A 56603-nucleotide genomic window follows, 5' to 3' on the forward strand; every position below is an offset into this window, starting at 1 on the left:
GCAGGACCTGCGGAGCCGGCTCGCCGACCGCCTGCCCTCCTACGCCATCCCCACCGTCATGACCGTCGTGCCGAGCCTCCCGCTCAGCGCCAACGGCAAGATCGACCGCGCCGCGCTCACCCGCCTGGCGGAGGAGCTCGACAGCGGCCATACCCAGGACCTCCCGCCCGACGGCCCCACCGAGGAGAGCCTCGCCCAGATCTGGCAGGCGCTGCTCGACGTCCCCGAGGTGGGCAGGCACCAGAACTTCGTGATCCTCGGCGGCGACAGCGTCCTGGCGACCCGCCTGGCCGAGGAGATCAGGATCGAGTTCGGCGTCGAGCTCCCGCTGCGGGACCTGTTCGCCGGGCCGACCATCGCCGAACACGCGGCCCTGATCGAACAGCGACGCGACGACCGAGCCTTCGAGGAGGGCGCGATATGACAGCCGGTCAGCTCATCGACGAACTGGCCCGCGAGGGCGTGCACCTGTGGGAGGAGTCCGGCCGGCTGCGTTTCCGCGCCCCCCAGGGCGTGCTCACCGACGAGCGGCGCGCACTGCTGGCCGCCAACAAGGAAGAGTTGCTGGAACACCTGCGCCGCCCGGCCGCGCCGGAGCTGACACCCCACCCGGACGCCCGCCACGAGCCGTTCCCCCTCACCGACGTGCAGGCCGCCTACCTGCTCGGCCGCGGCGACGCCTTCGACTACGGCGGCACCGCCTGCCAGGTCTACGCCGAGCTGGCCTTCGCGGACCTCGACCCCCGGCGGATGGAGGACGCCTGGAACAGCCTCGTCGAGCGCCACGACATGCTGCGCGCCACCGTCCACCTGGAGGGCCACCAGGTCACCGCGCCCGCCGCGCCGCGCTACCGCATCCAGGTCGCCGACCTCGCCGGCCGCGCCGCCGCGGACGTCGAGGCGCACGTCGAGGCCACCAGGACCGCCATGGACAGCCGCAGGTACGACCCGGCGACCTGGCCGCTGTTCGAGGTGCGGATCACCCGGACCGGTGAACGCGATCTGCTGCACGTCTCCATCGACTTCCTCATCGCCGACTACCTGAGCATCCAGCTCCTGCTCACCGAGCTGAAGAGCCTCTATCTCGCCCCGGGGACGGAGCTGCCGCCGCTGGAGATCACCTTCCGCGACTACGTGGCCGCCGCCCGCGGCCTGCGCGACAGCGCCGCCTACGAACGCGACCGCCGCTACTGGGAGGACCGGGCCGCCGACCTGCCCGGCGCGCCCGAACTGCCGCTGCGCGAGGACCGCGAGATCCAGGCGGGCGGCTCCTTCACCCGCCACCAGGTCACCTTCACCCCGGCACAGTGGCAGGGGCTGCGCGAACGTGCCGCGGCGCACGCCGTCACCCCCTCCACCGCCGTGCTCGCCGCCTTCGCCGAGGTCGTCGGCCGCTGGAGCCGCCAGCCCGCCTTCTGCCTCAACCTCACGCTGCTCAACCGCCAGCCCCTGCACCCGCACGTGGGCTCGCTCGTCGGCGACTTCACCACGGTCAGCCTCCTGGAGGTGGACGGCGGCGCGGGCGACGACTTCGCCGCCCGCGCCGCCGCGCTCCAGCAGCGCCTGTGGGAAGACCTGGACCACCGGCTCTACTCCGGCGTGGAGCTGATGCGCGAGCTCGCCCGCCACCGGGGCCGCGAGGCCGCCCTGATGCCGGTCGTCTTCACCAGCACCATCGGGCTCAGCGACTCCAACGGGGGCATGAACGGCCTGGCCGAGGTGGTGTACGGCAGGAGCCAGACACCCCAGGTGTGGATCGACTGCCAGGCCGTCGTCGAAGGCGGCGTCCTGGAGATCAAGGCCGACGTACGCGACGGCGTCTTCCCCGACGGCCTCGTCGAGGACCTGTTCGACGCCCTGCGCGGGCTCGTGCTCGACCTGGCCGGCGCCGACGCCGCCTGGGAGTCGGCGGCGCCGGTCGCCCTGCCCGCCGCTCACGCCGAGCGGCGCGAGCGCGCCAACGCCACCGCGGCTCCCCGCCCCACCGGGCTGCTGCACGAGCCCGTCCTCGCGCGCGCGGCGGCCACGCCCGGCGCGCCCGCCGTTATCACCGAAGAGCGCGAGCTGACCTACGGCGAGCTGCTCGCGCACGCCACCGCCGTCAGCGAGACCCTGGCCGGAGCCCGGGGCACGCCCGTCGCGATCCTCATGGACAAGGGCTGGGAGCAGGTCGCCGCCGTGCTCGGCACGCTCCTGGCCGGAGCCGCCTACCTACCCGTGGACACCGGGCAGCCGCCCGCCAGACGCGACCGCATCCTGGCCGACGCGGGAGTGACCACCGTGCTCACCCAGTCCTGGCTCGGCGCGCGACCGGCCGGAGCGCGCTGCGTGGACGTCGACACGCTGCCGCCCTCCACCGCCCCCACGCCGTCCAGCCCCGCCCGCCCGGGCGAGCTGGCGTACGTCATCTACACCTCCGGCTCCACCGGCGACCCCAAGGGAGTGATGATCTCCCACGAGGCGGCGCTCAACACCGTCGCCGACATCAACCGCCGCTTCTCGGTCACCGCGGACGACCGCGTGCTCGGGCTGGCGAGCCTCGGCTTCGACCTGTCGGTCTACGACGTCTTCGGTCCCCTGGCCGCCGGCGGCGCGCTGGTGCTGCCCGGAGCGGCCGGCCGGGGCGACCCCGCCCGCTGGGCCCGGCTGATCGCCGAGCACCGGGTGACGCTGTGGAACTCCGTGCCCGCCCAGCTCCAGATGCTGGAGCACTACCTGGCCGCCGAGCCCGAGACGGACCTGCCCACCCTCAGGCTGGCCCTGCTCAGCGGCGACTGGATCCCGGTCACGCTGCCCCCCGCCATCCGCGCCCGGCTGCCCCGGCTCGAACTGACCAGCCTCGGCGGCGCGACGGAGGCGTCCATCTGGTCCATCCAGCACCCGATCGGCGCGCCCGCGCCGGACTGGACGAGCATTCCGTACGGCAAGCCGCTCGCCAACCAGCGCTTCCACGTCCTGGACCAGGCGCTGCGCCCGTGCCCGGACTGGGTGGCGGGCGAGCTCCACATCGGCGGCGCCGGCCTGGCGATGGGCTATCTGGGCGACCCGGACAAGACCGCCCAGCGCTTCATCCACCACCCGGAGACCGGCGAGCGCCTCTACCGCACCGGCGACCTGGGACGTTACCGAGAGGACGGCCTGATCGAGTTCCTCGGCCGCGAGGACAGGCAGGTCAAGATCCGCGGGCACCGGATCGAGCTCGCCGAGGTCGAGGCCGCCATCCACGAGCACCCCGCCACCGCCGCCGCCCACGTGCTGGTGGACGGCGACGGCATGGACCGCCGCCTGGCCGCCTTCGCCCAGCCCGCCCGCCGTACGGCCGCCTCCGGGCGCACCCCGGCCGCGGCCCTGGAGGGGGAACTGCGCACGGCGGGCTCCCGCGCCGCCGACCCGCACACCGCGCACATCGACCCGGCGGAGCTCGCGGAGTTCATCGCCCGCCTCGACCGGGCCGCGGTCATCGGCATCACGCACGCCCTCGCCCGCCAGGGACTGTTCCAGCGCCCCGGAGACACGGCCACCACCGAGCAGGTCATCCAGGCCACCAAGGCCGCCCCCCGGCACCACCGCCTGGTCCGTCGCTGGCTGCGCGTGCTGGAGCACGAGGGCTTCCTGGAACGCGACGGCCACGTCCACCGCGCCGTGCGCACCGCCACCGCCACGGATCTCGACGCCGCCTGGCAGGCGGTCGGCGAGCTGCAGCGCGAGGACAGCTACCCCGCCGACCTGATCGGCTACTTCAGGACCAGCACCGACCACCTGCCCGAGCTGGTCCGCGACGAGATGGACCCGCTGCCGCTGCTCTTCCCCGAGGGCCGCCTGGAGATCTCCGAGGCCGCCTACCGGGAGAACATCATCAGCCGCTACGTCAACCACGCCGCCATCGAGCTCCTGCGCCGCGTCGCCGCGCGCCACGAAGGCGGCCTGCGCGTGCTGGAGGTCGGCGCGGGCGTCGGCGGCACCAGCGCGCAGCTGATCCCCGCGCTGGCGGAGTACGACGTCGACTACCTGTTCACCGACGTGTCCCCGTTCTTCCTCAACGAGGCCCGCGAGCGCTTCGGCGACCGGCCCTGGGTGCGCTACGGCCTGTTCGACATCAACGAGGACTTCCGCGAGCAGGGCTACGTGCCCAACGACTTCGATGTGATCCTCTGCGCCAACGTGCTGCACAACTCCCGCCACGCGGGCCGCGTGCTCGACCGGCTGGTCCGGATGCTGCGCCCCGGCGGCTGGCTGGTCTTCATCGAGACCACCAAGGACAGCTATCAGATCATGACCTCGATGGAGTTCATGATGCCGGAGAAGGATCCGCGCAAGTGGGACTACGAGGACCTGCGCAAGGGCCTCGACCAGACCTTCCTGCGCCGGGAGCAGTGGCTGGCACTGCTGCGGGAGGCGGGCGCCGACGCCACCGTCTGCCTGCCGGGCCCCGGCGACGTGACCGGTCCGCTGGGCCAGAACGTCTTCGCCGCCCGTTTCAAGGCCGACCGGGAGCCGCTGGACGTCGCCGCGCTGGCCGGGCACCTGGCCAGGCGGCTGCCCGAGTACATGATCCCGGCGCACCTGCAGATCGTCGACGAGCTGCCGCTGACCCGCAACGGCAAGGTGGACACCGGCACGCTCCGCTCCTGGCTGCCGCGCGCCGCCGCGAGCCGCGCCTCGGCGGGCGGCCCGCCCCGCGACGACCTGGAGCGCGAGCTGGCCGCGGTCTGGGCCGAGGTGCTCGACGTGGCCGAGGTCAACCGCGACGACGACTTCTTCGATCTCGGCGGTGACTCGCTCGTGGTCGCCAAGCTGGCCGCCACCGTGCGCGACCGCGTGCGGGCCGCGGCCGAGGTGCACTGGGACGACCTGGTCCGCCAGATCCTGCACCAGCCCACGGTGGCCGCCCTCGCCGGCGAGCTGCGCCGGGGCGGCGGCGACCAGGAGGACGGCGACCGCGCCGAGCGCTCGCCGCTCATCCCGCTCGGCGACCGCGCCGAAGGCCCGGCGAGCCTCCCGCCCGGCGGCGAACCCGCGGGCGCCGGACCGCTGCGCGTGCTCGTGCACGAGGGCAGCGGCACCCTGGCCCCCTACCGGGCGCTGTCGCGGCTGCTGGCCAAGAGCGGCCCGCTGGCCGGGCTCGCCGTCACCGACGTGGGCGCCTACCTCGCCGAGGAGCCGGACGGCCTGATCGAGCGCCGCGCCGCCCGCTACGCCCGCGCGCTGCTGGACACCGGCGCCGGCGCCTTCCACGTGATCGGCTACTGCATGGGCGGCCTGCTGGCCACCGAGGTCGCCAGGCAGCTCACCGAGGCGGGCGCCGACGTCGCCGGCCTCACCGTGATCAGCAGCTACACGCTGCCCAGGATCATCGAGGACGAGCTGGTCGTAGAGTACGTCTTCGCCAAGGTCATGGGCGCGGACCCGGCCGAGGCGGGCTACCCCGGCGACGAGGAGCTCATGTCCAAGGTCTTCGAGCTGCTGCTGCGCGAGAACCCGGGCCGCGTGCCCGAAGGGCGCGTCACCACGCTCACCGGCGAGCTGGCCCCCGCCGCCGAGACCTTCCGCGTCCAGGCGGCCCGCCCGCAGTCAGAGCGGCTGGCCGCCATCGGCCGCGCCGCCCGCACCGGCAGCGCCGCCGGTGCGGGCGGTGACGGCGGCCCCGCCGGCCCCGACGCCGACGTCGAGCGGCACGTCGCGACCTTCTTCCAGGTGGTACGGCACAGCCTGCTGGCGGTCGGCTGCCACGAGCCGGAACCGTACGCCGGCGACATCACGTTCCTGCGCCAGCTCGGCGACACGCGGTTCCTGCCGTGGCTGCGCGACGACATGACCGGGCTCTGGCGGGAGCTGTGCCTGGGTGAGCTGGAGGTGGCCGACATCCCCGGCGACCACTTCAGCTGCCTGCAACCGCCCAACGTCGACGAGGTCGTCAGCCTGCTCGCCGGGACCCGGGAGCGGTCATGACCATCGCGGTGATCGGATGCTACGGCGCCGTCGGGCGCGCGCTGGTGCGCCGCCTGCCGGAGCCGCTGCGGCTGGGCGGCCGGGACCTGGCCCGCGTGCGCGCGCTCGCCCGGCCGGGCGACGAGGCCGTGGCCGTGGACATCGAGCAGGGCGCGCGGCTGGCGGAGTTCTGCGCCGGATGCGACGTCGTGGTCAACTGCGCGGGCCCTTCGGCCCGCGTCCTCGACACCGTGGCGCGGGCCGCGCTGCGGGCCGGAGCGCACTACGTGGACGTGGCCGGCGACCAGCTCGACCACACCCGCCTGTCCGCTCTCGCCCACGACACCGCACCGTCCTCCGCCCGCCCCGGATCCGGGCACCAAGGGCCCCGACACCGGGTGGGCGGGCCGGCGGTGGTGCTGGCCGCCGGGATGATGCCCGGCCTGTCCGCGCTGCTGCCCCGCGCGCTGGCCGGGCAGGCCGACCGGCCCGCTCGGCTGGTCGCCCACGTCGGTGGCCTGGACCGCTTCACCAGGGCCGCCGCGCTCGACTACATCGCCTCTCTGTCCGGGGAGTACGCCACCCCGCTGGCCGCCTGGCGCGGCCACCAGCCGATCCGCGGAGCCCTGCGCCCGGCCGAGGGCGTCGCACTGCCGCACTTCCCCGGCCGCGTCAGCGCCTACCCGTACCTGAGCCGGGAGACCGAACGGCTGGCCCGCGCGCTCGGCCTGGCGGAAGTCGAGTGGTGGAGCGTCTTCGACGGTGAGCGGACGCTGCGCGCGCTGGCCGGGGCCAGGGACAAGGCCCCCGCCCAGGCGGCCGGGGACCTGGAGCTGGCCGCCCGTCTCGACCTCCTCGGGCGCGCGCCGTACTTCCAGCTCGTCTTCGACCTGGACGGCAGGGTCCTGCTCGCCCGCGCCCCCGACAGCTACGAGCTGACCGCCGCGTTCGCCGCCGCAGCCACCCGGGCGGTGGCGGCGGGCCGGGTGCCGCCGGGCGCGCACGACGCGGCCGACGTGCTGGACCCGGCCCGCGTGCTCCAGGACCTACGCGACGACCCGGCCGTGCACGTCGTCGAGCCGTCACCCGCGCCCGTCGAGGAGGGGGTCCTGTGAGCGCGCGACCGAGGGTGCTGGTCTGCGGCACCGGGTTCGGCCGGGTGCACCTGGCCGCCCTCACCGCGCCCGGCTCGGCCTTCGAGCTCGCGGGCATCCTGGCCAGAGGCGGCGAGCGCTCCCGGGCGTGCGCCGAGGAGTCCGGCGTGCCGCTCCACACCGGCGTCGAGACGGTGCCCGGCGACGTCGACCTGGCCTGCGTCGTGCTGCTCGGCGACGTCAACGGCGGCCCCGGCAGCAGGGTGGCGGCCGAGCTGATGGCCCGCGGCGTGCACGTGCTCCAGGAGGGGCCGCTGCTGCGCGACGAGCTGGCCGGCTCGCTGCGCGCCGCCCGCCGGCACGGGGTGGTCTACCAGGTCAACACCCACTACGTGCACCTCCCGCCGGTACGGCGCTTCATCGCCGCCGCCCGCACGCTGCGGCCGGTGTACGTCGAGGCCGCCTGCAGCGTGCAGGTCTCCTACCACCTGTTCGACATCCTGGGCAGGGCACTGGGCGGCCTGCGCCCCTTCGACCTGCCCGCCCCCACGGGCGGCGGGCCCTTCCGCACGATCGACGGCACGCTGGCCGGTGTCCCGTTCACGCTGCGCGTGCAGAACCAGCTGCACCCCGCCGACCCCGACAACCACGCGCACCTGCTGCACCGCGTCACCATCGGGGCCGAGGGCGGCACGCTCACGCTGGCCGACACCCACGGCCCCGTGCTGTGGTCGCCCCGCCCGCACCTGCCCGCCGAGGCCAGGAAGACCACCCGGCTGGACGCCGCCGCCGATCCCGGGCTCGACCTGCCGACGACCAGCGCGATCGGCCCCGCGGGCACCCCGACCTACCGGGAGATGCTCGCCACCGTGTGGCCCGACGCCGCCCACCGGGCGATCGCGGGAACGTGGCAGGCCGCGCGAGACAGGATCGATCCGCTGCCCGCGGGGCAGCATTACCTTTCCGTGACCGGAATCTGGCAAACGATGGCCACCGCGCTCGGCTTTCCCGAGCGGCTGTCGGGCCCGCCGCCGCGCCCGATGCCCGCTGACGAGCTGATCGCCGCGGCGAGAACGGAGCTGGAGGGATGACCATCACGACCACCCGGCAGCGCGAGCAGTGGCTCAGACCGCTCCGCGTCCAGGATGTGCCCAGGCTGCGCCTGGTGTGCTTCCCGCACGCGGGCGGCGCGGCCGGCTTCTTCAAGACCTGGGGGACGCGCCTGCCCGACGGCGTCGAGCTGTACGGGGTGCAGTATCCGGGCCGCCAGGACCGGCTGCGCGAACCCCCCGCCACCACCATGGACGAGCTGGCCGGCCCGGCGGCGGACGTGCTCGAACCGATGAGCGAGGTCCCGCTGGCCCTGTTCGGGCACAGCATGGGCGCCGCCGTCGCGCACGAGACGGCCAGGCGCCTGGAGGCCGTACTCGACGGCCCGCTCGCCGGCCTGATCGTCTCCGGCCGCCCGGCCCCCGACCGGCTGCACCGTACCGACGTGCATCTCGGCGGCGAGCAGGCGCTGCTGGAGGACCTGCGCAGGCTGGGCGGCACCAGCGAGGAGGTCCTGGACGACCCCGCGCTGCGCGAGCTGATCCTGCCCACGCTGGCGGCCGACTACCGGATGATCGAGACCTACCGGCCCCGGGACCTGACGCCGATCCGCACCCCGGTCTGCGCCTGCGTCTCGGACGCCGACCCCGAGGTGGAGCCCGACGAGGCCGCGGCCTGGGAGCGGCACACCACCGGCCCGTTCCGGTTGCGGCTCTTCCCCGGCGACCACTTCTACCTCGTGCCGCAGCAGGACGAGCTGGTCCAGCAGGTGCTGCTGTGCTGCGGTCTGTCCGGCCGCTGGCCCTCGACCCCGTGAAACACATCACCGAGAAAGGAACCGCACCATGAGCATCGAACACGAACTGCGCGAGCTGGAGGAGAAGGGCTGGGCGGCCATCTCGGTCGGCAACGGCGACTTCTACCGCGAGCTGGTCACCGACCGCACGGTGTGCGTCGAGCCCGACGGCCTGCAGACCGGCGCCGAACTGGCCGCCGACATCGACGCCAACAAGTCGCCGTTCGACGACTACACCCTCGAAGACGTCAAGGTGCTGCCGCTCGGCGCCGAGTCGGCGCTGATCACCTACCGGGCCACGGTCCGGCTCAACGCGGCGGACTTCTCCTTCCAGCTGTACATGACCAGCGTGTACGAGCGCGCCGGGAACGCCTGGAAGCTCCTGTTCCACCAGCAGACACCGGTGAAACAGGACGGCTGACGGGCACAAGCATGACGGTGACCACTCGCGTCTGGAGGTAGCGCTCATGCACGGAGCAGGAGTCGAGGTCGAGCGCCTCCGCAAGGTCTTCGGCAAGAAGACCGCTGTGGAGGAGGTGTCGTTCGCCGTCGAGCTGGGTGCCGTCGTGGGCCTGCTGGGACCCAACGGCGCGGGCAAGACCACCGTCGTCAACTGCCTGAGCACGCTCTTACCGATGGACGGCGGCCGGGCCTCGGTGGCCGGGCACGACGTGGCGGACGACCCGGCGGGGGTCCGCGCGTCCATCGCGCTGACCGGCCAGTTCGCCGCCGTCGACGACGTGCTCACCGGCCGGCAGAACCTCGTGCTGTTCGGCAGGCTGCTCAAGCTGGACCGCCGGGCGGCCGCCGCGCGCGCCGAGGAACTGCTGACCCGCTTCGGCCTGAGCGACGCCGCCGACCAGCCGGTCAGGTCCTACTCCGGAGGCATGCGCCGCCGCCTGGACCTGGCGGCCAGCCTGGTGGTCAAACGGCCGGTGATCTTCCTGGACGAGCCGACCACCGGGCTGGACCCGGCCGGCCGCCAGGAGATGTGGGAGGTGGTCGCCGGGCTGCGCGAGGAGGGAGCCACCCTGCTGCTGACCACCCAGTACCTGGAGGAGGCCGACCGCCTGGCCGACCGGATCGTGCTCGTCGACCACGGCAAGGTGATCGCCGAGGGCACGCCGGGCGAGCTGAAGAGGCAGGTCGGCGGGCAGGTCTGCGAGGTGCGCGCCGAGCCGCGCGAGCAGGCGCTGCGCGCCCTGCGGGAGCGGCTGGCGGAGGTGTCGGAGACCGGTGGCGTCATCACCGTGCGTGGAGCCGACACCGGCACCCTCGCCGAGGTGGTCAGGGTGCTGGCCGGGGCCGGGGTCGAGACCGACGACATCCGGCTGCGCCGCCCCACGCTGGACGAGGTCTTCTTCACGCTGACCGGCCACCGTTCCAAGGAGGAGGTCGGCTCATGACGGCCAGGACCGAGGCGGGGCTCGGCAACCTCTTCGGCCAGGGGCTGCTGCTGGCCGGGCGCAACATCCGGCTCAACTCGGTGGCCGACACCATCAGCACGATGGTGATCTTCCCGGTCATCTTCGTGTTCGGGTTCCTGGCGCTGTTCGGCAACCTGCTGCGGGTTCGCGGCATCGACTACGCCCAGTTCCTGCCCCCGGCGATCGTCGTGCAGTGGATGTTCTCCGTGGCCATCACCGCCGCCTTCTTCTTCGCCTCCGACCGCCGCAACGGCATGCTGGCCCGCTACCGTTCGCTGGCCATCAGCCGCGGCGCGGTCGTGGTGGGCCGGATGGGGGCCGACAGCGTGCGGGCCCTCCTCGCCATCGCCGTGATCATCGCGACCGGGTACGTGGCGGGCTTCCGCTTCCAGGCCGGACCGCTGGCCGCGCTGGGGTTCGTCGCGCTGTCGGTGGGCTTCGCGCTCACGGTGTCGGCGGGCACCAGCGCGCTCGGGCTGGTCTCGCGTGACCCGGAGTCGGTGTCCGCGACGCTGCACGTCGTCTACCTGCCGCTGCTGATGATCTCCTCGGCCTTCGTGCCCGCCGACGCCTTCCCCGGATGGATCCAGCCGTTCGTGCGCAACCAGCCCGTGACGGCGGTGCTCGACGCGCTGCGGGCGCTGGCCGACGGCGGCCCGACGGCGGGGCCGGTGCTGACGGCGGTGCTGTGGCTGGCCGGGCTGCTGGCCGTCTTCTCGGTCGCGGCGGTCCAGGCGTTCAGGAGGGCGACATGAGCACCATCACCGAGACCGGCCTGCTCGCCGGTCGCAACCTGCGCCGGTTCGCCAAGAGCCCCCAGCTCATCGCGGACTCGGTCATGTTCCCGCTGATCCTGCTCTTCCTCATGCTGCTGGTCTTCGGCGAGCTGGTCGGCGAGGCCACCCAGGGCGACTACATCGACCGGCTCGCCCCGGTCATCGTGCTGTTCAGCGCCGCCTACGGCGCGGTCGGCACCGGAGTGGGCTTCTTCGCCGATCTGCGCGGCGGCATCGTCGACCGGTTCAGGGCGATGAACATCGGCCGGCTGTCCGTGCTGGCCGGCCGGATCGCGGGCGACCTGGTGCGGGTGCTGCTGGTGGCCGCGGTCACCACGGCCGTCGCCTACCTGGTCGGCTTCCGCTTCACCCAGGGACCGGCGGCGGTGCTCGGCTTCTTCGCCGTCGTCGTGCTGTTCGCCTGGATCTTCCTCTGGCTGGCGGTCGTGGTGGCGATGTCGGGCTCCAGCGAGCAGGCGGTCAGCGGGGCGCTCAACACGCCGGTGACGCTGCTGCTGTTCCTGTCGTCGGGGTTCGTGCCGGTCGAGCAGTTCCCCGAATGGCTGCGGCCGGTGGTCCGGGCCAACCCGCTGTCGGTGGCCGGCGACGCGCTGGTCGGGCTCTCCAGCGGCGGTCCCGTATTGCTGCCGGTGCTTTTCACCGCGGCCTGGGCGGTGGCGGCGACCGTGATATTGGTGCCGCTCGCCGTACGGCTCTACAAATAAATTCTCCGGGCCTTTTCCGGGGCCCGGAGAAAGTCCGTCATCCGGCTCGGATGTATTCGATGAGCCGGTATTCGATATGCCCTTCTTCTGCCGCGCATTTCGTGGCCCGCAGCAGGACGGGGCGCAGGGCGTGCTCGGCCGCCAGGGCGTGCACGCGGCGCTCGTCGCCCAGGTCGGTGAAGCCGAGCAGCAGCCTGCCGCCCGGCTCCAGGTGCGCGGCGGCGTCGCGGAAGAAGGCGGCGTGCGCGGCGTAGCCGGGGTCGAAGAAGGCCCGCTCCAGCGCGTCGGCGGGCTCGCCCTCGACGAAATTGGAGTTCCAGTAGATGAGATCGAACCTGTCCCCGCTGGTCAGCGGCTCGAACATGTCGCCGCAGGCCACGCGGACCACCGAGGCGACGTCATGCCGCACGGCGTTGAGCCGGGTGTTGGCGGCGGCCGCCTCGCTGACGTCCAGAGCGGTCACCGAGGCGCAGCCGCGCAGCGCGGCCAGCACCGAGATGTAGCCGGTGCCGCTGCCGACCTCGCAGAACGAGCCGTGCAGCGGATAGGGCAGCCACTCGGCGTACAGCGCCGACGACTGTGCCAGATGGGGCGCGTAGACGCCCGGTAAGAGGTCCCATTCCAGGCCGAGCAGGTGGAATGTGCGAGGGCTGGTGATTTCTCGATGGCGGGTGATGAGTTTGGCTGCTGCTTCTTGCATGTGGCCGATTATAGGCAATAGTGTTTTAACTGACGAGAGAATGGCAGGACATAAATTATGCGCACTCAGTCGGCGGCTGACCCCCTGCGCCAGTTCCAGCTCTGGCAGGAGGAGTGCCGCGAGATGCCCGACTCCGCCGTGCTGGCCACGGCCGACCACCACGGCCGTCCCTCGGCCCGCTGGGTGGACGTGGCCTACGTGGACCACGGCTTCGTCTACTTCACCAACCACGCCAGCCGCAAGGCCGCCGACGTCGCGGTCAACCCGGTGGCCGCGCTCTGCTTCGGCTGGCTCGACAGGGGCCGCCAGGTCAGGGCCGAGGGTCCGGTCGGCCGGCTGAGCGAGGTGGAGTCCGACGCCCACTTCGCCACCCTGCCGCGCTCGATCCAGCTGCTGGCCTGGAGCAGTGACCAGCGCGCCGAGATCGGCGACCGCCAGGTGGTCCGGGACCGCTTCGGCGCCGAGCGGACCCGCTTCACCGGCCAGGAGATCCCGCGCCCCGGCCACTGGGGCGGCTACCGGCTCACGCCCCAGGAGATGGAGTTCTGGCAGCGCAGGGCCGACGAGATCCAGGACCGCTTCCGCTACCTCCGCCAGGCCGATGGCTGGCGGATGGTGCGGATCGCGCCGTAAGGAGGACCAGATGATCCCCGGATGCGTACCCTGGCCGGCCGAGACCGCCCGCCGCTACCGCGAGCTCGGGCTGTGGACCGGCCAGACGCTCGACGACCTGCCGCGCGCGCACGGCGAGCGCACCGCGCTGATCTCGGGCGGCGTCCGGCGCACCCATCGCGAGCTCGCCGGGCGCGCCGCCCGCCTGGCCGCGGGGCTGCACGGCCTCGGCTTACGGCGCGGCGACCGGGTGATCGTGCAGCTGCCCAACTCCCCGGAGCTGATCGACACGCTGTTCGCGCTGTTCACCCTCGGCGCGGCCCCGGTGCTCGCGCTGCCGCCGCACCGCCGGAACGAGATCGGCCACCTGGCGGCCTCCACCGAAGCCGCCGCCTACGTCATCCCCGATCTCCACCAGGGCTTCGACCATCGCGAGCTGGCCCGCCAGATCCGCGGACCCCGGCACGTGATCGTCGCGGGCGAGCCGGCGGAGTTCACCCCGCTGTCGTCCCTGTACACCGAGCCCGCCGACCTCCAGCCGCCGGAGCCCGGCGACGTGGCTCTGTTCCTGCTGTCCGGCGGCACCACCGGGCGCGCCAAGCTCATCCCGCGTACCCACGACGACTACCTGTGCAACCTCAGGCTCAGCGCCGCCAACGCCCGCCTGGGCCCGGACGACGTCTACCTGGCCGCGTTGCCCATCGCGCACAACTACGCGCTCGGCTGCCCCGGCGTGCTCGGCACGCTGCACGCGGGCGGCAGCGTCGTGCTCACCCCCACGCCCAGCCCCGACGACGCCTTCCCGCTCATCGAAGGCGAGCGCGTCACCGTCACCGGCCTGGTGCCCTCGCTGGCGCTGCTGTGGGTGGAGGCCGCTTCGTGGAGCGGGCACGAGCTGTCCAGCCTGCGCCTGGTCCAGCTCGGCGGCGCCGGCGTCAGCCCCGAGCTGGCCCGCGACACCGGCGAGCGGCTCGGTCCGGTGCAGCAGTCGTTCGGCATGGCCGAGGGGCTGCTCAGCCAGAGCCCCCCGGACGACCCGCCCGAGCTGCTGGCCACCGCCCAGGGCAAGCCGCTGTCGGAGCACGACGAGATCCGCGTCGTGGACGAATCGGGCAACGAGCTGCCCACCGGACAGGTCGGGGAGCTGCTGGTGCGCGGGCCGTACACGATCAGGGGCTACTTCCGCGCCGAGGACCACAACGCGCGGGCCTTCACCCCCGACGGCTTCTTCCGCACCGGCGACCTGGCCCGCCGCACCGGGACCGGCCACCTGGTCATCTGCGGCCGGGTCAAGGACGTGATCAACCGCGGCGGCGACAAGGTCCCCGCCGAGGAGGTCGAGGAGCACCTGCTGGCCCACCCGGACGTGCGGGCCGCCGCCGTGGTCGCCATGCCCGACCCGTACCTCGGCGAGCGGACCTGCGCCTACATCGTCAGCCGCGGCGAGCCGCCCGCGCTCAAGGCGATCGACGCGTTCATGCGCGAGCGCGGCGCGGCGGCCTACAAGATCCCCGACCGGGTGGTCGCGGTCCCCAGCCTGCCGCTCACCGCGGTCGGCAAGGTCGACAAGGCCCGGCTGCGGAGCGAGGCGTCGTGATCCAGCAACCCGACTGGGGCGACCTGGCGCTGCTCGACCGCGTCACCAGCACCCTGAGCTCGATGCCGCCGCTGGTCACCGCGGCCGAGTGCGACCGGCTCAGCGAGGCCGTGGCCCGCGTCGGCCGGGGCGACGGCTTCCTGCTCCAGGGCGGCGACTGCGCCGAACGCTTCTGCGAGTCCAGCCCGGCCGAGGTGCGGGCCAAGCTGGCGCAGCTGTACGGCCTGGCCGGGGCGATCCGGTCGGCCACCGGCTGCGCGACGGTCCCGCTCGGCCGCCTGGCCGGACAGTACGGCAAACCCCGTTCGGCCTCCCATGAGCGCATCGCCGACGGCACCGTCGTCCCCTCCTACCGGGGCGACGCGGTCAACAGCCCCGCCGACGACCCCGGCGCCCGCGACCCCGATCCGGCCCGGCTGCTGCGGGCGCACGAGTGCGCCCAGCGGGTGCTGCGGGTGGTGCGCGACTCGTGGGCGGGCAGGCCGCCGGTGGAGCGGGCCTACGTCTCCCACGAGGCGCTGCTGCTCGACTACGAGCGCCCGCTGGTGCGCGGCGACTACGCCGCCTCGGCCCACTCGATCTGGATCGGCGAGCGCACCCGCCAGCCCGACGGCCCGCACGCCGCCTTCGCCGGCTCCGTCGCCAACACCGTCGGCGTCAAGCTCGGCCCCTCGACCACCCCCGCCCAGGCCGTACGGCTCAGCCGCCTGCTCAACCCAGACGGCAGGGCCGGGCGGCTCGTCCTCATCGTCCGCCTGGGCAGCACCCGCGTGCGCAGCCTCCTGCCGGACATCGTGGGCGAGGTCAGCAGACGGGGGAGGCCGGTGGTGTGGCTCTGCGACCCGATGCACGGCAACACGACGAAGATGGGCGCCGGGCCCAAGACCCGGCCGATGGAGGCGATCCTGGAGGAGGTCGTGGCGTTCGTCCGCGTCATGCGGGCACAGCGCGCGCACCCGGCGGGCCTGCATCTGGAGATGACGCCCGAGGACGTCACCGAGTGCATCACCACGCCCAGGCCGTTCTGCCCGGCCCCGGAGCTGCCGCGTTACCGTACGGCATGCGACCCTCGCCTGAACTCCGCCCAGGCCGCGGAGGTCGTGGACCGCTTTGTCAGCCTGTTGTGAGGAGGAGACCGGTGGCTTTCGACGGCATTCCCGGCAAGGCCTTCGACTTCTACAGGAAGCTGGAGGCCAACAACACCCGCGAGCACTGGCACGCGCACAAGGCCGACTACGACAGCGCCGTGCGCGAGCCACTCCAGGCGCTGCTGGACGAGCTGGAAGGGGAGTTCGGGCCGGGCAAGCTCTATAGGCCGCAGCGCGACACCCGGTTCAGCAACGACAAGTCACCGTACAAGACCAGCCAGGGCGTCACCATCGGCGGCGAGGGGCATGCGGGCTATTACCTGATGCTCGGCGCCGACGGCCTGTTCGCGGGCGCGGGCTTCCACGCCTTCGCCTCCGAGGACCTCACCCGCTACCGGGCCGCCGTCGACGACACCGCCGGCCCCGAGCTGCAGGCGATCGTGGACCGGCTGGCCGGGCGGGGGTTCTCGCTGGTGGGCGAGAAGCTCAAGACCCGGCCGCGCGGCTACCCGGCCGACCACCCGCGCGTCGAGCTGCTCCGCTACAAGTCGCTGGGCGCCGAGAAGCGCATCCCGAAGACGAAGACCAGCGGCAAGCGCGCGCTGCCCACGATCCGCGACACCCTGCGCGAGCTGCGCCCCCTGGTGGACTGGCTCACCTCGCACGCCTGAGTCCCGGCGCGGCCGGTCAGCCGGTCACGACCTCGCCGCCCTGCACGACGTGCCGGATGCGCCGCGGCTCGGCGAGCACGCCGATGTCCTCCAGCGGGTCGCCGTCGAGCACCAGCAGGTCGGCCCGCGCCCCCACCGCGAGCGTGCCGATCTCACCGGCCAGCCCGGCCAGCTCCGCGGCGTTCGTCGTGGCGGCGCGCAGCACGTCGATCGGCTGCTGCACCTCCCGCCGCAGCCGGAACTCCTGGTTCTGGTGCCGGTGCATGCCGCCCAGCAGGTCGCTGCCGTACGCGAGCCGCACGCCGCCGCGCGCCGCGCGCTCCAGCGCCCGGAGCCCGGCGTCCAGCACCTCGTCGACCTTGCGCCAGCTGGGCTCCGGCAGGCCGAAGGCCATGCCCTCCTCCTTCAGCGCCCAGTACGTCACCAGCGTCGGCACCAGGAACGCGTCGTGGCGCAGGAACAGCTCGACGCTGCTGTCGTCCAGCAGGTTGCCGTGCTCGATGGTGCGCACGCCTGCTTCGAGCGCGCGGTTGACGGCGCGGGCGGTGTAGGCGTGCGCGGCGACGTAGCGGTTGGCGGCCCGCGCCTCCTCGACGACGGCGCGGAGCTCGTCCATGGAGTACTGCGTGGAGTCGATGCGGTCGGTGGGGGAGGCGACGCCGCCGGAAGCCATGACCTTGATGTGGTGGGCGCCCTTGCGCAGCTCGTCACGCGCGGCGACGCGCACGGCCTCCACGCCGTCGGCGACGCGGCCGACGCCGGCGCAGCACGGATGGTCGTCGCGCTGGTTCACGCCGCGGCCGCGCAGGTCGCCGTGGCCGCCGGTCTGGCTGAGCCCCTTGCCGCAGAAGAGCACCCGCGGCCCGCGGATCAGGCCCTCCGCCTGGGCGTCCGCCAGGCCGTGGTCGGCGCCGGAGGCGTCGCGGACCGTGGTGAAGCCGCGATCCAGCATCTGGCCCATGATCCGGGCGCTGTGCGCGGTGACGTACGACGGCGACAGCGAGCCGAGCGCGGCGAGGTCGGCGGACAGGGCCGTGACGTGCACGTGTGCGTCGATCAGGCCGGGCACCACGGGCGCGCCCGCGACGTCGACGACGCGCGTGTCCCCGGCCGCGTGGAGACCGGAGCCGGTCTCGACGATGCGGCCGTCCTCGCAGCGCAGGTCCCCTTCGGTGTAGTCGCCGGCGGCCGGGTCGAGCAGCAGGGCGTTGCGCAGCAGCAGGCTCATCGGGCACCTCCGCGCAGGGCGGGCACGGCGAGCGGGGCGAGGGTCCGGGCGGCGGCGACCGACTGCTCGTCGTAGGCGCCCTCCGCGTCGAGGATGTTGAGCACTCCGAGAACCTCTCCTCCGTCGAGGACGGGCACGTTGATGATGGAGCCGCAGCCCAGGCTCTCGATCAGCTCGTGGTCGGCGAAGATCTCCCGCACGGCCGCCCGGTCCGGGCCGAGGTACGGCTGCTCGGCCTCGATGCACCGGGCCAGCCAGCCCTCCGCGACCTCGACGGTCTTCTCTCCGCCCACCGGATACGACTCGGGATGGCTGCTGTGGACGCGGCGCAGCGCCCGCCGCTCGGGGATCCAGGCGAGCACGGTGAACAGCCGCACGCCGAGCTCCTGCCGGATCGTCTCCTCCAGTTCGCGCAGGCCGGTCATCGGCGCGCCTCCTTCGCAAGGTCGGTGGGTTCGGTCAGGTCTTCGAGTGAACGCCCGGCTGTGGCCAGGCCGAACACGACCACGCAGATCACCCCTGCCACCAGCACGGCCGTGGTGAGGCCGAACACGCCGGCGAAGCCCAGGCTCGCGGCGGACAGGCCGATGATCGTGGGCGCGAGGATGCTGCCGACCCGGCCGAACGCGCTGGACAGGCCGGTGCCGGTGGCGCGGATCCAGGTGGGGAACACCTCGGGGGTGTAGGAGTAGACGCCCGCGTACGTCCCGTTGAGGAAGAACGACAGCACCGCGCCCGCGACCGTGATGGCGACCGGGGACTCCATCTGGGACAGCCAGAAGGCGCTGACCGCCGAGCCCGCCAGGTAGATGGCGATGGTGTTCTTGCGGTCCAGCCGCTCCGACAGCCAGGCGGCGGAGAAGTAGCCGGGGATCTGCGCCAGATAGATGATGATCGAGAACTCGAAGCTCTTCGTCACGGTGATGCCGCGCTGCACCAGCAGGGTGGGGATCCAGGAGAAGAAGCCGTAGTAGGAGAACGTGATCACGAACCAGATCAGCCAGATGACGGCGGTCCGCCTGGCCATCACGGGGCTCCACAGGAACCGCAGCGCGCTGAAGAGGTTCACCTTCGGCGTCTCGGTCACCGGTCGCGCGGTCGCCTCCGGCACCGGCGGGAGCGGCTGCCCGGTGGCCTTCTCCACCCGGCGTTCGAGATCGGCGACCACCGCCTCGGCCTCGTCCACGCGGCCCTGCTGCAGCAGGAAACGCGGCGACTCGGGCAGCGACCGGCGCCACCACAGCAGCATCAGGATCGGCAGCGCGGTGATCACCTGCGCGACCCGCCAGCCGTCGTCCATGGTGGGCACCACGAACCGGCCGATCAGTGCGGCCATGACGAACCCGAAGGAGAAGAACCCGGCCAGCGCGCCGATGAACCAGCCGCGCCGCTTGGCCGGGACGAACTCCGACAGGAACGGCGCGATGATGGCGCTCTCCGCGCCGGCGCCTGCTCCGGCCAGCACCCTGGCTCCGAGGAACACCTCGTAGTTCGGCGCCATCGCGGCGATCACGGAGAAGACCGCGTAGAAGGCCAGCGCGTACATCATGACCTTCTTGCGGCCGATGCGGTCGCCGAGCAGGCCGGCGACGGTCGCGCCGAACAGGAAGCCGAACGGGGTCGCCGACCCGATCAGGCCGAGCTGGCCGTTGTCGAGGCCCCAGACCTCCTGCGCGCTGGGCAGCAGGAACGCCACCACCGCGGAGTCCATGCCGTCGAAGGTGTAGCCGAGCCCGCCGATCAGCAGCAGGAGGTAGTGCGGACGGCTTAACGGGAGCCGATCCAGACGGGTCAACAAGGTCATGACACACACCTTTCCCAGGTCGCAGCCCTGTAGATGCAATGCGCAGCAACATATAGTGCGAATCTCGCGAATTGCAATACTCTTTGCATTTTGTCGGCATGACGACCGCGTAGCATGTCTGCTGGCCGAGGGAGAGGATCACGTGACAGAGCGCGCCACGGACAGCTTCGACGACTGGCTGCGCGCCAGGGTGCCCCCGCGCGGGCTGCGCCCCAAGGCGGCCGCGGTGCTGGAGGTCCTGCTGTCGCAGCCGCGCCGGGCGACGTTCGGGTCGGCCGCCGAGCTGGCCCAGCTCGCTGGCGTGAACGTGGCCACCGTGACCCGCACCGCGCAGGCGCTCGGCTTCGCCGGCTGGCCCGCCCTCCAGCAGGAGCTGCGCGCCCGCTACCTGTCCTCCCTGAGCGCCGGCCAGGTCGCCGCCGAGCACAGCGGCACCGGCTCGCCCAGCGCCAGGTCGCTCCGCCGCGACCTCGACAGCCTCGCCCAGCTCGACCGCCGCCTGGACGGCACGGTGCTGCGCACGATCGCCGAGGCTGTCGCCGCCGCCCGCCAGACCGTGATCGTCGCCGACGGCAGCTACGCCGCCGTCGGCCTCGCGCTCGCGCACAACGCCCGGCTGGCGGGCTACCCTGTCGCGGCCGTGACCAGCGGCGACGCCGAGCTGGCCAACACGGTGGCGGCGATCGGCGACGGCGACGTGCTGATCGCCATCAGCTTCTGGCGGCTGTACGAGAGCACCGTGCTCGCCGCCAACGAGGCGCGGGCGCGCGGCGTGCGCGTCTTCGCGCTGACCGACGCCGCGAGCCCCGCCCTGGCCAGCGCGGCGGAGGAGGTGGTGATGGTCCCGGCCGAGGGGGTGGCGTTCTTCCCGTCGCTGACCGCTGGCATGGCCGTCGCCCAGGCGCTGGTCGCCCAGCTCGCCGCCGTGGACCCGGCGCGCACCGGCGCGTCCATCGAGGCGGCGGAGGGCATGTGGTCGAAGTTCGGCCTGCTGCACCGCCGCCCGGCCCGCAACCTGGACGTTGCCTCGCAGGGGGATCGCTGATGCACTGAACGTCATGGCAAGGATGCTCTCCGTCATCGCCGGCCTCGCCGTGACGCTCGCCGCCGGTCCGTCCACGGCGGGCCGCGCCGCCGAAGTGCGCTACGACGGCGCGATGCTCGCGCCCGGCCTGGTCGCCGACCGCACGCACCACGCCCGGCACGCCGGCGTCGTGACGGCCAACGGCGGCCAGGTGGTCTCCCTGTCCGAAGGAGGCGAGCGGTTCTTACGCTTCCCGCCCGGTAGCTGCCCGGCGCCGCCCTGCCCGCAGGCGGTCGTCCAGCCGGCCGCGAGCCAGGCGCTGACGCCGTTGGAGGGCACGGGCCGGTTCAGCTTCGGCGCCGCGGTGCGGCTGACCTCCGCACCCCCGTCCGGCGCCGGCATGAACGTGTGGCAGTACGGCCTGGCGGGCCCCGGCCACGGCCAGTGGAAGCTCCAGGTGGACGACGGCTACGCCTCCTGCCGCTGGTCCGACGGCACCGCCGTGGTGCTGCTGCCCGCGCGGGCCTACCGGCTCGCCGTCGGACGCTGGCACCTGGTGCGGTGCGCGAGGCTGTCACGGACGCTCTTCGAGATCCGGGTGCTCGACCGGGCCACCCGCGCCCTGATCGTCCCGCCCGTGCACACCGTCGCTCCGATGGGCCGGATCCGGCCACACGGCCTGCCGACGATCGGCGGCAAGCGGGTGCGCCCGGACCAGACCGACGCGCAGACCGACCAGTTCCGCGGCGACCTGGACGACGTGCACTTCCGCAGGGAGTGACCTGCACCGATACGAGGGTAGAGGACAGCGCACGCGAATCCGCGAGGAGGAGAGATGCGCTCGTCGATCCGTCTGGGCCGCATCGGGGGAGTCTCGGTCGGGCTCAACGTCAGCGTGCTGTTCATCGTGGCGATCCTGGTCTTCGGCCTGGCCTTCGGGCGCTTCCCCGCGGTCTATCCCGGCCTGTCCCCGGTCGCCTACGTGCTGGCCGGGCTGGCCTCGGCCGTGCTGTTCCTGGCCTCACTGCTCGCGCACGAACTCGCCCACGCGCTGATGGCCAGGCGGCACGGCATCGAGGTGTCGCAGATCACGCTGTGGCTGCTCGGCGGCGTGGCGGAGCTGCGCGGAGAGCCCCGCTCGCCCGGCGCCGACCTGAAGATCGCCGTGGTGGGCCCCCTGACCAGCCTGGCGGCCGGGGCGCTCTTCGGCGGCGTGGCGCTGCTGCTGTCGGCAGTGTGGGGGCCGTCCCTGGTCGCCGGGATGTTCGGCTACCTGGCCGGGGTCAACGTGCTGCTTGCCGTGTTCAACCTGATCCCGGCCGCGCCGCTGGACGGCGGGCGGGTGCTGCGCGCGGCGCTGTGGGCGCGGTCCGGGGACAGGGCCGGAGCGGCGATCGCCGCCGCCCGCGCCGGACGGGTCTTCGGCTACGTGCTCATCGCCCTGGGCTTCCTACAGGTCGTCACCGGTCTCGGCTTCAACGGGCTGTGGCTCGCCCTGATCGGTCTCTTCCTGGTCAACGCGGCCAGCGCCGAGGAGCAGCAGACCAGGATCGGCACCGCCCTGTACGGCGTCCGGGTGGGTGACGTGATGACGGCCAGGCCCATCGTCGCCCACCCCGACGAGACCGTGGCCGAACTGATCGACCGGGTGGTGATGCGCGAGCGCCTGTCCACCTACCCCCTCGTCGGCGACGACGGCGCCTTCGCCGGGCTGGTGACGCTCAACCGCATCCGCCGGGTGGAGCCCGCCCAGCGCGCGACCTTCCGGCTGCGGGACATCGCCTGCCCGCCTGACGAGGTGCCGCGGACCCGCCCCGACGAGGCGCTGACCGAGCTGCTGCCCCGGATGAGCGGGTGCACGGACGGGCGGGCGGTGGTCCTCGACGCGGACGGCCACCTGGTCGGGCTGCTCACCCCCACCGACATCAGCCGGGCGATCCAGACGGCCGAGCTGCACAACGGCGATCCCTACCTGGGTGCCCGCGGCGCCGACCTCGCCGCGCCGTACGACGAGCGCCGTCCCGTGCCCTGACCGGCGTCACGTCGGCGGCGCGCGCACCGGGTAGGTTGGGCGGCCATGGAGAGACGTCCGCTTGATCGCGCCGCCGCCGCGGCGGTCGTCGCGGCTCTGGTCGCCGCGGCCGGTTGCGGCGCCGCCGAGCCCGCGCCGGGCGCCGCCACCGCGCCGCCGTCCACCTCTGCTTCGCCCGCCGGCCCCGCCGCGAAGCCGTCCCCGTCGGCCGCTCCCGAGGCGGCGGCGGACCTCCCCGCGCCCGACGAGGCGATCCCCGAGGACGCCGCGCGGCTGGCCAAAGCTCTGCGCGAGACCACCGCGGCGCTCAACGACGCCGTGGACGCCTGGACCGGCGCAGGCAAGGCGGCGCGCGGCAAGCCCCCGCGAGAGGTCGAGCTCCTGGCGCTCTACCAGCAGCGGATCTACCGGTTCGCCGCCCGGCATCCCACGGTGGCCACGCGCGCCTTCGCCCGGCTGCCGCGCGGGCTCGCCGCGCAGGCCAGGGACAACACGAGGGCCATCCGCGAACTGTTGGCCCTCGCCCGGCCCATCAAGGGCTCGGCCCCGTTCAAGGTCCGGCCGCCGCTGCCCGCGGCCGACCTGCTCGGCCACTTCATGAAGGCCGAGCGCCGCTTCGGGGTGGAGTGGGAGGTCCTGGCGGCGGTCATGTTCGCCGAGACCAAGTTCGGCAGGGTACGGTCGGCCAGCTACGCCGGAGCTCAGGGGCCGATGCAGTTCATGCCCGCGACCTGGAAGGCGTACGGCATGGGCGGCGACATCCAGGACCCGCGCGACGCCGTCATGGCCGCCGCCAACTATCTGCGCGCCACCGGGGCGCCCCGCGACTATCAGCGGGCGCTGCACGCCTACAACCCTTCGCAGGCGTACGTGGACGCCATCCTCCTGCACGCCCGCCAGATCAAGCGGGACGCGCGCAACTTCTACGTCTACTACAACTGGCAGGTGTTCGTCCTGACCACGTCCGGCGAGCGCCGCCTGACCGGCCCCTAGGCGTCCCCGCCGGCGGCGGTGTCGGCGGCGGTGTCGGCGGCTCGGAGGAGGATCTCCAGCAGCTTCTCCGGCGCGTCCCGCATGAGGTTGTGCCCGCTGTCCAGCGCGTGGGTCCGCCACGAGGGGTCCGCGAGCAGCCGCTGGTAGACCGGGGTGAAGGGGGAGTCGCCGTCCCAGCCGGCGGCGTACACGTAGTCCCTGCGCCGGATGTGCGTGAGGTCGGTGGCGAGCCGGAGCGGCTGGAGCAACGAGGCCAGCGGATGGGGCGTGGCCCGTACGTCGAAGAACGGCAGCGTGCGCACCGCGTAACCGCTCTCCACCACGTCGGCGTACCACTTCCGCTCCTGGTCGGAGACCAGGCTCCAGCAGGAGTCGCCGTCGCCGGGCACCACGGCGTCGAGGTAGACCAGGGAGCTCACCCGCTGGGGGACGCGGTCGGCGACCCCGGTGATCACCATCCCGCCGTAGCTGTGGCCGACGAGGACCGCGTCCCGGATGTCCTCGGCCGCCAGCGCGCCGGCCACGTCCTGGATGTGCGTGTCGAGGTTCACCCCGCCGTGCAGCAGATGGGCGCGCTCACTGAGCCCCGTCAGCGTCAGCGGGTGGACGTGGTGGCCGTGGCCTCGCAGCCGCTCGGTGAGGTCGGCGAAACTCCAGCCGCCGTGGCACATTCCGGGGATCAGGACGAAGGTCGTCACGGTCATGCTCCTTCTCGTTCTTGGAGTCGGTCGGGACGGTCGCTCGCGGTGGGCCGGGAACGGCTCGCGGTCGCGGCGACGACGGCCGCCGCCGCACAGAGGATCGCCGTCCACGCCAGGGCCGCCTCGGTCGAGGTGTGGTCGGCCAGGATGCCGGCCAGCCAGGGGCCGGCGGTCTGGCCGGCCGCGAACAGCGTGGTGAAGGCCGCCAGCGTGGCGACCCAGTCGGCAGGCGGGGCGCTGCCCTTGATGAGCGCGGTGACGGCGGCGGGAACCCCCATGAACGTCGCCCCGTAGACGATCGCGGAGGCGAGGATGACCGGCGGCGTGGGGGCGGCCAGCGCCAGCGCCGCGCCACCGCCCAGGACGCCGAGCAGGGTGGCGAGGACCCGGGTGGCGGGCCAGTCGCGGGCCGGGCGGCTCCACAGCGCGGGCGCCGCCACGACGGCCAGCCCCAGCGCCGTCCAGGTGAGGACCACCTGGACGGTCGAAGCGTGGCGGTCGTCGAGGTAGGCGGACAGGAAGGTGATGTAGGTGATGTATCCGGCGGCGAACAGCAGGTAGGCCAGGGCGGCCCTCCTCAGCGGGCGCACCCGCGCCCGCCCCGCGGCCGGCGCGTCCTCGTGCGGCCGCGCGGCGGTCGAATCGGGGTCCGTGCGCGCGGCGGTCCAGCTGGCCAGCGTCGCCACGGTGGCGGCGACGCTCAGGCAGATCCAGGCGAGCCGCCAGTGGTCCCCCAGCGCCGGGACGGCCACGCCGCTGAGGACGATGCCCGCTCCGGTGCCCGCGAAGTAGACGGTGATGGGCAGGCCGGAGGCGGCGCGGGCGGCGAGGTGCGAGGCGATCACCCCGCCGGTGACGAACACCGCCGCTCCCGCCGCCCCGGCCGCGGTTCGCGCGGCCACCAGCGCCAGGTAGTCGCCGCTGAGAGCGGTCGCGGCCAGCGACACCGCGATGAGGGCCATACCCCACCGGAACGTGGCGACGGTGCCGAGGCGGCGTACCACGGCCGCGGTGACCAGGGCGCCGAGCAGGTAGCCGAGGCCGTTGGCGGCGCTCATCGCCCCGGCGTCGGCCAGGGTCCAGTGGAGGTCGTCCCGCATGGCCGGCACGAGCAGCCCGTAGGCGAACCGGGCGAGCCCGAGCGCCGAGGCGGTGCCGAGCGCCAGCCGCGCCGCCTGCCATCCGGCCTGCCGGGCTGCGGGCGGGCCGCTGCTGCGAAGATCGGGCATGCGGGCTCCAGAGATCGAACCGATCGGTACGATCCAGGAGCCTAGCAGCCGAATCGAACCGATCGGTACCATCTGTCGGCGGATGCCCGGATCGTCAGCTCCGGGCCGCTGCGACGTCCCCGCCATATTGATGAGACGCACTCATGTTTGGGTCTTGTTGGAGCCGTGAAGGCGGTGGATGCTGACGGCAGTCCCGATACCACCGGCCCTGTGAGGTGTCCGTGATGTGTCGCCGCTTCGCCGCCAGGACGCTCGCCCTCCTGCTCCTCCTGGCCGTCCTGCCGGTCCTCCCGAATCAGGCGGCCCCCGCGCGGGCCGCCGCCGAGGTGCGCGGGTTCGTCGACGCGCACAGCCACCTGTTCTCTTATGAGGCGTTCGGCGGCAAGCTCATGTGCGGCAGGCCGTTCCACGCCGGCGGGATCGAGCAGGCGCTGAAGGACTGCACCGACCACTACCCCAACGGCGAGCTGGCCTGGTACGAGAACTTCACCCGCACCGGCTCGCCGACCGGCACCCACGACCCGGTGGGCTGGCCCACGTTCCGCGACTGGCCGGCCCACGACTCGCTGACCCACCAGCAGGCCTACTACACCTGGGTGGAGCGCGCCTGGCGCGGCGGGCTGCGGATCATGGTCAACCACCTGGTGGCCAACCGCCAGCTGTGCGCCATCTACCCGCTCAGGAAGAACTCCTGCGACGAGATGAGCTCCATCAGGCTCCAGGCCCAGCGGGCCCGCGAGCTGCAGGACCACATCGACGCCGAGCACGGCGGGCCCGGCCTGGGCTGGTTCCGCATCGTGCGCGACCCCGCGGAGGCCAGGCGGACCGTCGAGGCCGGCAAGCTCGCCGTCGTCCTCGGGATCGAGGCCTCCGAGCCGTTCGGCTGCCGCCAGATCCTCGGCCTCGCCCAGTGCACCAGGTCGCAGATCGACCGCGGCCTGGACGAGATGTACGAGCTCGGCGTGCGCAGCATGTACGTCTGCCACAAGTACGACAACGCCCTGTGCGGGGTCCGCTTCGACTCCGGCACCCAGGGCGCCATCGTCAACCTGGGCAACCTGCTCGGCACCGGCGCCTTCTGGCGGGCCCGCACCTGCACCACGGCCGAGCACGACCATCCGATCGAGCCTGGCGGCGTCCTGCCCGACCAGCTCGTGGGGCTGCTGCCGCCCGGCGTCTCGCTGCCGCTCTATCCCGCCGCCCCGCACTGCAACACCCGGGGGCTGACCGCACTCGGCGAGTACATGGTGCAGGCGATGACGCGGCGCGGGATGCTGGTCGAGATCGACCACATGAGCGTCAAGGCCGCCGACCGCACGCTCGACCTCCTGGAGGCCGCTGACTACCCCGGCGTGATCTCCTCCCACAGCTGGACCGATCCGGGCTACTTCGGCAGGATCTACGCCCTCGGCGGCATGATCGCCCAGTACGGGCACGACTCGGAGGACTTCGTCGCCGAATGGCGCCGCACCGAGCCGCTCAGGCAGGCGCACCAGGTCGCCGGCTACGGCTACGGCCTGGACGTCAACGGCATGGGCGAGCTGCCCGGACCGCGCGCCTCCAGCTCCGCCAACCCGGTCACGTACCCCTTCACCACGTTCGACGGCGTGAGCCTGGACCGGCAGCGCACCGGAGAGCGGGTCTGGGACGTCAACACCGACGGGGTCGCCAACTACGGCCTGGTGCCCGACTGGATCGAGGACATGCGGATCATCGCCGGTGAGGAGATCGTCCAGGATCTCGCGGCCGGCGCCGAGTCCTACCTGCGCACCTGGGAGGCCGCCGCGGCCCGCCGGGCACAGTGACGGATCGGCATGGATTGCGCGTCTCTCTGATCACGACATCTTGTGGCATATCACCGTGGTCAATACGAACGAGGCTGCACTGTCATCTGGAGGTCTCCCTTGCGCTTATCCACCACCCTCCTGGGCATCGCCGCCTCGGCCGCACTCGTCGTCCCCATGGGGGCGGCGGCCGCCGATCCGGTGCAGCCGACCCCGCCCGCCGTCCGGGACTTCGGCAACGGCCCCGAACGGAACGAGGAGGCGGCCGGCCTGTCCGGGTGGGCCGAGACGCTCCGCGCCCAACCCGAGGAGCCGTACCGCCACTCCCAGGGCCGTGACCGCGGCTATCCCCGGCAGACGCGGTTGCCGGTGCCGGCGGAGAACCCCGCCGACGCCTCCGTCAAGCTCGGACTCGTGCCGTACCACGGCATCGCCCCCAAGCTGAACGACCTGCAGCAGCGCAGCCGGCGGGTGAGCGCGGAGGTCGTCGGCCGCACCCACCAGGGCCGCGACCTCTACCTCGTGACCGTCACCGCGCCGGAGAGCCGCGACGAGGCGCGCGAGCAGGACCGGATCCGCGAGCGCATCGAGAACGACCCGGCCGGCGCCGCCCGCGACCGCAAGCTGGCCAAGAGGTACAAGGCGCCGATCTTCGTCAACAACAACATCCACGGCAACGAGTGGGAGGGCGCCGACGCCGCCCTGAGGGTGATCGAGGAGCTCGCCACCAGCACCGCTCCCCAGGTCGCCGACCTGCTGGGACGCACCAGGATCTACTTCAACGTCACCGCCAACCCCGACGGCCGTGCCAACGGGACGCGTGCCAACGGCATCGGCTTCGACCTGAACCGCGACTTCATCACCGCCTCGCAGCCCGAGGTCAGGGCGATGCGCCAGGTGATGATCGACACTCAGCCGGTCGCCATGGTCGACCTGCACGGGTACGTCAACGGCACCCTCATCGAGCCCACCACGCCGCCGCACGGCGCCAACTACGAGTACGACCTGTTCATCAAGAACACCTACGCCAACGGGCTCGGCATGGAGGCCGCGGTCAAGGCGCTGGGGCACACGCCCGAGGCCGACGGTGTGTTCCCGCCGCAGATCCCGTTCCGTGACTCCGAGGAGGGCTGGGACGACTGGCCGCCGATCTTCACCCCGCAGTACGCGCCGTTCCACGGCGCGGTCGCCTCGCACACCGTCGAGATCCCGCTGCGGGTGAACAACGCCGACTACGTCAACCTCCCCGTGGAGGAGCTGCGCCGCCGCTCCTCGATCAACACCGCGATCGCGGCGGCCGCCATCCGGGCCACGTACGACTTCGTACAGTCCAGGCATGACGAGCTGATCGCCGACCAGATCGAGGTGTTCCGCCGGGGCGCGGCGGGCGAGCCGTCCAAGGCCGTGCCGCTCGGCATCGTGCCGGGCTTCGGCCCCGAGGACGTCTACACCACCACCTACCCCCGCGCGTACGTGATCCCGGCGGGCTCCGCACAGCGCTCGGCCACGGCCGCCGGGCGGCTGGTGGACCACCTGATCGCCAACGACATCAGGGTCGAGCGGGCCAGGCAGCCGTTCCGGCTGAACGGCAGGACCTACCCGGCCGGCTCCTACGTCGTGGACATGCACCAGTCCAAGCGCGGGCTGGCCAACGTGATGCTGGAGGCGGGCGCCGACATCTCGCCCCGGGTGGACGCGATGTACGACATCTCCGGCTGGAGCCACGCCCTGCTCTGGGGGGCCACGGTGGACGGCGTGCCCACCGGCTCCCTGCGCGTGCACTCCGAGCCGGTCAAGGCCGCCGCGCCCACGGGCTCGGTCCCGAAGACCGGCGGGCCGCTCGCGCTGAAGGTCACCGACGCCAAGGAGGTCCTCGCCCTGAACGAGCTGCTGGCTCAGGGCGTCGCGGTGACCTGGACCGCCGACGGCGGCGCCGTCGTCCCGGCCGCCGCGCGGAATGCCGCCCGCACGGTGGCGGACAGGTACGGTGTGGCGTTCACCCGGGCCGGTCAGACCTCCGGCGTGCCTCTCTCGCAGGTGCGGATAGCCGCGGCCGCCTCGGCGGACGAGCTGTTCACGCTGCGCGGGCTCGGCTTCGCCGTCACCCCGGTCTCCACCGCGGTGCTCAACGCCGGATTCGACTGGAGCGCCACCGACGTGCTCTTCGTCTCCAGCGGGCTCAGCCACGCGGCGCTCAACCCGGCGGCCAGGGCGGCGCTCGACGCCTTCCTCGCCACCGGCGCGGTCGTCACCAGAGGCGGCACCGGCGCCACCTTCAACGCCGCCGCCGGCCTGCTCAGCGCGACCGCGGTCGCCGGACGCGGCGACGCCAACGGCGTGGTCCGGGTGACCACGTCGGACGGCCCGGTCGGCGGAGGCTCGCCCGAGCACTCGTTCGTCTACTCGCCGCGCTGGTTCACCGGCCTCGGCCCGGAGGTCACGGTCGAGCAGTCGTACGCGGCCGACGGGCCTCTGGTCGCCGGCCACTGGCGCCCCAACGCCGACGGGACCGGCGGTCCCGAGGCGGCCAGGGGCCAGGCGGCCGTGGTCAGCGGCCGGGACGAGCGGGGCGCGGCGGTGGTGCTGTTCGGCACCGAGCCGATGTTCCGCAACCACCCGAAGGGCCTGTTCCCGCAGGTGGCCAGGGCGCTCTACTGGTCGTCCTCGGTCGCCGGCGCCACCGTCCCGACACCCTGACCCCCACCTCCACAGGCCGGCGCCGACCCCCACCTCCACAGGCCGGCGCCCCCTCGGGGGCGCCGGCCTGTGGCGCGGCCGGCCCGGTCACCCGGCCAGGTCGCCTGGGGGAGTCCTGAGGGCGCTGGTCGGCGGGCTCACCTTGGTGAGCTCCTCCGACAGGGTCCACAGGCGCCGGGCGAGCTCCGGGTCCTTGGCGGAGGCGACGGGCTGGACCACGACGGGGTAGCCGCGCATGCCCCGGTGCGGGCCGATGAACTGGCCGCCCTCGACACCGGGGGCGACCGCCGCGTGCAGCTGGTCGAGCGCGCCCATGTCGACGCTCTGCGCGATCAGCAGGTTGCCGATCCGGCCGCCCAGGCTGAACAGGCCGGTGGGACCGCTCGTCTGGAGGTTGGTGGCCGAGTAGCCCGGGTGTGCCAGCACGCTCCTGATCTTCGACCCGGCCGCGCGCAGGCGCCGGTCGAGCTCCAGGCCGAACAGCACGTTGGCGTACTTCGACTGCGCGTAGAAGGCCATGGGGGAGTAGCCCCGCTCGCCGGTCAGGTCGTCGAAGTGGATGCGACCCCGCCGGTGCAGGTCCGAGCTGACCGTGACCACCCGGCCGTCGTCGGCCAGGCGCTCCAGCAGCAGCCCGGTCAGCGCGAAGTGGCCCAGGTGGTTGGCGCCGAACTGCAGCTCGAAGCCCTGCTTGGTGAGGGTGCGCGGCGGCATCATCACGCCCGCGTTGTTCATCAGGACGTCGATCCGCTCCTGGATGCCCTCGGCGAAGGCGCGCACCGAGTCGAGGTCCGCCAGGTCGATCAGGCGCAGGTCGAGGTCCCCCTCCGGAACCTGCCGGCGCAGGTCGGCGAGCGCCTGGCGGCCCTTGCGCTCGTCGCGCACGGCCATGACGACCCGGGCGCCCCTGCGTGCGAGCTCTCTCGTGCTGACGAAGCCGAGGCCGCTGTTCGCCCCGGTCACGATCGCGGTCTTGCCCGTCATATCGGGCATGTCGGCAACTGTCCAACGGTTCATAGGGCCCAGAGTGCACCTAATGGCACACAGTGTCAAGATGTGCGTATCGTGCCGACCGCGGCTATCCTGACCGGGTGACCCTCCTCGAACGCAAGCGCCAGCTGGTCAAGGACGAGCTGTCCCACGTCGCCGCCCAGTTGATCGCGCGCAACGGCTACGAGGAGACGACGGTCGAGCAGATCGTGGAGGCAGCCGGAGTCTCGCGGCGCACCTTCTTCCGCTACTTCCGATCCAAGGAAGACGTCATCGTCGAGATGATCACCGTAGTCGGCGAGCGCGCCATCGCGGAGCTGGCCACCCGTCCGGCCGGCGAGCCGCCCGGGGTCTCGGTGCGGCACGCCCTCGACGGGATGGTCGGCGACTACTGCGCCTTCCCCGCGAAGTCGCTCGCGCTCACGAGGATGATCCTGGACACTCCTGCCCTGCGCGCCCGCTATCTGGACCGGCAGTTCGAGTGGCGCCGTGAGGCCGCGGCCGCACTCGCCCGGCGCGGAGACGGCCCGGCGGATCTGCGCTACGGGATGATCGCCGGGATCGCCTTCACCGCCCTCGACGTCGCCCTGGTGTCCTGGGCGGGGTCGGAGGGGCGCGAGGACCTGGCCGAGTTGCTGGACCAGGCGTGCGATCTCGCCGGGCTGGGGAGCCTCTAGGACTCCTCCTGTTTCAGGTCCCGGTGGGTGAACATGTCGATCAGCGCCTGGATCGGCAGCTCCGCCTCGGTGTGGTGGCGCAGGCGCCGGTCCGGCTCGATCCGATAGTGGTTGCGCCGCCCCACCCGGGTGCGCTTCAGATAGCCGGCCTCCTCCAGGTCGGTGACGATCCCCTGGGCGGCCCGCTCGGTGATGCCGATCGTGGCGGCCATGTCGCGCACTCGCAGCTGCGGGTCGGTGGCGATGGCGAGCAGCACGCGGGCGTGGTTGGTGAGGAACGTCCAGCCAGAGCGCCGGTCGGCAGCGTTGTCCATCCCTGCTGCTCCTTCGAGAAACCGGATCCGTTATAGAGGAAGAGTTTATACAGAAAGATTATTCCGGTAATCTACGTGTGCAGTCAACGTCAGGAGGTGCGATGTCGCATATGCGGGATCGGGTCGACATCCCGGCCGAGCAACTGCTGTACGTGGACAGCATCCTGCGCGTCACGTGCACCGCGATGCCGGTGTCGTCGATGATCCGGATCGTCGGCGAGGTCGACGCCTGCAACAGCGGCGAGCTGCTGCGGGCACTGACCCAGGCCCGGCAGGTCGACGACAGCCTGATCATCGACGTCGGCGGGCTCTCCTTCGTGGACGTGACGGGGCTCCGCGTCCTGGCCGCCGTCGCCGAGGCGGGCGGTGCCGTCATCTGCAACACCCCGCCCCAGATGAGCCGCCTGATGGGGCTGCTGCGCATGCCGGCCTTCGACTGAGCCCGCACGGGACGGGCGCCGTCGACGGCGGCCCGCTCACCGGCGCCTGCCCGGCGGCCGGGACCCGGCCTGAACCGCCGGCGCGCTCAGCCTCCGAACCGGTCGAGGTGGAGGACGTCGTCGAGCGGCACCCGGGCGGCCGGCTTGAAGGAGTCCCCGGTGTAGTAGGCGGTGGGGACCAGAGCGCCCTGGCGGATGTCGCCGGGGAGGCCCAGCAGCTCGGCCACCTCACTCTCATAGGCCAGGTGCAGACTGGTCCAGGCGGTGCCGAGACCGCGCGCCCTGGCGGCGAGCATGTAGCTCCAGACCGCCGGCAGCAGCGACCCCCACAACCCCGCCTGGTTGCCCTCGGGCAGCCGCCCGGCCGGCAGCCGGATGCACGGGACGACCAGCACCGGCACCTCGCCCATGTGCTCGCCCAGGTAGGCGGCGCTGTCGGAGATGCGCCGCTGCACCTCGGCGCGGGCCGGGTCGTCCTGGTAGAGCTTGCCGGCGGCGGTGCCGGAGGCGTGGTAGGCGTGCACGGCGCGCCGGTAGTAGTCCCCGATCCGGGCGCGGATCTCGGGGTCGATCACCACGATCCACTCCCAACCCTGGCGGTTGCTGCCGCTCGGGGCCTGCAGGGCGACCTCCAGGCACTCCCGCACCAGCTCCATCGGCACGGGACGGCCGAGGTCGAGGCGCTTGCGGACGCTACGGGTGGTGGTGAGCAGCTCGTCAGGGCTCAGCTGTTGTATCGCCATGACTCCATGATTCCATCCGCGCTCAGCTTTCCGGCGCCGCCAGGCGGGACCGGATCTCCGTGACCTGCTTGGGCTCGGCTATCCCGTCCCACGGGGCAAGCGCCGCCAGTCCCGACGCGCGGTGGGCCGTGGCCCGCTCCGGGCGCAGGCGGGCCAGGTGCAGGTAGGCCAGGGCGGTGGTCAGGCCCGTCGGTGGCAGCCGCGGCCCGGCCGTCTCCAGCAGCTTGGCCGCCTCGTCCTGGCGCGCGTCCGACTCGGCCATCATGGCGATGGCCTGGTGGACGTGGCAGCGCGCCCGGCCGATCTCGTCGTGCCTGTGGCCGTACATGCGTTCGGCCTCGGTCCAGTGCCGGTCGGCGTCGAAGGGCCTGTCCAGGTGCCAGTGCGCCTGCGCCAGCAGCTCGTGGGCGTGCGCCTGCGCGTGCTCGTCGCCGCCCCGGTGCGCCCTGTCGAGCGCCTCGAACAGCTGGGCACGGGCGTCGGCGTACAGGCGCTGGGCGTCCTCGTGGCCGAGCAGCTGCGCGCGGCGCATGAGCAGCGCGGCGACGTTCATGAACCGCAGCGAGTGGCCGGCCAGGTCGCCGCTGGACAGTGCCTGCCCGTAGCGGATCAGCGCGGACTCCACCGCGCTGAACTCGTCGCCGCCGGCCAGCAGGATCGCGGCGTGCCCGAGATGCAGCTCGGCGGGCCACGACTCCACCCGGACCCGCAGCGCGGCCGCCCGGTTGAAGTGCCGGCGCGCCTCGGCCGGATCTCCCAGCGTGAGCAGGATCGCGCTCTGGCGCAGCTCGGCGGTCGCCTGCACGGTCTCGTCGCCCAGGGATTCGGCCGCCCGCGCCAGCAGCGCGGCCGCTCGCAGCCGGTCCTCGTGCCGCTGTTCGTAGGTGAACCAGTCCTCCACCGCGTCCGCGATGCGTCCCAGCGCGCGGCTGGTCCTGCGTACGGCCGGCTCGCGGGCCAGGACCTGCAGCAGCACCCTGTCCTCGGCGGCGAGCCAGTCCCTGGCGGCCTCGTCGTCCCGGAGGCGGGCGGCGAAGGCGTCGGCCTGGTCGGCGAAGTACTCCACCAGCCGCCGCCAGGCCGCGGCGTCCTGGGCGGTGTCTCCCGTGCCGGCGTCCTGGAACGCGCCGGTCACCCGGACCCGTGTCATCCGGACGTTCTCCACGAGGCCGCGCTCGGCCAGCTCGCCGATCGCCTCCCCGGCGGACGGAAGGCCGGCCAGCGCCGCGGCCGCCTGGTGGTCCACCTCGGCGATCGGCAGGCCCGCCAGCAGGATGAACAGCTGCTTGGCCGTGGGGCCGAGCTGCTCGACGCTCAGCTGGAGCACGAAGCCCAGCTTCTCGTCGACGGACAGCCTGCTCAAGTCGTCGACGACGCCTTCGAGTGCGACGCGCGGGTTCTGGGCCAGCCAGCGGCCGATCCGGACGATCTCCGCCGGGCTGCCCAGGCAGGCGTCGGCGAGCGGTCGCAGGGACTGCGGGGCCTGGCTGGTCCGCTGGTCCTGGATGTGGGCCGCCAGCAGCTCCTGCCCGGCCTCGGAGGAGAGCGGGCCGAGCTGGATCGGCTGGATGTGCTGTGGCGGGTCCCCGGCCAGCTCCCCCGCCACCATGATGTGAGCGCCCGGTACCCGGGGCGGGAGCCAGGCCACCTGGCTCCAGGTGCTGACGTTGTCGAGCAGGAGCACCCGCCCCGTCCCCGTGAGCGCCTCGATCACCAGCGGCGCGGCGTCGCCGGGCTCCTGGATCGATCCCGGCGGGCGGTCGAGCGTCCGCAGCACGCGCTGCGCGACGCTCAGCGAGGTCTCCGGGTGGTGCCGGTCGGGGCCCCGGACGTCGGCGTAGCGCTGCTTGCGTGCCTCGGCGGCCAGCTCCCAGGCGCCGTGGACGGCCAGCGTCGACGTGCCCGTCCCGGTCGCGCCCTGGACCACCACGATGCCGCTCTCCCGCGCCCGGTCCGCGATCTCCCGTAACTTGGCCTGCCGCCCGATGAGCGGCTCGACCCTGTCGGGGAAGGGCAGGTGGCCGAAGAGCGGCTGCGGAGCGGGCTTGCGCCTGCGCCGGACCGCGTGCACGGCCAGGCCCGCGAGCGCCGGTGCGACGAAGGCGAGGGGAAGGGCGAGGAGCGGGTGGGGGAGCGCCGCCATGATGGCGTTCAGCGCGTGCTCGCGCAGCTGCTCCTGCAAGATGACGAGCGCTTCGCCGGCCGTCACCAGTCCTGACAGGCCGAGCTCGGGCAGGTGCGCCCTGGCCTGGTGGTACAGGCGCGAGATCCGGAAGCGGAGGCGATCTCTCCTGGAGATGCCGGTCATTTCCGGACTCCGTGGGTCAGCCCGCGATAGAGCCATCGCCCGGTGACGATGACGAGGGCCACGGGCACGACGGTGGCGATCACCGCCTGGGCCGCGAGAGTCCCGATCGTGCTCATGAAGTGGCGCGCCTGCTCCAGCAGGAGCAGTGAGAGATGGTCGCCGGAGGGCCAGTTGAGCAGCAGTCCCACCACGGTGTCGTTCCACACCAGCACGAACGCGAGCACTCCGGCCAGCACCACGGCCGGCGCCGCCTCCCGCACCACGTGGAACAGCTCCCAGCGGTGCCGCGTCACCATCGGAGTCCGTACGCGGGCGAAGGCGTTGTGCAGCACCAGCACCGCCAGCGGGATCACCAGAGCCGCGTGCACGATGACCAGCGCCAGCGATGAGCCGACGATCCGGCTGATCGACTCCTGCAACGGCACGGCGAAGGCCTGCGGCGGCAGCGCGGCCAGGGCCACCGCCACCAGGAGGACCGGCCGCCAGGTCCGGCGGGGCAGCAGGTGCTCGTGGGCCAGCACGTACGCGGCGGGGACCGCCGCCAGCAGCACCAGGCCGACGACCGCCGCGGTCCGGACAAGGGTGATCATGAGCGCGCCCATGAAACCGCTGTCGCCGAACGCCTCGCCGTACGAGGTGAACTGCCACATGTCCGACGGGAACCGCCACCATCCCGACACCGCCGTCGCGTCCGGCGCGCGGAGCGAGGTCAGCACCAGCACCACGAAGGGGAGCAGCCAGAGGATCGTGACCGATCCGCTCAGCAGGCACAGCCGCGCGCGCCGCCGGAGGCCGCCAGTGCCGGGCTCCGGCCGCGGCGCGGGCGGCTCGGACCAGGTGACGCGCCCGCGCAGCCCGGCCAGGGCGGGCAGCGCGAGCAGGCCCACCATGATGGACAGCAGCACCGCCAGCGCCGCGGCCCGGCCGGCTCCCAGGTCGCTGTTGTGCCGCCACCAGAACAGCCCCCCGCCTTCCACCTCGGCCTGCATCGCACCCGGCGCGCCCATCAGCACGAGGTCGAACACGCGCGCCGCGGCGACCAGCGCGAGCAGGTAGGCCAGCGCCGCCGGCCCGGCGAGCGCGGGGAGCACGATCGACCACACCCGCCGCCGCCGCTCGACCCCGAACGCCCGCGCCATCCGCAGCAGGCTCTTCGGCCGCCTGGCCAGCGCCTCGTGGAAGACCAGGAACGCCACCCCGGACCACTGCCAGACGAACGCCAGGCCGAGCACCATCCAGATCCAGCCGGGGCCGAGGAAGGCCACGTTCGCCCCGGCCCCGCCCAGCAGGGCGTTGACGGCGCCGCGCTGCGGGTTGGTGTCGAAGAGCAGGCGGAAGATCGCGCCGGTGGTGAGCGGGGAGACCGCCGCGGGCAGCACCAGGATGACGCGCAGCACGCCGGTGAGAGCCGGCCCGGCGTCCCTGGCCAGCCAGGCCAGCCCGAACCCGGCCGCGCAGACGAGCACCGCGAGCGCCAGCCACACCAGCGAGTTGCCGAGCGCCTGGAGCACCTCCGGGTCGGCGAGCACGCCGTAGTTCGCCAGGCCGCCGGACAGGCTGATCAGCACCGTCGCGGCCAGCGGGGCCAGCAGCACGCCGGCCGCGAGCAGGACCGCGAGCAGCAGGTACAGGCCCAACCGCCAGCGGCTGAGCCTCTGGTGGATGACCCGTACCCGGGCGTCGTGGTAGGGCACCACCTCGAACAGGAACGCGTCCTTCTCGCTCATGACGCGCCCCGCCGGCCGGCGCTGACGAGCCTGCCGACCGCCGCGGTCGCCGCCGCCGCCGGTGGCGTCCGATCGATGGTCACGGCGGTGAACAACTCGGTGAGTATCCGCCACAGCCCGCGGCCGTCCCCGCCGGCGAGCGGTCCGGTCAGCCGGTCGGACAGGTCGTACTGGCCGGTCTTGGCGCCCGCCAGGTCCCGTGCGGCGCTCTGGAGCGCCGGTGGCGACGTCGAGGCGTCGATGTACGGCGCGAGGAAGCCGCCTTCGGCCGCCCACGTCTCCTGCGTGTCGGGCCGGTCGCCGTCGGACGGGCGGGGGCTCGTCAGCCAGTCCACGAAGCCGAAGGCGTCCGCCGTGCCGCCGCTCATCGCGACCGCGACATCGCCGCCGACCACCAGTGGGGGCTCGGCGCCGCCGTTGGCGGGGAAGCGGAAGTGGCCCGCGACGACACCCTCGGCGCGGTAGCGCGCGATGACGGGCCAGGCGAAGTCGGGAGCCGCGACCACGTCGGCGGTGCGATAGGTGAACACGTCCAGGATCGAGTCGTGGAACTGCAGGGTGAGCGCGCGCCTGCCCCGCTCCGGATCCACCCCTTGCTGCCAGATCGTGGCCAGCAGTCGCAGGGCCTCGTTCACCTCTCCCGTGCCCCACAGCTCCGGCGAGCTCTCGCCCTGGGAGAAGAGCCTGCTGTAGGTGGAAGGGCTGCGGGCGAGCAGGACGTTCTCGAACCAGTCGGTGAGGACCCACCCGTCGGCGGCGCCGATCGACAGCTTCCGGCTCCTCCAGGCGTCCAGGGTTCGCGGCCGGTCGAGCCCCTCGCCGTCCCGATGCCAGACGAGCGACTTGTGCGCGATCTTGAACCAGGCGCCGAGCACCTGGCCGGCCGTCGGCGAGGCGAGGTCCCGCCAGAACCGCGGCTGCTGCCGGATCCCCGTCAACGGGCTGATGCGGCGGCGGATGTCCGGGTCGTACAGCAGGCCGAGCCTCGGGATGACGGCCACGTCGGGGGCGACCTCGCCGGAGGGACCGCGAAGCAGGGCGGCGATGTTGTCTCCCGCCGAGTAGACGGTGACCGGATACGGCGAGTGCCTGACCACGCCGAGGAAGCGCCGCAGCTCGTCACCGCTCCAGACCACCGCCACCCGCAGCGGCCTGCTCCTGGCGCACCCCGCGAGGCCGGCGGCGGCGGGTATCGCCAGGAACCGCCTACGGCTGATCGACATTCGCCACCTCCCAGAACAGGGCGGGGGAGGCGAGGCTGGCGACCCTGGTCCGATCGTCGGTCACGACCACGACGGCCAGGCTGGGGTCGGTGCCCATGGCCGCGCTCACGGCCGCGTGGCAGGGACCGCTTCCGGTGTGGTCCTCGACGAGCACCACCTTGACGGGACGGTGCATGCACAGGACCCTCGCCAGGGCGACTGCCAGCCTCTCGTCGTGCGCCAGCTCGTGCGGGCGGGTGTGCAGGAAGCCCTCGATCCCCATCTGCTCGGCCATGAACCCGACCCTGCCGCGCACGTCCGAACTCCCGCGCTTGTCGCGGGCCGTCAGGACGAGGTTCTTCTCGACGGTCAGATGGGGGAGCAGCCCGCCACCGGCGGGGACCAGGCCGATCTGGCGCTCCTCCGGCAGCCGCATGGTGATCTCTTGACCGCTGACGCGGATCCTGCCCCGGAACCGCCAGTCCAGGCCGAGCAGGATGTCCGTCAGCATCCCGGCCTCGCCGGCGTCGCCGGCCGCGATGACGGCGGTCTGCCCCGATCGCACGGCCAGCGGGCCGGGTGGCACGCCGCGCCGCCGGCCGTTCACCTCCCAGTCAAGCCCTTCGAGCTCCAGTAAAGGTTCGCCCACTCCGCCGCCGGCCCCGTCCACCTTCTGACATTTACACGAACGAAGTTCCGCGGCAACGGCAACGACCCATTCGGCGGGATCTGGGCTCCAGGAAGCGAACCTGGACGGGCCGCTGCCCTCGCCCGGCCGCGAGCTGGTGAACCGCTTCGATTTCCACGGATCAAGCAGGGGATCCGGAATAGGAGCCCGGGCCTGAACGGCATTCATAACGCAAAATCAGCGCGAAACTTACCCTTGACAACACCGTAGTGCGCCAATAATCTCCCGACTGCTTATATCGTTTCAATCCGTCTGGAGGCCGGACGTCACGGCGGTGCGGCTACCCGGGGGCGTCGCGTCTCCAAGCGGGCCTGACCTCAGGAGCCCGTGACATGAGTCCCCCCAGCAGCATCCGCCGCGCCCTCGTCGCCGCTTCGGCCGCACTGCTCTGCACGTCCCTGGCCGCCGTCCCGGCCGCGAACGCCGCAGCCCAGGGCCCGCCGGGTGTCCGGCTCGAGCACCTCGACAGAGGACTGGTCGCCGCCTCCACCAGTGAGGGCGTGTTCCTCAGCTGGCGGTTACTCGGCGACGAGGTCACCGGGCACGGCGACGCCGGGATGACCGGCGCCGACTTCCGCGTCTACCGCGACGGCCGGCCGATCGCGACGGTCACCGGCAGCACCAACTACCGCGACGCCGGCGGCACCGGCGCCTCCGAGTACCGGGTGGCCCCGGTCGTCAAGGGCAGGGAGGGCCGGCGCAGCGCTCCGGTCGCGCCCTGGCTTGAATCGTTTTATGATCTGCCCCTGCGCAAGCCCGCCGACGGGGTGACTCCGGCGGGGGAGGCGTACACCTACTCGGCCAACGACATGAGCGTCGGCGACGTCAACGGCGACGGCCGGTACGAGTTCGTCGTCAAATGGGATCCGTCGAATTCCAAGGACGTATCCCAGCGCGGCTACACCGGCAATACCTATCTCGATACCTACGAACTCGACGGCACCCTGCTCTGGCGGCTCGACCTGGGTGTCAACATCCGTTCTGGCGCCCACTACACGCAGTTCCTGGTCTACGACTTCGACGGCGACGGCCGCTCGGAGATGATGGTCAAGACCGCTCCCGGGACCAGGATCATCCGCTATGGCGCCGGCGGCGACGTGATCTCCGAGCGCTACGTCACCATGCCGAAGCAGGACGTCAAGGCCGGATACGCGCACACCGACGACTACCGCAAGAGCGCCGGCGACTACTTCGACCACCTCGTCGAGATGTTCATGGGCTGGCACGAGCACCCCGAGGTGGTCGCCGGACGCTGGCCCGCGACGCTCGAGCAGGCCTTCGGCATCGAGCCGTCCCGCGACTACCCGCTCTCCAGGGAAGCCGCCACGGAACTCGCCACCTACTTCGTCGACGTCTACGCCCCCGGTCGCAGTGGCAACAACCGGTTGCGGGAGTTCGCCGGCTTCGTCATCACCGGGCCCGAGTACCTGTCGGTCCTCGGCGGCGCCACCGGCAAGGAGCTGCAGACGATCCACTACAAGCCCGCCCGTGGCGACGACGGGCTGCTGTGGGGCGACTACGCCATGGCCAGGGTCGAACCGGGCAACCGGGTCGACCGGTTCCTGTCCGCCGTCGGCTACCTCGACGGCAAACGCCCGTCGGCGATCTTCGCCCGCGGCTACTACACGCGCAGCACGCTGGTGGCCTACGACTGGAACGGCAGGAAGCTGAAGGAGGTCTGGTACGTCGACAGCGGCCACGTGCCGATGGCCAACCCGTTCAACGCCTCGCCGCACGGTGTGGACGGCACCGATCCCGAGTTCGCCACCATCACCACCCAGGGGTTCCACTCGCTGAGCGTGGCCGACGTGGACGGCGACGCCAAGCAGGAGGTCGTCTACGGCTCCGCGACGATCGACGACGACGGTGACCTGCTCTACTCCTCCTTCGCCGAGGGGCCGCCGCAGAGCAACGTGCCGGGGCAGCGCGTCCGGCTGGGACACGGTGACGCGATGCACGTCGGCGACCTCGACCCCGATCGCGACGGCCTGGAGATCTGGACGGTGCACGAGGGCGGCGCGTGGGCGCCGTACGGCTGGGCGATGCGCGCTGCCGCCACCGGCGAGGTGCTCTTCGGCGGCTACAGCGGCGTGGACACCGGGCGCGCCATGACCGGTGACATCGATCCCGACATCCGCGGCATGGAGGCGTGGTCCTCGATGCCGCCCAACCAGGCGATCGAGGCCGGTCTCTGGTCGGCCCGCGGCGAGTACCTGGGCAGGAACGCGCCGGGCACGAACATGAGCATCCGCTGGGCGGCCGACATGACCACGCAGATCGTCAACGGCACGGCCACCACCGTCCTGCAGACGCCGACGATCGACGACCGCCGGCGCGGCACGCTGCTCACCGCGACGGGCACGCTGACGAACAACGGGACGAAGGGCAATCCGTCCCTGGTCGCGGACGTCTTCGGCGACTGGCGTGAGGAGCTGATGGTGCGCACCGCCGACAGCACCGCGATGCGGGTCTACCTCAGCACGGAGGTGACGGACCGCAAGCTCTACACCCTCATGCACGACCCGCAGTATCGGGTGGACGTGGCCCGGCAGCAGACGGGCTACAACCAGCCGGCCTATCCGAGCTTCTACCTCGCATCCGACATCGACTGGTCGCGGGTCCCGGTGCCCGGCGTCCGGAAGCCCCGCGGGTAGGGCGTGCCGGGGAGCGTGACAGGTGCGTCACGCTCCCCGGTCACAGGGATCGGTAGAGATCGGCGACCCGGGAGAACGCCGCCTTGCGTTCCCAGCGGCCGTCACGGCTGCACACCTTGACGATGCCGAAACTGGCCATGTCCAGGTCGTGGCGTGGATCCGGGGAGTGCGGATAGCTCGGCTCGGCGAACTCGAAGACGAAGGCGCCGTGCACGTCCTCCGCCGCGTACGTCTCGATCAGGGCGGCGAGGTAGTCGGCCTGCACCTGCTCGCTCCTGACCTGGGCGCCCTTGACTCTCGGCGTGGCGGCGCGCCAGTCGACGATGCCGTCGCCGGAGGCGCCCTTGGCGTCGGCCCCCTCATGGGCGCAGCAGCCGAACTCCGTGATGACCACCGGTCTGCCATGCCGCCGCAGCGCCCGCAGATCCCGGAGGTAACCGGCCTGGTTGCTCGCATCCCGGTAGAGGTTGACGCCGACGAGGTCGAAAGGCCGCCAGTCGAGGATCTCCCAGCTGCCGGCCGCATACGTGACGTCGCCCTGGAAGTGCTCCCTCGCCACCGTGACCGCCTCGCCCAGGTGCTCGTTCAGCTTCCTGTTGTAGCGCCAGAGCAGGAGCGGCCAGGTGAGGGTCAGCACCTGCGTTCGCCGCTCGAACGTGCGGCCCGGCACGATGCCGCGCATGAAGAGGCTGAGCTCGCACCCGACGTTGAGGGAGATCCGGTCCGGATACCGCAGGCGGAGCTCCTCGGCGATGACGCTCACCTCGCGCAGGTGCGCCAGCGTCTCGGCGGGACCGGACTCCACCAGGCGGGGCTGCAGCCAGACCCGCAGCCCCTGTTCGGCCGCGTGACGTGCGGCGACGGCGAGGCGGCCGGCCTCGCTGCCGAAGACGGTGACCGCGTTGCAGTGCAACTCCTCGGCGATCACCCGGATGTCCTCGCGTACCTCCTCCTCGTTCCATCGCGGCCTGGACAGGTGACCGGGGACGTAGGCGGTGCCGACGTCGTAGTTGACGCCCTTGATCTCCAGCTCTCTGCCCGCCGGCCGCGCGGTGGGCTCGACGGGCTGCCGGCGCCACCAGGAGCGGACGGTGAGGGCGGCCGCGAACGGCAGCGCGCCGAAGGCCACGACGGTGAGTGCCGAAGGCGAGGTCAGCTCGAACTGGCCGCCGACCGAGCCGAAGAGCTGGGCGGCCGTCTGGAAGGCGAGATGGAAGCCGATCGAGGTCCACACGCTGCCCGTCACCGCCCGCAGGAGTCCGGTGACCAAGGAGAAGGCGAAGAAGAGCGCGATCCTCGACATGGAGTTCGCGCCGCCGTTGACGGCTCCCCAAAGCGTGAACAGGGCGGCCTGGGCCAGGATGGCCGGCCATGGTCCCCATCGGGCGGCCAGCCGGCTGAAGAGGTAGCCCCGGAAGACCAGCTCCTCGGGGAAGGCCTCGTAGAAGAAGACCAGGACCAGCAGGCCGCCGGCGGTCAGCAGCATCTCGCCCACCGAGCCGCGCAGGGCCACCTCGGTCCAGCCGAGCAGCAGGCAGGCGGCGGAACCGGCGGCGGCGGGGATCAGCCAGCAGGCCGCCCCGGCCAGCAGGTGGCGGCCGCCGTGCCGGAGCGAGGTCAGGCCGATGCCCGACAGAGGCGCCCTGTCGAGTAATCGAGTGGTCGCCACCACGGCGGGCACGATGAGGGCGAACAGCGTGCCGGCCCGCACCACGTGCGCCCACCGGTCGTAGTCGGATCCGAAGATCGCGTCGGCGCCGTGGAACACGAGCAGGGAGGCGAAGGTCGTCCAGGCGAACATCGCCCCGACGCGCCACCACAGGAGCGCCCCGGCGCCGGTCTCGTCCTTCATGGCGGCCTCAGCCATCGCGCCGGGTGGCACGATCGAACAGCGCGGCCAGCTCGCGGGCGTGCACCCGCACGTCGGTGTCCGGCCGCGCCCGCAGCTCGGCCGGGATGTCCTCGAGGCTGGCCAGGATCGAAGCCGCCACCACGCGGGGCGGGAACGCGCGGAACTCACCGGCCTGCTGCCCGGCACGCAGGAACTCCTCGAGCTCGGCGAGCGACTCGGCCCGGCCGGCCCAGGCCATGGTGCTGGGGCCGGTCCCGACCGCCGAGCGGATGGCGCCGAGCGCCATGGTCTCGACCTGATGCGTGGCGAAGTAGTGCACCTGGGCCTCGATGATCATGGTGAGTGCCTCCGTGTAGGACTGGGCCCGCTCGGTCCGGGTGCTGATCTCGGCGCGCATCGAACTCAGCACCTCCGCGAGGACCTGCTCGATCAACTCGTCCTTGCCGGCGAAGTGGTAGGAGATCAGCGCGGGGCTGACCCCGGCCCGCTCGGCGATCCTGGCGAACGACGCCCTGGCGTGGCCGAGTTCGGCGATCGTCGTGATGGCGCTGCGCACGATCTGCGCGCGCCGAGCCTGCTCGATGAACGAACCGCCGTCCTGGGCGGTCGACCGGTTTTCTGGTTGCATAACCAGGAATCTAAGCGATCGATCAGCCGTATGGCGGCTCAGGCAGGCGAGTGTGACCTTGAGTCACCAGACTCCGCCGAATGAGATTGGTCGGAGTTTACGGTCAAGGCCCTTACCGTCTATCGGGTCACGTCGCTTACCCGTGGCCCTCGCCCGGGGCCCTCTCCATGATCGACGCTGTTTGTCCCGATATTGTGACAATGTGCCATATGCTGGACATTCTGTGCTAGCAAGGGTATTCGCGCAGGTCAGGTCGGGTGGGCCGCGCCGATAGGCCGATGTCCGGTAATCTGACCGTTATATCCAACTGTTGCTGACCGTTACGTTTTGCCCGATATTGTTCACTCGTACGCCGTCCCGTGTCGATTCTTTTTCCTGATGTACGACGGCGGCTTCGTTGTGGGGGCTCTCGTCAACCGGAACCGCCGGCCCCCGTTCAACGCGGACGGAGAGTGATGGGCAAGTACCTGCTTCGCAGGTTGGCAATAAATGTGATCTTGGTCGCGGTCGCGGCCAGCCTGGCATACATGCTCGCCGCAACCACCATGAATCCCCGCGGCGCGTACGAGGGGCGCCAGCCCCCGGTGGCCGAGGCTGTCGTCGACGCGACGCTCGACGCGTACAACCTCAACGACAAGACCCCCGTGCTGCAGCGGTACGCGACCTGGGCGTCCGGAGTGGTCACCGGAGACTTCGGCAGGACCTGGAACGGCGGCTCGGTCAACGACGAGATGGGCAGGCGGATCGGCGTGAGCCTCCGGCTGCTGTTCGTCGGCACACTCGTGGGCTTCGCCGTGGGGGTCGCCCTCGGCGCGTACTCGGCCGTCAAGCAGTACAGATTCCCCGACCGCCTGATCGGGGTCAGCTCCTTCGTGATCATGGCGATCCCGGTGTTCGTGCTGGCCACGCTGCTGGCTATCGCCACGTACAACGTGAACCGAGGGCTCGGCTTCACGCTGATCGAGTACACGGGCGAGTACAACCCCAGGCTGTCGGGCTGGGACCAGTTCCTCAACCGGCTGAACCACCTGATCCTGCCGACCATCTCGCTCAGCCTCGGCTCGATCGCCTTCTACAGCCGCATCCAGCGCAGCATGATGCTCGACGTGCTGAACCAGGACTTCGTCCGCACGGCCATGGCCAAGGGGCTGCGGCGCAGGACCGCGCTGCTGAAGCACGCGCTGCGCACCGCGCTGATCCCCGCGGCCACCTACTTCGCCTTCGCGTTCGGGACGATGCTCACCGGAGCCACCTTCACCGAGAAGATCTTCGCCTGGCACGGCATGGGCGCCTGGTTGATCGACTCGATCAACCAGAACGACGTCAACGCCGTCGCCGCGGTGAGCCTGTTCGCCTCCGTCTGCGTCCTGGCCGCCGCCTTCCTGTCGGACCTGCTGGTGGCGGCCCTCGATCCTCGAGTGAGGGTGAGTTAGGTTGCGTTCCAAGGTTGTCTTCGCGCGGCTGATCCGCAACAAGCAGGCCCGTTACGGCTCCATCGCCCTGCTCCTGCTGGTGGCGCTGGCCTACGTCGGCCCCTACGTCGGCGCCCACGACTGGACCGACAAGGACTTCCTGGCCTTCCTGTCGCCCCCGTCCGCCGACCACTGGTGGGGGACCACCACGATCGGCCAGGACATGTTCGCGGTCACGCTGCGCGGCATGCAGAAGTCGATCATCATCGGGCTGCTGGTCGCGGTCATCTCCACCGGCCTCGCCGCACTGGTCGGCGCGTTCGCCGGATATTTCGGCGGCTGGGTCGACAAGCTGCTCATGTGGGGCGTGGACCTGCTGCTCGTCCTGCCCAGCTTCCTCATCATCGCGATCATCTCGCCGAGGCTGAGGGGCGCCTCCTGGATCTGGTTCGTGGTACTGCTCGCGGCCTTCGCCTGGATGATCACCTCCAGGGTGGTCCGCAGCATGACGCTCTCGCTGCGCGAGCGGGAGTACGTCCTCGCCGCGGTCTACATGGGCATCCCCCGCTGGAAGATCATTTTTCGTCACATCGTGCCGAACCTGTCGTCCCTGCTGATCATCGACGCGACGCTCAACGTCAGCGGCGCGGTCATCGGCGAGGCGGCTCTGTCGTTCTTCGGATTCGGCATCCAGGCGCCCGACGTCTCGCTCGGCACGCTGATCGCCGAAGGCGCCCGCAACGCCACCGGCTACCCGTGGCTGTTCGCGTTCCCCGCCGGCCTGCTGGTGGTCCTGGTGCTGAGCATCAACCTGATCGGCGACGGCCTGCGTGACGCACTCGACCCGGGGAGCAACACATGAGCATCTTGGAGGTCCGCGACCTCAACGTCACCTTCCCCGGCCGCATCGAGGCCGTGCGCGGCGTGAGCTACGAGGTCTCGCGCGGCGAGGTGCTCGGCATCGTCGGCGAGTCAGGCTCGGGCAAGTCCGTGACGTCGCTCGCCATCATGGGCCTGCTCTCGCCGAACGCCGTGGTCAGCGGCTCGGTCAAGCTGCACGGCCAGGAACTGCTCGGCGTGGACGAGTCCCGGCTGACCAAGGTCCGCGGCAAGTCGATCAGCATGATCTTCCAGGACCCGTTGTCGGCGTTCACCCCCGTCTACACCATCGGCGACCAGATCGCCGAGGCCGTCCGCGTCCACCAGAAGATGGCCAAGGACAAGGCCGCCAAGCGCGCCGTGGAGCTGCTCGACCTGGTCGGCATCCCGCATCCGGACGTGCGGGCCAAGTCCTTCCCGCACGAGTTCTCCGGCGGCATGCGGCAGCGCGCGATGATCGCGATGGCCATCGCCAACGACCCCGACCTGCTGATCTGCGACGAGCCGACCACCGCGCTCGACGTGACCATCCAGGCGCAGGTGCTCGAGGTGCTCAAGACCGCGCAGCGGGAGACGGGCGCCGGCATCGTGATGATCACCCACGACCTGGGCGTCATCGCGGGCATGGCCGACCGGGTGCTCGTCATGTACGCGGGCCGTCCGGTCGAGCAGGGGCCGGTGGACGACATCTACTACCGGCCGCGGATGCCGTACACGATGGGTCTGCTGGCGTCGATCCCCCGGATCGACGGCGAGGAGGGGCCGCTGGTCCCCATCGAGGGCAACCCGCCCTCCCCGGTCGAGCTGCCGCCGGGCTGCCCGTTCGCGCCGCGCTGCCCGATGAAGGTCGACGCGTGCGACGACGAGGAGCCGCCGCTGGTCCCGATCGGCGGCGGGCGGCACGTGGCCTGCATCCGCTCGCGCGAGATCGAGCACAAGAACCTGACCGGCACCGACGTCTTCCCGGTCCCCGTCATCCCGCCGAGCGAGGTGGTGCGGATCCCGCGTGACCAGCGTGCGACGGTGCTCGAACTCGACGACGTCATCAGGCACTACCCCCTGATGAAGGGCGCGGTCTTCAAGCGGCGCGTCGGCACCGTGCACGCGGTCGACGGCATCAGCTTCGACATCGCCGAAGGCGAGACGCTGGCGCTGGTCGGCGAGTCCGGCTGCGGCAAGACGACCACGCTGCAGCAGATCATGCAGCTCAGCGCCCCGCAGCGCGGCCGCGTCGTCGTGCTCGGCAAGGACAGCGCCAAGCTGGACAAGGCCACGCACAAGGCGCTCCGGAGCGAGCTGCAGATCGTCTTCCAGGACCCGATGGCCGCGCTCGACCCGCGCATGCCGGTCGGCGACATCGTCGCCGAGCCGCTGCGCGCCCACGGGCGCAAGAACGTGACCGAGCGGGTCGCCGAGCTGCTGGAGCTGGTCGGGCTCTCCCGCGAGCACGCCTCGCGCTATCCGCAGCACTTCTCCGGCGGCCAGCGCCAGCGCATCGGCATCGCCCGCGCGCTCGCGCTCGACCCGAAGGTGCTGGTGCTCGACGAGCCGGTCTCCGCGCTCGACGTCTCCATCCAGGCCGGCGTCATCAACCTGCTGGAGAAGCTGAAGAACACGCTGGGACTGTCGTACCTGTTCGTGGCGCACGACCTCGCCGTGGTCCGGCACCTCGCCGACCGGGTCGCGGTCATGTACCTCGGCAGGATCGCCGAGATCGGCACCGTCGAGAACGTCTACGACCGTCCGGCGCACCCCTACACGCAGGCGCTGCTGTCAGCGATCCCGCTGCCAGACCCCGAGATGGAACGCACCCGTAAGCGGATCCTGCTCGAAGGCGACCTGCCCAGCCCGGCCGACCCGCCATCGGGCTGCCGGTTCCGCACCCGTTGCCCCAAGTTCGCGCGCCTCAGCCAGGCGGAGCAGCGGCGCTGTGTGGACGAAGAACCGCTGGTTGCTCGGCACGCGAACGCCACGGATCACGGCGTCGCCTGCCATTACGCGGAGGAGATCGAGGTCATCACGGCCTCGGAAGATCAGGAGGAAAAGTGAAGGTTCGTTATCGGGCAGCGGCGGGAATCTCGGTCCTCGCCATGGCCGTCGCGGCCTGTGGCGGTGGTGGCGGAGACGCCCAGAAGCCCAATGCCGAGCAGTCGCAGCAGGCTCAGCAGCAGATGGCGGAGACCCCGGCCATCAGCATCGCCCCCGCCGCCTACGAGCAGGTCAAGGACGGCGGCACGCTGACCCTGGCGGTCGGTCAGTGGCCCAGCCAGTGGAACACCAACCACGTCGACGGCAACCAGGCCGACACCGCGGACATGATGGACACGATCATGCCGCAGCTGATGGTGGCCGACGAGGAGGCCAACTTCACGGCGAACCCGGACTTCCTGACCGACGTCAAGAACGAGACGTCCGGGGACAAGCAGGTCGTCACCTACACGCTGAACGACAAGGCCGTGTGGTCGGACGGCACGCCGATCACCTGGAAGGACCTCGAGGCCGCCTGGAAGGCCAGCAACGGCAAGAACAAGAAGTTCAAGCCGGCCTCCACCGACGGCTGGGACCGGATCGAGTCGGTCACCAAGGGCGACTCGGACAAGGTCGCCATCGTGACCTACGCCAAGCCGTACCCGGAGTGGCAGGGCCAGTTCTCCCGGTCGCCGTTCCTCCACCCGGCCAAGCACATGGAGACGCCCGAGGCGTACGACAAGGACTACCTGCAGAAGATCCCGGTCACCGCCGGTCCCTTCAAGGTCGAGAGCATCGACGAGGGCACCAAGACGCTCACCGTCGTCCGTGACGACAAGTGGTGGGGCAAGAAGGCCAAGCTCGACAAGATCATCTTCCGCACGATCGAGACGCCCGCCGCCCAGGTGAACGCCTTCGCCAACGGCGAGCTCGACGCCGTGGAGATCCCGCCGGGCAGCCCGGCCGACCTCAAGCGGGCCAAGGAAGTCCCGAACGTGGACATCCGCAAGTCGCTCAGCCCGAACTGGCGGCACATCACCGTCAACAACCAGTCGGAGTTCCTGAAGGACAAGTCGGTCCGCCAGGCCGTCCAGTACGCGATCAACCGTGACGTGATCACCCAGTCCGACCTCAAGGACATGGACTGGCCGCTGCAGACGCTGGGCAACCACGTCTTCATGAACAACCACAAGGGCTACGTCGACAACTCCGGCGACCTCGGCAAGTACAACGTCGAGAAGGCCAAGCAGCTGCTCGACGCGGCCGGCTGGAAGCAGGAGGGCGAGTACCGCAAGAAGGACGGCAAGGAGTTCTCGCTGAGCTTCGTCGTCCCCGCGGGCGTGCCGTACGCCAAGACCGAGGGCGAACTCACCCAGGCCATGCTCAAGGAGGCCGGGATCAAGATCACGATCCGCCCGGTCCCCGATGACAAGTTCTTCACCGACTTCATCATCAAGGGCGACTTCGACCTGGTGCCGTTCTCCTGGATCGGCACGCCGCTCCCGATCGGCAGCCTGCCCCAGATCTACAAGAGCGGCTCCGAGAGCAACTTCCCCAAGGCCAGCGACCCCGCCGTGGACGCCGCCATCGAGGAGGCCGTGAGCGAGATGGACCCGGCCAAGGCCTTCGAGAAGGCCAACGCCGCGGACAAGCTCATCTGGGACATGGTGCACACCATCCCGCTGTACCAGCGTCCTGACATCCAGGCCACCAAGAAGACGCTCGCCAACTGGGGCGCCTTCGGCTACAAGTGGAGGGACTACAGCCAGGTCGGCTTCACCGGCTGATCTTCGCGCGTGACGACCCCGGCCGGTCTCCGGCCGGGGTTCGTGCTGTTGGGAACCGGTATTTTGGAACGATGCATCCCCCTGTTGAGCCTTATGATCATGGGCACCTGGATACCGGCGACGGCCATCTCGTCTACTGGGAGGTCTGCGGCAACCCCGACGGCAAGCCCGCGCTCGTCGTGCACGGCGGCCCCGGTTCGGGCTGCAGCGTCAACCAGCGCCGCACCTTCGACCCGGAGCGCTACCGCATCATCCTGTTCGACCAGCGCAACTGCGGCCGCAGCCTGCCGCACGCCGCCGACCCGGCCGCCGACCTGTCCACCAACACCACCCACCACCTGGTCGCCGACATGGAGCGGCTGCGCGAGCACCTCGGGGTCGACACATGGCTGCTGTACGGCGGGTCGTGGGGCTCCACGCTGATGCTCGCCTACGCCGAGGCGTACCCCGAGCGGGTGTCGGAAATGGTCATCGTGGCCGTCACCATGACCCGCCGCTCCGAGATCGACTGGCTCTACCGGGGTGTCGGCCGCTTCTTCCCTGAGCAGTGGCAGCGCTTCCGCGAGGGCGTGCCCGAGGCCGAGCGCGACGGCGACCTGCTGGCCGCCTACTCCCGGCTGATGTCCGACCCCGACCCGGACGTGCGCGCCAAGGCCGCTCACGACTGGACCGCCTGGGAGGACGCGGTGATCTCTCTGGAGGTCAACGGCAAGCCGAACGCCTACAGCGACCGGCCGCCCGCCGCCCTGCTGGCCTTCGTCCGCATCTGCTCCCACTACTTCTCCAACGCCGCCTGGCTGGAGGAGGGGGTCCTGCTGCGGAACGCCCACAGGCTGGCCGGCATCCCCGGCGTGCTCATCCACGGCCGCTTCGACCTCGGCGGGCCGCTGGAGACCGCCTGGCAACTGGCGCAGGCCTGGCCCGACGCGCGCCTCGTCGTGGTGGACGACTCGGGGCACACCGGCAGCCAGACCATGCGCAAGGAGATCTTCGCCGCCCTGGACGGCTTCGCGCCAGGACTCACGTGAAGGTGACGTCGCTGCAGAAGTAGTACGTCTGGTCCATGTGCGAGGCCTTCCAGATGGTGTAGACGACGTGGCGGCCGGTGCGGCCCGAGCTGCTGAGACCGTTGACCGGATACGTCTGGGCGGGGGCGTACCCGGCGGTCTCGCGGACCAGCTCCAGGTGGTTCCAGCCCAGGGGCGTGGTCGTGGCGTCGTAGCCCTGGTGGGTGATGTAGACCCTGATGTAGTCGGCGCCGTGGCCGGCCTGGTCGTTCAGGCGGATGTCGAAGGTGTTGCCGAGGTTCGTCGTCGTCCACGCGCCGGGCGTGTCCATGGAGCGGTAACGTGCGCGGAGGCGGTGCCGGTCATGGGGATGGCGTAGAGCATCGTCGCGGACAGCAGGAGGATCAGGGCGCGCAGTGTCCGGCGTCGGGCGTGGCCGTGTGGCATGGTGCGATTTCCGGTTGAGGTTCCGGGGTGAAGGGAGCGCTCCCGCTTGGCGGCGACGGTATCTGACAGCCTCGGTGGAAACAACTGACGGCATGAGTCAAGCGCTCGCCCCGCCATGGCCTGCCGGGGCCGAAGTGCGGGGCGAGCAGCGGAAAGGCGTCCGCGTGGTCAGATCGGTCGTGGTGCCTGGTCCGGTGAAAGTTTCAGCCGTGCGAGTTGCTGCGCGAGCCCGCGATGGTGAAGCAGGACGGGCCGTTCGGGCCGCCGATGCGGACGGAGTCGAAGAAGTCGCGGAAGGTGGAGAAGAAGTTGCCCTTGGCGCGCGGGGTGGTCACCGCCGAGCAGCCGTCGTAGCCGGCCTCGGAGTAGAGGTGGATGTAGGAGTCCGTGCGGTTCCAGTCGGACTTGGACCTGTCGGCCATGTTCAGCGCGGCGAGATCAGGCGTGTCGCTCTGGATCTGGATGATGTCGCCGGTGCCGTCGAGACCGGAGAACATGCAGTAGTTGCCCTCCTGGCATCGGTCGTAGCCATCGGCCGCATGGGCGGGAACGCTCGTCAGGGTGGCCAGGGCGATGGCCGCGATCGGTAATGCCAGCACGTGAAGCTTCTTGCCCACCATTCCTCCATGGGTGAAACTTTCCTTCGATGACGAGTCGAACATACATGGCTTGATCTTTCTGACGGAAGGGGTAAGCGCCTGCGGGTTCTGCCGGGCCTCGGCGCCATGCCGGTGGCCGGGCGGGCACGATGGACCCATGGCCATCCCTCGCGACTACGACACCGACCCGGAGCGGTTCCGGCTCGCCTCCACCGTCACCGCGCGCTACCTGACGGGGGAGCGCGGCCAGCACCGGCATGTCGCCGACGCGCTGACCGGCGCGGGAGCGGCGCTGGTCCTCGACATCGGATGCGGCGAGGGAGCCCTGAGCGCGGCGCTGCCCGCCGGCTCGACGCGCGTCGTGGGGCTGGACGCCGCTGCGGCGATGACGGGCCGGCACCCGCGCCCGGTGGTGCGCGCGGAGGCGGCCGCGCTGCCGTTCGCGGACGGGGTCTTCGACGCGGCCGTGGCGGTGAACATGCTCTACCACCTCGACGACCCGGTCGCCGCCATCGCCGAGGCGCATCGCGTGCTGGCGCCGGGCGGGATGTTCGTCGCCGCCTCACCGAGCCGCCTCGACTCCCCGGAGCTGGCCGGGGTCTGGCGGCCGGAGCGGTCGACCTTCGACGCCGAGGACGCGCCGGAGCTCCTGGCGCGGGTCTTCGGCCGGGTCGAGGTCGAGCGGTGGGACGCGCCGCTGATCACCTTGCCCGACGAGCCGGCGGTCCGCGACTACCTGATCGCCCGCTACGTCCCGCCGCACGCCGCGGCAGCGGCCGCCGCCCGGGTCCGGACGCCGATCACGGTCACCAAGAGGGGAGCGTTCGTGTACGGACGCAAGGAGTGATCACTGGGCCGGATCCTGCCGTGACGCCTGCGGAACGTACAGGCGCTGGCCGGCGGTGAGGCCCCAGCCGAGCCGCGCGAGCAGCTCTCGTACGGCGGGCGGCGCCGGGTCCAGGATCAGTTCGCGGCCGGGGCGCAGGCCGGCGGCGGTGGCCAGGATCAGGCGCAGTCCCGCCGCGTCGATGAAGCTCAGCCCGCCGAGGTCGAGCCGGATGTCCTGGTCGTCGATCCGGGTCGCCCACCGTAGCGCGCGAGCCAGGACCCGCCGGTTGCTCCGGTCGATCTCGCCTGTCACGCGCAGGCCGAGGGGGTGGAGGATGTGCATGATCTGGGCTTGTCCGTTGCGTTCGAAGGTCATCGCGCTCCGGGGGTCGGGGGGTGTGTACGCCAGGCGCCAAGGCCGAAATCGTGGCAAATCTGGCATCTAACGACCGAGTTCGTCATCGACGTGGCACCATCGAGGCGGAGGAGATGGTTCCGGCCGTCGCCTTCCGCGCCGGCACCGGTGGTCGCACCGCGTGCTCGTCAGCCGCGCCCCGGCTCGCCTCGAGTTCGGGTCGTTTCATCTTCTGCCCGAGGGAACATGCTTTACGCGCGCAATGCCCCCGTATCCGGTAGGTGACCACATGAGCGGACAGTTCGAGCTGCGCTGCCCCATCACCTACGATCTGGGACTGATCCGGGGCCTGATACGCCTGTACGCCCAGCATGCCGGCCTGTCCGGTGGCCGTCTGGAGAACCTGACGCTGGCCGTCAACGAGGCGATCACCAACGTCCTCGACCACGCCGGCGCCGCCGGGACGGTGACCGCCACCAGCGACGACAGCGGCGTCACCGTGGAGATCGTCGACCTGGCGGGCACCCTGATGCCCGAGCACCTGGCCACCGCGCACGTCGACGTGACCTCCTCGCACGGCTTCGGGCTGTGGGTCATCCGCTGCGTGTGCGACGAGCTCACCCTCGATCACCCCGACGGCCGCACCCGCCTGCGCATGCACATGCGCTTCCGGCCCCCGGCGGCGTCGGTGCTGAGCCCGTTCGAGCCGAGCGACAGCTCCTCCGAAGCGGTGAGCTGACCCGGCTCAGGCCGGTCCGGACAGGGACGCCACGGCCAAGACGGCCGTGTTGAACGCGATTTGGGCGACGATCGCGACCGGGTCCAGCGAGACGCCGCCCGCTTCAGCCCTCGGCGGCAGCGTCACGGGCGCGGTGCTGCGGCAGCAGGCCGGCCGCCTGGGCACGCAGGATCGCCGTGACGCGGTCCGCCGCCCCGAGTTTGCGATAGAGGTTCTCCTGGTGCTTGTGCACCGTCCGGGGGGAGATGCCGAGCCGCCGTCCGATCGCGACTGCGGTCAGGCCCTTGGCCAGGAGGGACACGACGGCCGTCTCGCGAGGGGTGACACCGAGGTCCGCCGCCCGCTCCGCCGGCGCCGGTCCGCCCGACTCCCGCCATCGGCGCAGGTGACGCAGATGCTTCTCGGCGGTGACCAGCAGCGGCTGGACCCGGGCGGCATAGGCCTGGTCGCGCTCGGTGACCCGCTCGCCGAGCGGGCGGCAGATGAGGAACGAGCGGATGGTGCCCGGCGGGGCCGCCAGCGGCAGCGCGATCTGCTCGTCGACGCCCATGAGCGAGCGCATCGTGTCGTAGGTCGGCGTGCGGCGCCAGCTCGACTCGGTGGTCACGTCGGTGATGGCGTGCGGGGCGCGGTCGTGCTCGTCGCGGGTGTAGTGGACGGCCAGCGGATGCGCGCCCATGTTCGCGCGCAGCAGCGTGGTGAGGGGGAGCTCGCCGGGCCAGTCGGGCGCCCAGGCCTGCACGTCCCCGGCTCCGCGCAGCAGTTGCACATTGTCCAGGAACAGGCACAGGGCGCCGTGGAGGGCGTCGTTCAGCTCGGCGGTCAGGCGCGGCCACTCCAGCTCCGGCTCGGTGCTGTCCAGGAGTGCCACGGCGAGGTCCAGCATGCGTTCGTAGTCCTGTGAGGTGAGGCCCATGTGCGCGAGTGTCCGAGCGGTGAACGTTCCGCTCCAGGGACTTTTGCGCAGGGCGTCTACGTACTTTTGCGTATTTCGACTGGTGGGACCGGAGTTCGATCCTGGTGAGCGCGACGAAGGGCGCCGGCCTGAAGGCCGGCCGCGCCGCGTGATCGAGGAGCGCACGATGAGACAGGTGATGGTGGCCGTCCTCCTGGCCGCGAGCCTGGTGGCGAGCCCGGCCGCCGCGGCGGCGAACATTCCCGCGGTCTTCGACGGCGCCTCGGCCGACGGCCTGCTGGTGTGGTTCTCGACCACGGAGGCGATCCCCGGCACGCCGGACACCGACACGGCGCGCGACGTCTACGAGCGCGCCGCCGACCAGAGCCTGCGGCTGATCTCCACCGGCGGGGCCAACCTCGACGCGGACTTCCATCGCGCCCTCGGCGCCGGCGGATCGGTGTGGTTCTCGACCACGGAGGCGATCCCCGGCACCGGCGACACCGACACCGCGCGCGACATCTACGAGCGGACGGTCGGCGGCGCCCTGCGCCTGACCACCACGGGCGGGACCAACGACGACGCGCGGTTCCTGAACCTCGCCGCCGACGGCAGGCGCCTGTGGTTCTCGACCGTCGAGGCGATCCCCGGCACCGGCGACTTCGACCAGGCGTCGGACGTGTACGAGTGGGCGGCCGGCAGCGGGATCAGCCTGGTCTCCCGAGGGGGAGTGGCCGGTGAGCCCGCGACCTACACCGCCGCCTCGGCCGACGGGTCACGGGTCTGGTTCCGCACGGTCGAGGCGATGCCCGGCACCGGCGACACCGACCAGGCCCTGGACGTCTACGAGCGGTCGGGCGGGACCGTACGGCTGATCTCCACCGGCGGCGCGAACGTGGACGCGTCCATCGTGCGCGCCTCGGCCGACGGCACGCGGGTGTGGTTCCGGACCCTCGAGCCGCTGCCCGGCACCGGCGACGCCGACACCGCGCTCGACGTCTACGAGCGGGACGCGGCGGGCGCCCTGCGGTTGATCTCGGCCGGCACGGCGAACACCAGCGCGGCCTTCACCGGCGCCTCGGCCAACGGCCAGATCGTCTGGTTCGCGACCACGGAGGCGATCCCCGGCACCGGGGACACCGACAGCGCGCTCGACCTCTACGAGCGGCGGGCCGGCGCCGTGCGCCTGATCACCCCCGGCACGCTGAACGTCCCCGCGGGCTTCGCGGCCGCGGCCGCCGACGGCTCCCGGGTCTGGTTCGAGACCGTGGAGCCGATCCCCGGGACGGGGGACTCCGACCTGGTCATGGACGTGTACGAGATGGCGGGCGGAGCGGTCCGCCTGGCCTCGGCCGGGGTGGCCGGCCTGCCCGCCGAGTTCCGGGCCACCGACGGCCGCACGGTCTGGTTCCGCACCCACGAGCCGATCGCGGGCACCGGCGACACCGACACGGCCGACGACGTCTACGAGCTGAGGGCGGGCACGACCGGCCTGGTCTCGGCAGGGG

49 protein-coding genes (1 of these 49 running past the window's edge) are annotated in these 56603 nt (G+C 71.9%); 30 read left to right on the forward strand and 19 right to left on the reverse strand.

The window, feature by feature from the left end:
• The 9 genes from V5E28_RS36200 to V5E28_RS36240 form a co-directional block, all read left to right on the forward strand.
• Positions 1–424, forward strand: a 424-nt coding sequence (locus V5E28_RS36200) for a phosphopantetheine-binding protein (protein ID WP_336213789.1), incomplete at its 5' end; no start/stop codon positions are given.
• Positions 421–5949, forward strand: coding sequence for a non-ribosomal peptide synthetase (locus tag V5E28_RS36205; RefSeq protein ID WP_336213791.1), 5529 nt, complete (start codon positions 421–423; stop codon positions 5947–5949). The genes V5E28_RS36200 and V5E28_RS36205, both read left to right, overlap by 4 nt.
• Positions 5946–7043 carry a saccharopine dehydrogenase NADP-binding domain-containing protein gene (locus V5E28_RS36210; protein WP_336213793.1) on the forward strand — a complete coding sequence of 366 codons (1098 nt, stop codon included), beginning with the start codon at positions 5946–5948 and terminating at the stop codon, positions 7041–7043. The genes V5E28_RS36205 and V5E28_RS36210 overlap by 4 nt, the downstream gene beginning before the upstream one ends.
• A complete protein-coding gene (locus tag V5E28_RS36215) occupies positions 7040–8113 on the forward strand; it encodes a Gfo/Idh/MocA family oxidoreductase (RefSeq protein ID WP_336213794.1) in 1074 nt (357 codons plus the stop codon). The genes V5E28_RS36210 and V5E28_RS36215 overlap by 4 nt, the downstream gene beginning before the upstream one ends.
• Positions 8110–8889: a thioesterase II family protein gene (locus V5E28_RS36220; RefSeq protein ID WP_336213795.1), complete on the forward strand. Its 780-nt coding sequence runs from the start codon at positions 8110–8112 to the stop codon at positions 8887–8889. The genes V5E28_RS36215 and V5E28_RS36220 overlap by 4 nt, the downstream gene beginning before the upstream one ends.
• Before the next feature lie 28 nt (positions 8890–8917).
• Entirely contained in the window at positions 8918–9289 is a 372-nt protein-coding gene (locus V5E28_RS36225) for a nuclear transport factor 2 family protein (RefSeq protein ID WP_336213797.1), read from the forward strand.
• Between the two features lie 46 nt (positions 9290–9335).
• Positions 9336–10274 carry an ATP-binding cassette domain-containing protein gene (locus V5E28_RS36230; protein ID WP_336213798.1) on the forward strand — a complete coding sequence of 313 codons (939 nt, stop codon included), beginning with the start codon at positions 9336–9338 and terminating at the stop codon, positions 10272–10274.
• Positions 10271–11050, forward strand: coding sequence for an ABC transporter permease (locus tag V5E28_RS36235; RefSeq protein ID WP_336213799.1), 780 nt, complete (start codon positions 10271–10273; stop codon positions 11048–11050). Before V5E28_RS36230 ends, V5E28_RS36235 begins: the two co-directional genes overlap by 4 nt.
• Entirely contained in the window at positions 11047–11796 is a 750-nt protein-coding gene (locus V5E28_RS36240) for an ABC transporter permease (protein ID WP_336213800.1), read from the forward strand. Before V5E28_RS36235 ends, V5E28_RS36240 begins: the two co-directional genes overlap by 4 nt.
• Before the next feature lie 37 nt (positions 11797–11833).
• Here V5E28_RS36240 and V5E28_RS36245 read toward each other — a convergent pair whose 3' ends face one another.
• Positions 11834–12496 (reverse strand): methyltransferase, encoded by a 663-nt coding sequence (locus tag V5E28_RS36245; protein WP_336213802.1) that lies wholly within the window; start codon positions 12494–12496, stop codon positions 11834–11836.
• Positions 12497–12553: 57 nt separating this feature from the next.
• Between V5E28_RS36245 and V5E28_RS36250 the strand changes: the two genes are divergently transcribed.
• The 4 genes from V5E28_RS36250 to V5E28_RS36265 are packed head-to-tail and all read left to right on the forward strand — an operon-like array spanning position 12554 to position 16464.
• Positions 12554–13129, forward strand: a complete 576-nt coding sequence (locus V5E28_RS36250) for a pyridoxine/pyridoxamine 5'-phosphate oxidase (RefSeq protein WP_336213804.1) — start codon at positions 12554–12556, stop codon at positions 13127–13129.
• 10 nt (positions 13130–13139) lie between these two features.
• Positions 13140–14705, forward strand: a complete 1566-nt coding sequence (locus V5E28_RS36255; RefSeq protein ID WP_336213805.1) for a (2,3-dihydroxybenzoyl)adenylate synthase — start codon at positions 13140–13142, stop codon at positions 14703–14705.
• Positions 14702–15832 (forward strand): 3-deoxy-7-phosphoheptulonate synthase, encoded by a 1131-nt coding sequence (locus V5E28_RS36260; RefSeq protein WP_336213808.1) that lies wholly within the window; start codon positions 14702–14704, stop codon positions 15830–15832. The genes V5E28_RS36255 and V5E28_RS36260 overlap by 4 nt, the downstream gene beginning before the upstream one ends.
• An 11-nt stretch (positions 15833–15843) precedes the next feature.
• Positions 15844–16464, forward strand: coding sequence for a DUF2461 domain-containing protein (locus V5E28_RS36265; protein ID WP_336213810.1), 621 nt, complete (start codon positions 15844–15846; stop codon positions 16462–16464).
• 16 nt (positions 16465–16480) lie between these two features.
• Here the strand turns inward: V5E28_RS36265 and V5E28_RS36270 are convergent, their stop codons facing one another.
• The 3 genes from V5E28_RS36270 to V5E28_RS36280 are packed head-to-tail and all read right to left on the reverse strand — an operon-like array spanning position 16481 to position 19496.
• Positions 16481–17692, reverse strand: a complete 1212-nt coding sequence (locus V5E28_RS36270; RefSeq protein WP_336213811.1) for a metal-dependent hydrolase family protein — start codon at positions 17690–17692, stop codon at positions 16481–16483.
• The gene (locus V5E28_RS36275; RefSeq protein ID WP_336213813.1) at positions 17689–18117 is read right to left on the reverse strand and encodes a GAF domain-containing protein; all 429 of its coding nucleotides are present in this window, start codon (positions 18115–18117) and stop codon (positions 17689–17691) included. Before V5E28_RS36275 ends, V5E28_RS36270 begins: the two co-directional genes overlap by 4 nt.
• Entirely contained in the window at positions 18114–19496 is a 1383-nt protein-coding gene (locus V5E28_RS36280; protein ID WP_336213815.1) for an MFS transporter, read from the reverse strand. The genes V5E28_RS36275 and V5E28_RS36280 overlap by 4 nt, the downstream gene beginning before the upstream one ends.
• Positions 19497–19638: 142 nt before the next feature.
• On the opposite strand from V5E28_RS36280, the gene V5E28_RS36285 reads away from it, so the two are divergent.
• From V5E28_RS36285 to V5E28_RS36300, 4 genes are read left to right on the forward strand one after another with little or no spacing between them, the layout of a single operon-like run.
• Positions 19639–20541: a MurR/RpiR family transcriptional regulator gene (locus tag V5E28_RS36285; protein WP_336213817.1), complete on the forward strand. Its 903-nt coding sequence runs from the start codon at positions 19639–19641 to the stop codon at positions 20539–20541.
• Positions 20542–20554: 13 nt separating this feature from the next.
• Entirely contained in the window at positions 20555–21301 is a 747-nt protein-coding gene (locus V5E28_RS36290) for a hypothetical protein (RefSeq protein ID WP_336213819.1), read from the forward strand.
• Positions 21302–21355: 54 nt separating this feature from the next.
• Positions 21356–22552, forward strand: coding sequence for a site-2 protease family protein (locus V5E28_RS36295; RefSeq protein WP_336213821.1), 1197 nt, complete (start codon positions 21356–21358; stop codon positions 22550–22552).
• Between the two features lie 45 nt (positions 22553–22597).
• Positions 22598–23545, forward strand: coding sequence for a lytic transglycosylase domain-containing protein (locus V5E28_RS36300; protein WP_336213823.1), 948 nt, complete (start codon positions 22598–22600; stop codon positions 23543–23545).
• On the opposite strand, the gene V5E28_RS36305 is transcribed toward V5E28_RS36300, so the two are convergent.
• Both V5E28_RS36305 and V5E28_RS36310 read right to left on the reverse strand, forming a co-directional pair.
• Positions 23542–24243, reverse strand: coding sequence for an alpha/beta fold hydrolase (locus tag V5E28_RS36305; RefSeq protein ID WP_336213824.1), 702 nt, complete (start codon positions 24241–24243; stop codon positions 23542–23544). The two genes, V5E28_RS36300 and V5E28_RS36305, sit on opposite strands and share 4 nt — an antisense overlap.
• 2 nt (positions 24244–24245) lie before the next feature.
• Positions 24246–25475 carry a YbfB/YjiJ family MFS transporter gene (locus tag V5E28_RS36310; protein ID WP_336213826.1) on the reverse strand — a complete coding sequence of 410 codons (1230 nt, stop codon included), beginning with the start codon at positions 25473–25475 and terminating at the stop codon, positions 24246–24248.
• A 224-nt stretch (positions 25476–25699) separates the two neighbouring features.
• Between V5E28_RS36310 and V5E28_RS36315 the strand changes: the two genes are divergently transcribed.
• Both V5E28_RS36315 and V5E28_RS36320 read left to right on the forward strand, forming a co-directional pair.
• On the forward strand, positions 25700–27280 hold the full coding sequence (locus V5E28_RS36315) for a membrane dipeptidase (RefSeq protein ID WP_336213827.1): 1581 nt from the start codon (positions 25700–25702) through the stop codon (positions 27278–27280).
• Positions 27281–27379: 99 nt separating this feature from the next.
• Complete coding sequence (locus tag V5E28_RS36320; protein ID WP_336213829.1) at positions 27380–29956, forward strand: M14 family zinc carboxypeptidase; 2577 nt, start codon at positions 27380–27382, stop codon at positions 29954–29956.
• Between the two features lie 87 nt (positions 29957–30043).
• On the opposite strand, the gene V5E28_RS36325 is transcribed toward V5E28_RS36320, so the two are convergent.
• Positions 30044–30973, reverse strand: coding sequence for an oxidoreductase (locus V5E28_RS36325; RefSeq protein ID WP_336213831.1), 930 nt, complete (start codon positions 30971–30973; stop codon positions 30044–30046).
• Positions 30974–31047: 74 nt separating this feature from the next.
• On the opposite strand from V5E28_RS36325, the gene V5E28_RS36330 reads away from it, so the two are divergent.
• The gene (locus tag V5E28_RS36330; protein WP_336213832.1) at positions 31048–31623 is read left to right on the forward strand and encodes a TetR family transcriptional regulator; all 576 of its coding nucleotides are present in this window, start codon (positions 31048–31050) and stop codon (positions 31621–31623) included.
• On the opposite strand, the gene V5E28_RS36335 is transcribed toward V5E28_RS36330, so the two are convergent.
• A complete protein-coding gene (locus tag V5E28_RS36335; protein ID WP_336213833.1) occupies positions 31620–31937 on the reverse strand; it encodes a helix-turn-helix transcriptional regulator in 318 nt (105 codons plus the stop codon). The genes V5E28_RS36330 and V5E28_RS36335 overlap by 4 nt on opposite strands.
• Positions 31938–32047: 110 nt before the next feature.
• Here V5E28_RS36335 and V5E28_RS36340 point away from each other — a divergent pair, with 110 nt between their 5' ends.
• The gene (locus V5E28_RS36340; RefSeq protein ID WP_336213834.1) at positions 32048–32377 is read left to right on the forward strand and encodes an STAS domain-containing protein; all 330 of its coding nucleotides are present in this window, start codon (positions 32048–32050) and stop codon (positions 32375–32377) included.
• A gap of 86 nt (positions 32378–32463) precedes the next feature.
• Here the strand turns inward: V5E28_RS36340 and V5E28_RS36345 are convergent, their stop codons facing one another.
• Genes V5E28_RS36345 through V5E28_RS36365 form a run of 5 tightly spaced genes read right to left on the reverse strand, consistent with a single transcriptional unit; the run spans position 32464 to position 39006 of the window.
• Positions 32464–33120: a nitroreductase family protein gene (locus tag V5E28_RS36345; RefSeq protein WP_336213835.1), complete on the reverse strand. Its 657-nt coding sequence runs from the start codon at positions 33118–33120 to the stop codon at positions 32464–32466.
• Between the two features lie 22 nt (positions 33121–33142).
• Entirely contained in the window at positions 33143–35428 is a 2286-nt protein-coding gene (locus tag V5E28_RS36350) for a hypothetical protein (protein ID WP_336213837.1), read from the reverse strand.
• Entirely contained in the window at positions 35425–37155 is a 1731-nt protein-coding gene (locus tag V5E28_RS36355; RefSeq protein ID WP_336213839.1) for an ABC transporter permease subunit, read from the reverse strand. The genes V5E28_RS36350 and V5E28_RS36355 overlap by 4 nt, the downstream gene beginning before the upstream one ends.
• A complete protein-coding gene (locus V5E28_RS36360) occupies positions 37152–38378 on the reverse strand; it encodes a hypothetical protein (protein ID WP_336213840.1) in 1227 nt (408 codons plus the stop codon). The genes V5E28_RS36355 and V5E28_RS36360 overlap by 4 nt, the downstream gene beginning before the upstream one ends.
• Positions 38362–39006 (reverse strand): ATP-binding cassette domain-containing protein, encoded by a 645-nt coding sequence (locus V5E28_RS36365; RefSeq protein WP_336213841.1) that lies wholly within the window; start codon positions 39004–39006, stop codon positions 38362–38364. Before V5E28_RS36365 ends, V5E28_RS36360 begins: the two co-directional genes overlap by 17 nt.
• Before the next feature lie 371 nt (positions 39007–39377).
• Between V5E28_RS36365 and V5E28_RS36370 the strand changes: the two genes are divergently transcribed.
• Positions 39378–41699, forward strand: coding sequence for a rhamnogalacturonan lyase (locus tag V5E28_RS36370; RefSeq protein ID WP_336213842.1), 2322 nt, complete (start codon positions 39378–39380; stop codon positions 41697–41699).
• 40 nt (positions 41700–41739) lie between these two features.
• Here the strand turns inward: V5E28_RS36370 and V5E28_RS36375 are convergent, their stop codons facing one another.
• Positions 41740–43566: a CPBP family glutamic-type intramembrane protease gene (locus V5E28_RS36375; protein WP_336213844.1), complete on the reverse strand. Its 1827-nt coding sequence runs from the start codon at positions 43564–43566 to the stop codon at positions 41740–41742.
• Positions 43559–44179, reverse strand: coding sequence for a TetR/AcrR family transcriptional regulator (locus V5E28_RS36380; protein ID WP_336213845.1), 621 nt, complete (start codon positions 44177–44179; stop codon positions 43559–43561). The genes V5E28_RS36375 and V5E28_RS36380 overlap by 8 nt, the downstream gene beginning before the upstream one ends.
• 455 nt (positions 44180–44634) lie before the next feature.
• Between V5E28_RS36380 and V5E28_RS36385 the strand changes: the two genes are divergently transcribed.
• From V5E28_RS36385 to pip, 5 genes are all read left to right on the forward strand, one after another.
• Positions 44635–45612 (forward strand): ABC transporter permease, encoded by a 978-nt coding sequence (locus V5E28_RS36385; protein ID WP_336213846.1) that lies wholly within the window; start codon positions 44635–44637, stop codon positions 45610–45612.
• Between the two features lies 1 nt (position 45613).
• A complete protein-coding gene (locus tag V5E28_RS36390) occupies positions 45614–46453 on the forward strand; it encodes an ABC transporter permease (RefSeq protein ID WP_336213847.1) in 840 nt (279 codons plus the stop codon).
• A complete protein-coding gene (locus tag V5E28_RS36395) occupies positions 46450–48519 on the forward strand; it encodes an ABC transporter ATP-binding protein (RefSeq protein ID WP_336213849.1) in 2070 nt (689 codons plus the stop codon). The genes V5E28_RS36390 and V5E28_RS36395 overlap by 4 nt, the downstream gene beginning before the upstream one ends.
• On the forward strand, positions 48516–50225 hold the full coding sequence (locus V5E28_RS36400) for an ABC transporter family substrate-binding protein (RefSeq protein WP_336213851.1): 1710 nt from the start codon (positions 48516–48518) through the stop codon (positions 50223–50225). The genes V5E28_RS36395 and V5E28_RS36400 overlap by 4 nt, the downstream gene beginning before the upstream one ends.
• A gap of 71 nt (positions 50226–50296) precedes the next feature.
• Positions 50297–51253 (forward strand): prolyl aminopeptidase, encoded by a 957-nt coding sequence (gene pip / locus V5E28_RS36405; protein ID WP_336213853.1) that lies wholly within the window; start codon positions 50297–50299, stop codon positions 51251–51253.
• Here pip and V5E28_RS36410 read toward each other — a convergent pair.
• Positions 51246–51773 (reverse strand): lytic polysaccharide monooxygenase, encoded by a 528-nt coding sequence (locus V5E28_RS36410; RefSeq protein ID WP_336213855.1) that lies wholly within the window; start codon positions 51771–51773, stop codon positions 51246–51248. The two genes, pip and V5E28_RS36410, sit on opposite strands and share 8 nt — an antisense overlap.
• A gap of 109 nt (positions 51774–51882) precedes the next feature.
• On the reverse strand, positions 51883–52278 hold the full coding sequence (locus V5E28_RS36415; RefSeq protein WP_336213857.1) for a peptidase inhibitor family I36 protein: 396 nt from the start codon (positions 52276–52278) through the stop codon (positions 51883–51885).
• A 157-nt stretch (positions 52279–52435) separates the two neighbouring features.
• Between V5E28_RS36415 and V5E28_RS36420 the strand changes: the two genes are divergently transcribed.
• Entirely contained in the window at positions 52436–53125 is a 690-nt protein-coding gene (locus V5E28_RS36420) for a class I SAM-dependent methyltransferase (RefSeq protein WP_336213858.1), read from the forward strand.
• Here V5E28_RS36420 and V5E28_RS36425 read toward each other — a convergent pair whose 3' ends face one another.
• Positions 53126–53482 carry an STAS domain-containing protein gene (locus V5E28_RS36425; RefSeq protein WP_336213860.1) on the reverse strand — a complete coding sequence of 119 codons (357 nt, stop codon included), beginning with the start codon at positions 53480–53482 and terminating at the stop codon, positions 53126–53128. It abuts the gene before it with no gap.
• A 268-nt stretch (positions 53483–53750) separates the two neighbouring features.
• On the opposite strand from V5E28_RS36425, the gene V5E28_RS36430 reads away from it, so the two are divergent.
• Positions 53751–54200: an ATP-binding protein gene (locus V5E28_RS36430; protein WP_336213861.1), complete on the forward strand. Its 450-nt coding sequence runs from the start codon at positions 53751–53753 to the stop codon at positions 54198–54200.
• Between the two features lie 103 nt (positions 54201–54303).
• Here the strand turns inward: V5E28_RS36430 and V5E28_RS36435 are convergent, their stop codons facing one another.
• Positions 54304–55116 carry a helix-turn-helix transcriptional regulator gene (locus V5E28_RS36435; RefSeq protein ID WP_336213863.1) on the reverse strand — a complete coding sequence of 271 codons (813 nt, stop codon included), beginning with the start codon at positions 55114–55116 and terminating at the stop codon, positions 54304–54306.
• 166 nt (positions 55117–55282) lie between these two features.
• Between V5E28_RS36435 and V5E28_RS36440 the strand changes: the two genes are divergently transcribed.
• On the forward strand, positions 55283–56603 hold the 5' portion of the coding sequence (locus V5E28_RS36440; RefSeq protein ID WP_336213865.1) for a hypothetical protein. 323 nt of this gene lie beyond the right edge of the window; only the first 1321 of its 1644 coding nucleotides appear in the window; it begins with the start codon at positions 55283–55285; its stop codon lies beyond the right edge, outside the window.

The sequence above is a fragment of the Nonomuraea sp. LPB2021202275-12-8 genome (assembly GCF_037044575.1).
Classification (GTDB): domain Bacteria; phylum Actinomycetota; class Actinomycetes; order Streptosporangiales; family Streptosporangiaceae; genus Nonomuraea.

Excerpts from the sequence above, each read along its gene's own strand:
- V5E28_RS36205 (WP_336213791.1), top strand. The coding sequence starts at position 421 with ATGACAGCCGGTCAGCTCATCGACGAACTGGCCCGCGAGGGCGTGCAC.
- V5E28_RS36210 (WP_336213793.1), top strand. The coding sequence starts at position 5,946 with ATGACCATCGCGGTGATCGGATGCTACGGCGCCGTCGGGCGCGCGCTG.
- V5E28_RS36220 (WP_336213795.1), top strand. The coding sequence starts at position 8,110 with ATGACCATCACGACCACCCGGCAGCGCGAGCAGTGGCTCAGACCGCTC.
- V5E28_RS36225 (WP_336213797.1), top strand. The coding sequence starts at position 8,918 with ATGAGCATCGAACACGAACTGCGCGAGCTGGAGGAGAAGGGCTGGGCG.
- V5E28_RS36230 (WP_336213798.1), top strand. The coding sequence starts at position 9,336 with ATGCACGGAGCAGGAGTCGAGGTCGAGCGCCTCCGCAAGGTCTTCGGC.
- V5E28_RS36235 (WP_336213799.1), top strand. The coding sequence starts at position 10,271 with ATGACGGCCAGGACCGAGGCGGGGCTCGGCAACCTCTTCGGCCAGGGG.
- V5E28_RS36240 (WP_336213800.1), top strand. The coding sequence starts at position 11,047 with ATGAGCACCATCACCGAGACCGGCCTGCTCGCCGGTCGCAACCTGCGC.
- V5E28_RS36245 (WP_336213802.1), bottom strand. The coding sequence starts at position 12,496 with ATGCAAGAAGCAGCAGCCAAACTCATCACCCGCCATCGAGAAATCACC.
- V5E28_RS36250 (WP_336213804.1), top strand. The coding sequence starts at position 12,554 with ATGCGCACTCAGTCGGCGGCTGACCCCCTGCGCCAGTTCCAGCTCTGG.
- V5E28_RS36255 (WP_336213805.1), top strand. The coding sequence starts at position 13,140 with ATGATCCCCGGATGCGTACCCTGGCCGGCCGAGACCGCCCGCCGCTAC.
- V5E28_RS36270 (WP_336213811.1), bottom strand. The coding sequence starts at position 17,692 with ATGAGCCTGCTGCTGCGCAACGCCCTGCTGCTCGACCCGGCCGCCGGC.
- V5E28_RS36275 (WP_336213813.1), bottom strand. The coding sequence starts at position 18,117 with ATGACCGGCCTGCGCGAACTGGAGGAGACGATCCGGCAGGAGCTCGGC.
- V5E28_RS36280 (WP_336213815.1), bottom strand. The coding sequence starts at position 19,496 with ATGACCTTGTTGACCCGTCTGGATCGGCTCCCGTTAAGCCGTCCGCAC.
- V5E28_RS36290 (WP_336213819.1), top strand. The coding sequence starts at position 20,555 with ATGGCAAGGATGCTCTCCGTCATCGCCGGCCTCGCCGTGACGCTCGCC.
- V5E28_RS36295 (WP_336213821.1), top strand. The coding sequence starts at position 21,356 with ATGCGCTCGTCGATCCGTCTGGGCCGCATCGGGGGAGTCTCGGTCGGG.
- V5E28_RS36300 (WP_336213823.1), top strand. The coding sequence starts at position 22,598 with ATGGAGAGACGTCCGCTTGATCGCGCCGCCGCCGCGGCGGTCGTCGCG.
- V5E28_RS36310 (WP_336213826.1), bottom strand. The coding sequence starts at position 25,475 with ATGCCCGATCTTCGCAGCAGCGGCCCGCCCGCAGCCCGGCAGGCCGGA.
- V5E28_RS36315 (WP_336213827.1), top strand. The coding sequence starts at position 25,700 with ATGTGTCGCCGCTTCGCCGCCAGGACGCTCGCCCTCCTGCTCCTCCTG.
- V5E28_RS36325 (WP_336213831.1), bottom strand. The coding sequence starts at position 30,973 with ATGAACCGTTGGACAGTTGCCGACATGCCCGATATGACGGGCAAGACC.
- V5E28_RS36335 (WP_336213833.1), bottom strand. The coding sequence starts at position 31,937 with ATGGACAACGCTGCCGACCGGCGCTCTGGCTGGACGTTCCTCACCAAC.
- V5E28_RS36340 (WP_336213834.1), top strand. The coding sequence starts at position 32,048 with ATGCGGGATCGGGTCGACATCCCGGCCGAGCAACTGCTGTACGTGGAC.
- V5E28_RS36345 (WP_336213835.1), bottom strand. The coding sequence starts at position 33,120 with ATGGCGATACAACAGCTGAGCCCTGACGAGCTGCTCACCACCACCCGT.
- V5E28_RS36350 (WP_336213837.1), bottom strand. The coding sequence starts at position 35,428 with ATGACCGGCATCTCCAGGAGAGATCGCCTCCGCTTCCGGATCTCGCGC.
- V5E28_RS36355 (WP_336213839.1), bottom strand. The coding sequence starts at position 37,155 with ATGAGCGAGAAGGACGCGTTCCTGTTCGAGGTGGTGCCCTACCACGAC.
- V5E28_RS36360 (WP_336213840.1), bottom strand. The coding sequence starts at position 38,378 with ATGTCGATCAGCCGTAGGCGGTTCCTGGCGATACCCGCCGCCGCCGGC.
- V5E28_RS36370 (WP_336213842.1), top strand. The coding sequence starts at position 39,378 with ATGAGTCCCCCCAGCAGCATCCGCCGCGCCCTCGTCGCCGCTTCGGCC.
- V5E28_RS36375 (WP_336213844.1), bottom strand. The coding sequence starts at position 43,566 with ATGGCTGAGGCCGCCATGAAGGACGAGACCGGCGCCGGGGCGCTCCTG.
- V5E28_RS36380 (WP_336213845.1), bottom strand. The coding sequence starts at position 44,179 with ATGCAACCAGAAAACCGGTCGACCGCCCAGGACGGCGGTTCGTTCATC.
- V5E28_RS36385 (WP_336213846.1), top strand. The coding sequence starts at position 44,635 with ATGGGCAAGTACCTGCTTCGCAGGTTGGCAATAAATGTGATCTTGGTC.
- V5E28_RS36395 (WP_336213849.1), top strand. The coding sequence starts at position 46,450 with ATGAGCATCTTGGAGGTCCGCGACCTCAACGTCACCTTCCCCGGCCGC.
- pip (WP_336213853.1), top strand. The coding sequence starts at position 50,297 with ATGCATCCCCCTGTTGAGCCTTATGATCATGGGCACCTGGATACCGGC.
- V5E28_RS36410 (WP_336213855.1), bottom strand. The coding sequence starts at position 51,773 with ATGCCGTCAGTTGTTTCCACCGAGGCTGTCAGATACCGTCGCCGCCAA.
- V5E28_RS36420 (WP_336213858.1), top strand. The coding sequence starts at position 52,436 with ATGGCCATCCCTCGCGACTACGACACCGACCCGGAGCGGTTCCGGCTC.
- V5E28_RS36425 (WP_336213860.1), bottom strand. The coding sequence starts at position 53,482 with ATGACCTTCGAACGCAACGGACAAGCCCAGATCATGCACATCCTCCAC.
- V5E28_RS36430 (WP_336213861.1), top strand. The coding sequence starts at position 53,751 with ATGAGCGGACAGTTCGAGCTGCGCTGCCCCATCACCTACGATCTGGGA.
- V5E28_RS36435 (WP_336213863.1), bottom strand. The coding sequence starts at position 55,116 with ATGGGCCTCACCTCACAGGACTACGAACGCATGCTGGACCTCGCCGTG.